Origin of the sequence: Mesorhizobium muleiense, assembly GCF_900099905.1 — a bacterium.
Taxonomy (GTDB): domain Bacteria; phylum Pseudomonadota; class Alphaproteobacteria; order Rhizobiales; family Rhizobiaceae; genus Mesorhizobium; species Mesorhizobium muleiense.
Map to the genome: position 1 here is coordinate 57268 of NZ_FNEE01000016.1, position 56529 is coordinate 113796.

Below are 56529 nucleotides of genomic sequence, written 5' to 3' on the forward strand. Positions count from 1 at the left end.
TCGAAATTCATGGACAAACTCCCAGCGATGAAACGAGGTGGCCACCATCGATGGACGAGATCGCCGAAAGCATCGGGTCCATACCTGAAATCGAGCGAGCGCTCGTTTTCCCTATTCGCCTCTATCGCCTTTTGCAGCCGCCGTCATCCGGCGAAGCGTGGCTCCGCCACGCCCTTGATGCCAAGTCCGGTTATCGCGAACAGGCTGCCGCGCAGGACGCCATCGCCGGGGAGGCGCGGTAACGACCACCACGACTTCGATCTTCATGCCGTCCTCCTCTGTTGGCACCGTGCGGCGATAGGCGAGCCGCCTCAGAACGCGACCTTGTCGCCGCCCTTCAGTGACAGGATCTCGCGCGCCTCGTCGGGCGTCGCCACTTCCATGCCGAGGCCCTCGATGATCTTGCGGGCAAGCACCACCTGCTCGGTGTTCGATTTGGCAAGCTTGCCCTTGCCGGCCCACAGACTGTCTTCGAGCCCGACGCGGATGTTGCCGCCAAGCGCTGCCGACTGCGCCGCGATGCGCAACTGGCTGGCGCCGGCACCGAGCACCGACCAGCGGAACTGGTCGCCGAACAGCCGGTCGGCGGTGCGCTTCATATGGGCGACGTCTTCGGGGTGCGTGCCGATGCCGCCAAGCAGACCGAACACCGACTGCACGAAGAACGGCGGCTTGACCAGCCCGCGATCGGCGAAGTGCGAGAGATTGTAGAGATGGGCGATGTCGTAGCACTCGAACTCGAAGCGCGTGCCGTTGTCGTAGCAGGTCGCAAGGATGTATTCGATGTCCTTGAACGAGTTGCGGAAGACCAGGTCACGCGTCGCTTCCAGATGCGGCTTTTCCCAGTCGAACTTGAAAGTCTCGTATTTGTCGACGAGGTGATAGAGCCCGAAATTGATCGAGCCCATGTTGAGCGAGGCGACCTCTGGCTTGAACTCGGCGGCCGGGCGCACGCGTTCCTCGACCTTCATGTAGGGACTGCCGCCAGTGGTGATATTGATGGCGGCATTGGTGGCCTGCTTGATGCGCGGCAGGAAGCGGGCGAAGGCCGCCGGCGTCTGGTCGGGCTTGCCGGTCTCGGGGTCGCGGGCATGCAGGTGCAGGATCGCCGCACCTGCCTCCGCCGCCGCGATCGCCTCGGACGCGATCTGGTCCGGCGTGATCGGCAGATAGGGCGACATGGTCGGTGTATGGATCGCCCCGGTCACCGCACAGGTGATGATAATTTTGCCCCTGGTCTGCGTAGCACCGGGCTTGCGGCTTGTTTCCGTCATCTTCCAAACTCCTGATCCGATTTTTTCTTGTGCGCGGCCAGCGCCATCAGCCGGCGGTCGCGCCAAACCTGCCGTTCGCCGAGTTCTTCCCGCGGCAGCCGCTTGCGGCGGTCGGCCTCCACCGTCTCGATGACTTCGCCGGCCCAGTCGATGCGGCGCAGCATCTGCGGAAAAATGTTGGCATAGATCGATTGATAACGCTCGACATAGTCGCGTACACCGCCCGGCGCATTAAGATCGATCGTTTCGAACGGACCCATGAACGACCAGCGCAGCGCCAGCCCGTCGCGAATGCCGATATCGACATCCTCGACGCTGGCATAGCCGTCGGCGACAAGTCGAAAAGCCTCCTCCAGCAGCGCGCCCTGCAGGCGGTTCATGATGAAGCCGTCGAGCTCGTGCTCCATCACCAGCGGCGCGTGGCCCGCATCGACGAGGAAGGCGCGGGTCCTTTCGATTGTTTCGGAAGACGTCCATGGCGCCGGCACGACTTCCGCGGCCGGTATGAGGTAGGGCGGATTGATCGGATGCACGACCAGGCAGCGGTGCCGCCCTTGCAGATGGTCGGTGAATTTCGACGGCAGCAACGCCGAGGTGGAACTGGCGATCACCGCTTGCGGAGCGGCAATTGCATCGATCCGAGAGAACACCTCGCGCTTCACATCCAGGTTTTCCGGCGTGTTCTCCTGGATATGGACCGCATCGGCCAGCGCTTCTTCGAGTTCCGCAACGACGGCAATGCGACCAAGCACGACGTCGATTGCCTGTCCCCGCAGCAGATCGTTCTCAGCGATGTCGCCGAGCACGCCGGCGATGTAATCGTGCGCACCTTCGGTCGCGGCCGGCGACTGATCCCACATCCGCACATCGTGGCCGGCGCGGGCAAAACTGATCGCCCAGGCCCGCCCGATGAACCCGCTGCCTACAATCGCTACTTTCACCATGGTCGGGCTCCTCAAAGGGTTTCGACATTGCCGTCGACGCCGAGCGACTGGCCGGAGATGTTGATCGCCGCATCGGACAACAGGAAAGCGACCATCGCGGCGACGTCATAGGGGCTGGTCATGCGGCGCAGCGAGATGTTGTGGAGATAGCGCTCCGTCATCTCCTCGTTCGACACACCGAGCTGTCTGGCCCGGTCGGCGATAACCTTGTCGATGCGTGGTCCCTCGATGATGCCGGGCAGGATGGCGTTGACCCTGATGCCGTGCGGTCCGAGTTCCTTGGCAAGGCTTTGCGTGAAACCGATGACGCCGAACTTGGCCGCCGAATAGGGGGTGCGGAAAGCGTAGCCATGGCGGCCGGCGGCGGACGACATCGAGACGATCGAGCCGCCGCCCGCCGCCTTGATCAGCGGCACGGCACGCCTGGCGCAGAGGAACTGGCCGGTCAGGCAGATGTCGATGCAGCGCCGCCACTCCGCCGGATCGATTTCGTCGACGCCGCCGGTCGGCCCGGCGATGCCGGCATTGTTGATCAGCGCGTCGAGGCCGCCGAGCTTTTCCTTCACCGTCTCGAACAGCCGGTCGACGTCGTCGTCGCGCGAGACATCGGCCTTGACCGCGGCGACCAGGGCGATCCTGTCCGGAGCGGCGGCCAGCGCCTCGTCGGAGACGTCGCAAACGACGATGCGCGCGCCGAGCCGCGACAGCATTTCTGCAATGGCCAGGCCGATGCCGCCGGCGCCTGCCGTCACCAGCACGCGCTGCCCCTTCAGCCCGGTCAGAAAATCATCCGCCGATGTCGGCGCCGCTTTGCTCATCGTGTATCCCTTCTCATTGCAGCCGCCGTTCGCGCAGCGCCATGACAGCGCCCAGAACGGCCAAGCCGTACAATATTGCCCCTGAAATTGTGACGAAAGCGCTGCCCTCTGCGAGGCGACGGACGATTCCGTAATGTGAAATTTCTGCTTCAGCTGTTGCGAAGGGTCTGTTGCGCAATTCGCCAGGCCTGCTCCACATGCCGCCGGGCCGCGGCTTCGGCGGCATCGCCGTTGCGCGACTTGATCGCGTTCATAATGTCGGTCATTTCGGCAATTGCGGCATCGCGGCGATTCTCCGAAGCGATGGTCATGGAACGCAGCTGGTTGATGCGGACGTTCAGACCCTGGACGATCTCCCAGGCGATGCGCTTGTCGGCGGCATCGAAAAGCACCTCGTAGAATTTTGTGGTCGCCCGCATCACCTCGATCGGATTGGCTGATGCCCACGCCTTGAGCAGCACATCGAACGCGCGCTCAAGCGCGGCGATCTGGCCCTCAGTCGCCGTCAGCGCGCAGGCGCGCGCCGCGATGCCCTCCATCAGAGCGCGCAGTTCATAAATCTCGTCGGTGCGGCTGAGATCCGGCCTGGCCACCGCGGGTCCATGGCCAGGTATCATCTGGACGAGGCCCTCGGTCTCCAACTGCCGCAGGACCTCGCGCACCACCGAGCGACTGACGCCGAGCTGGTCGCAAAGCGGCCGCTCGACCAACCGTTCGCCAGGCTGGAAGTGAAACCCCATGATCGCGTCGCGCATGCGCTCCAGCGCCAGCGTTCTCAGCGTCTTGGCGGATCGTTCGATCCTCAGTGTGTCGTCGGCCAATTCATATACTCCCAGCATCCGCAAGAAACAGATTCGACGATCCGTTGACAAGGGATTTGGTCTTCAATAGTATGGTATACCATAAGACGGCTAGGCAAAAGCGGAACTTTTCCGGATGCCTCAGCCGACCCGACACCGAGGATTCGATGAAGCCGGCCATTCGAAAGATCGTCACCCATGTCGAGAACACGCTAATCGAAGGCGGCAAGGCGGCCCCCCGGCCGCTGCGCCTGATCGGCGTGGCGGCGGTGCTCGACAACCCCTGGGCCGGGCGCGGTTTCACCGAGGACCTTTCGCCCGAGATCCGCGCCTATGCGCCGGTTCTGGGGGAGATGCTGACCCATGAAATCCTCGCAGTTGCCGGATCCGGCGAAGCGATCGAAGGCTACGGCAAGGCCGCAATCTGCGGCACATCAGGCGAGATCGAGCATGCCTCGGCGCTCATCCACACGCTGCATTTCGGCAACCACTATCGGCGTGCAGTCGGCGCCAAGACCTATCTTGCCTTCACCAACCTGCGCGGCGGGCCGAACACGCCGATCATGATCCCACTCATGGACAAGAACGATGAAGGCCGACGTTCGCACTACCTGACGGTGCACTTCCAGATCGGCGACGCGCCGGCGCCGGACGAGTTGGTGGTGGCGCTTGGCGCCTCGATCGGCGGACGACCGCATCATCGCATCGGCGACCGCTACCAGGATCTCAAGGAGGTCGGCGACCTGCATGGCTGAGCTGACGGACCGTGGCTGGCATCGCGGAACGGCGCCTGACGGCACCGGTTTCATCCGTGCCGGATCCGGCGCGCCGGTCCTTCTCATCCACGGTGTCGGCATGAACGCGGCGATCTGGGCACCCCAGATCGGGCTGATGAAAAACAGATGGGATGTGATCGCAATCGACATCCTGGGACACGGCCAGTCGCCGTTGCCGCCCGAGGACGCCAGCCTTGCCGATTATGCCGGACAGGCAATTCGGCTTCTCGATCACCTTGGCCTGGATGCCGTCTCGATCGTTGGCCATTCAATGGGGGCGCTGGTCGGGCAGGAAATCGCTCTTAATGCACCCGAACGGGTTCGTAGCCTCGTCTCGCTCAATGCGGTTTTTCGCCGCCCGGCGGAGCTTGCGCAGGCAGTGCGCGAGCGCGCCGCCGAACTGAATGGCGCGGAAAACCCGTCGGGGACGGACGCAACGATCGCGCGCTGGTTCGGCAACCCGGTCCCCGACAGCCTGGCCGAGGCGGCAAGGATGACGCGCGTGGCACTGCAAAGCGTCAACTCCGAGGGCTATGCGCGCACCTATCGACTTTTCGCCCATGCCGATGCGGCGCATGGCGATCGTCTTTCCGGTCTCGCAATGCCGGCCCTGTTCATGACCGGCTCGCAGGACAGGAATTCCTCGCCTGCGATGTCGGCGGCGATGGCACGCCTCGCGCCGCGCGGTCGCTGCGTCGTTCTGGGGGGCGAACGACATATGATGGCCGTAGCCTCGCCTGACGTGGTCACACGGCGCATTGTCGATTTTCTCGAGAACAACGACGGCGCAAGCACATCGGCGCGACCGGCAATGGACACAGCCTTCGACCCGGGCGAATTCAGGCGGGCGCTCGGTTCCTTCCTGACCGGCGTTACAATCGTCACCGCGATCGGGCCGGAAGGAGAGCCTCGAGGCTTCACCGCCAATTCGTTTACATCCGTTTCGCTCGATCCGCCGCTTGTGCTGGTCTGCATCGCCAAGAAAGCGCTGGGTCATCCGGTGTTTTCGACCTCGAAATGCTTTGCCGTCAACGTGCTCTCGGAGGAACAGCGAGCCGCGTCCGGCGTCTTCGCTTCGAAATCGCAGGACAAGTTCTCGGCTGTCGAGTGGCGCTTCGGCCCGACCGGCAGCCCGCTGCTCGCTGGATCGGTGGCGACGTTCGACTGTGACATGGAGCAATTGGTCGACGCCGGCGACCATTCGATCCTCATCGGCCGCGTTCGCGAATTCTCCCACAATTCATCGCAGCCCCTCGGCTATTGCCGTGGCGCCTACGTCTCGCCCGGCCTCAGCCAGGAAGCACTGGCGGCCGCGCCGCCCGACATGGAGGTCGGCGCCATCCTCGAAGACGAAGGCCGCGTGCTGTTCCTCGAAACCGCCGACGGCTTTTTCGAACTGCCGGCGGGCCGAGGGCTCGGGGCACCCGGCGACACGCGAAGCCTTAGGGGACGCCTCGCTGCGAAAGCCATCGAGGCTCATCTCGGATTCCTGTTTGCGGTCTGGGACGACGCCGCGACGCGAACGCATGTCTACTACCGCGGCACGGTAGCCGCGCCCCACTCCAGCGATCGCCAGGTCCGGCTCGTCGACATCGACAGGATTGCCGGACTGAAGATCGCCGATGCTGCCGTGCGCTCGATGCTCGCCCGCTATGTTCGCGAATGTCGGGAGGATGCGTTTGGCGTCTATGTCGGCAACGCGGTCGAAGGTGAAGTCCGTCCGCTCGCCAAGCCGGCAGCCATGAACACTTCCAGTCCGGGTCAACAGATATGAAGTTCTCGCTCTTCGTCCATATGGAACGCTCGGACCCGGCAAAGCCGCATGCCGACCTCATCGATGAGCTTGAGGAACTGGTCGTGATGGCCGAGGCGGCAGGCTTCGAGACGGCGTGGATCGGCGAACACCACGGCATGGAGTTCACCATCTCGCCAAACCCGTTCATCAACATCGCCTATCTCGGCGCCAGGACGAAGCGCATCCGGCTCGGCACAGGAACCGTCATCGCGCCGTTCTGGCATCCGATCAAGCTCGCCGGCGAGGCAGCCATGACCGATGTCGTCACCGGCGGCCGGCTCGACATCGGCATCGCCCGCGGCGCCTACAGCTACGAGTACCAACGCCTGTTCCCTGGGCTCGACGCCTGGGGCGCGGGCCAGCGCATGCGCGAGATCATCCCGGCCATCAAGGGTCTCTGGGAAGGCGATTTCGAGATGTCCGGCGAATTCTGGTCGTTTCCCTCGACCACCTCGTCGCCCAAGCCGGTGCAAAAGCCGCACCCGCCGATCTGGGTGGCGGCGCGCGATCCGAACTCGCACGACTTCGCCGTCTCCAACGGCTGCAACGTCCAGGTGACGCCGCTCGCCTCCGGCGACGACGAGGTAAGCAGCCTGATGGAGCGCTTCAACGCGGCGTGCGCGGCGCATCCCGACATGGCCCGCCCCGAGATCATGCTGCTGATGCACACATTCGTTGCCGAAGACGCCGCCGATGCGGAGCAACTGACGAGGGACCTGTCGCTGTTCTACTGCCAGTTCGGCGCGTGGTTCCAGAACAAGAAGCCGGTTCGCCAAGGCATATTGGAAGCGCTCTCCGACGACGAGATCGCAGCCATGCCGCAATATGCGCCGGACAAAATCCGACAGAACCTGGTCATCGGCGAAGCCGAAGAGGTGATCACCCGGCTTAAGGCATATGAGGCGCTCGGCTATGACCAGTACTCGATCTGGATCGACAGCGGTCTGCCGCACGAGCGCAAGAAGAAGTCGCTGCAGCTGTTCATCGACAAGGTGATGCCGGCCTTCGGGCATGGGAGGCCGCAATGACCCTTGTGGCCTTCAGCAACTTCATAGATGGGGCGTTCGATACGCCGACAGCCATCTTCGAAAGCATCGATCCATCAACCGGAGCGCCCTGGGCGACGATGCCCGCCGCAACCGAGGCCGATGTCGACCGCGCCGTCGAGGCGGCGCACCGGACGCTGCACTCGGCCGCGTGGGCCTCGCTGACGGCGACGGCGCGCGGCAAGCTGCTGGTGCGCCTCGGCGACCTGGTCGTCGCCAATGCCGGCCGCCTGGCCGAACTGGAAACGCGCGACACCGGCAAGATCATCCGCGAGACCCGCGCCCAGATCGCCTATGTCGGCGACTATTATCGCTACTATGGCGGGCTTGCCGACAAGTATGAAGGCTCGCATGTGCCGATCGACAAGGCCGATATGGACGTCACCATCCGACGCGAGCCGATCGGCGTCGTCGCTGCCGTCGTGCCGTGGAATTCGCAGCTCTTCCTTTCGGCCGTCAAGCTCGGCCCGGCGCTGGCCGCCGGCTGCACGGTCGTCCTGAAAGCCTCGGAGGATGGTCCAGCGCCGCTGCTGGCCTTCGCCGAACTCGTTCATGAGGCCGGATTTCCCGCCGGAAGCGTCAACATACTGACCGGGTTCGGACACGATTGCGGCCGGCGCCTGACAAGTCATCCGCTGGTTTCACGCGTCGCCTTCACCGGCGGACCTTCGACCGCTCGCGCTATCGTCCGCAACACGGCGGAAAATCTCGCCTATACGACGCTGGAGCTGGGCGGGAAAAGCCCGGTTGTCGTTTTCGCCGACGCCGACCTGGACAGCGCGGCCAACGCGGTGGTGGCCGGGATTTTCGCAGCGTCTGGACAAAGCTGCGTCGCCGGCTCCCGGCTGCTTGTCGAGCGTTCGATAAAGGCCGAGTTCCTCGACAGGCTGAAGCACAAGGCCGAGGCCATCAGGATAGGCGATCCGCAGGACCCGGCCACAGAAATGGGGCCATTGGCAACGCCACGCCAACGGGAATGGATCGAGACGATCGTAGCGACAAGCCTCGCCAATGGCGGGACGCTGGTCACCGGCGGAAAAAGGCCCGACAATCATCCGCACGGCTTCTACTACGCACCGACCATCATCGATGCCGAGGATTCAGCGCTGCCCTGCGTGCGCGAGGAATTGTTCGGTCCGGTGCTCAGCGTTCTCACCTTCGACACGGAAGCCGAAGCCCTGGCGCTTGCCAACGATACACCGTTCGGCCTCGCTTCGGGCGTGTTCACCACCAATCTCGCCAAGGCGCACCGCATGGCGCGCGACATCCATGCCGGCGTCGTCTGGGTCAACACGTACCGCGCGGTTTCGCCGCTCGTGCCGTTCGGCGGCTACGGTCAGTCGGGGCTCGGCCGTGAGGGCGGGCTCGACGCCATCCGCGATTACACGCGCTCGAAATCCGTCTGGATACGGATATCCGACGAGCCGATCCCGGACCCGTTCGTCATGCGATGAGGCAATCGCGCAATTCATAAAAACAAGAACCAGACAACCAACAGAGGAGAATGACATGAAACTGATTTTGACCGGCATTTTGGCCGCACTCCTGGCAGCCACTGCCGCACGGGCCGATGAAATGGTGTTCACCAGCTGGGGCGGAACCACCCAGGAGGCGCAGACCAAATCCTGGGCTGCTCCGTTCGAAGCCAATTCCGGCATCAAGGTCCTGCAGGACGGCCCGACCGACTACGGCAAGCTGAAGGCCATGGTGGAAGGCGGCAGCGTCGCCTGGGATGTCGTCGATGTCGAAATGGATTTCGCCATCAAAGCGGCCAAGGACGGCCTGCTGGAGCCGATCGATTTCAACGTCGTGCCGAAAGCCGATCTCGATCCTCGCTTCACCACCGAGCATGCGGTCGGCAGCTTCTACTACTCCTTCGTTCTTGCCTGGAACAAAGGGGCGGTGTCGGGCGAGCCAACCGGCTGGGCCGACATGTTCGACCTGACGAAATTTCCCGGCAAACGCACGTTTTACAAATGGTCGGCACCGGGCGTCATCGAGATTGCGCTGTTGGCCGACGGCGTGCCGGCGGACAAGCTCTATCCGCTCGACCTCGACCGGGCGTTCAAGAAACTCGACACGATCAAGTCGGAAATCGTCTGGTGGGACAGCGGCGCACAGTCGCAACAGCTGATCGCCTCCGGTGAAGCAGCCTTCGGGCAACTCTGGAACGGGCGTGTCTTCGCCCTCGAGCAGGATGGCGCCGATGTCGGCGCATCCTGGAAACAGAACATGACTGCCGCCGACGTACTCGTCATCCCCAAGGGTTCGAAGAACAAGGCGAGCGCGATGAAATTCCTGGCCACAGCGACAAGCGCGAAAAGCCAGGCCATGTTTGCCGAAGCAAGTGGCTACGCGCCGATCAACACTGCAGCCAAGGCCGAAATGCCGGCCGATGTCGTCAAGTCGCTGCCGGACGCCTATGTCGACGGGCAGATCAACCTCGACATGAACTACTGGGCTGAAAACCGCGATAAGATCGCCGAGCGCTGGTACGCCTGGCAGGCCAAATAGCCGCCGACCTCACCCATGAACCGGCGGGGCGTCGCTAGGGCGTCCCGCCTGAGCTGCCGGGATCATCGCCATGTCGGGCAATTTTCTTCATCGACAGCCAATCCTCCGAAGGCCCGACGGTATCGGCGGCGCCCTACCGGCGCTAACTCTTATCGCCCTGTTCTTCGTGGTGCCGGTTGTTGCGCTGCTGTTGCGCAGCGTGACCGAACCCGTGCCGGGCCTGCAGAACTACGCAATCCTGTTTGGCGAAGGCACCTATGCGCGGGTCTTCTTCAACACCTTTCTGGTCGCCACCGTCGTCACCGCCGTCACCGCGATCGTGGCGTTTCCGGTCGCCTGGATGCTGGCGATCATGCCGCCTGCCCTCGGCTCGATCGTCTTCGGCATCATCATCCTGTCGATGTGGACCAATCTGCTCACCCGCACCTATGCCTGGATGGTGCTGCTTCAACGCACCGGCGTCATCAACCGGACGCTGATGGATATCGGCCTGATCAGCGAGCCGCTGCCGCTGATCAACAACCTGACCGGCGTCACCATCGGCATGGTCTACATCATGCTGCCCTTCATGATACTGCCACTGGTCGGAACCCTGCGCGCCATCGATCCGATGACGCTGCGCGCCGCCGCTCTGTGCGGTGCGAGCCCCTTCGACGCCTTCCGCCGCATTCTGCTGCCCTTGTCGCTTCCCGGAATCGCTGCAGGCGGCCTGATGGTTTTCGTCATGTCGCTCGGCTATTTCGTGACGCCGACGCTGCTCGGCGGCACCTCCAACATGATGCTCGCCGCAATGATTGCCCAGATGATCCAGTCCTTGCTCAACTGGGGGCTCGGAAGCGCGGCGGCTTTCATCCTGCTTTTGGTCACCATGGCGCTCTACGCGCTGCAACTGCGTCTCGTCGGCGCCAAGCGCATGACAGGAGGCATCTGAGATGCTGCTCGACTACGACCGGCTGGGCTGGCTGCGTGCAGCACTTCTGGGTTTCACCGGCCTGGTCGCGGCGTTTCTGCTGCTGCCGGTTGTTTTCATCGTGCTTCTGTCGTTCGGGTCGTCGCGGTGGCTGGCTTTTCCGCCACCAAGCTGGACGCTGAAATGGTATGAGGAGCTCTTCGCCGATCCGGCCTGGCTCGAAGCGGCGCTGACCAGCGCGCGCATTGCCACCATGGCCGCGATTCTTGCCGTCGTCATCGGGCTGCTGGCTTCTTTCGCGCTGGTCAGGGGACAGTTTCGCGGGCGCAATACGCTTCGCGGCCTGCTGCTGACGCCAATGGTGCTGCCGGTCGTGGTCTTCGCCATCGCCATCTATGCATTCTTCCTGCGGATCGGGCTCGGCGGCACCACGGCAGGCTTCGTCATCGCTCACACGGTCCTGGCACTGCCCTTCGCCATCATTCCGATCACTGCGGCACTCGAAGGTTTTGACAAATCCATCGAGGATGCGGCGATCGTCTGCGGCGCAAGCCCATTCGAAGCAAAACTCCGGGTGACCTTGCCGGCGATCAAGATCGGGATCTTCTCGGCGGCGATCTTCGCCTTTCTCGCCTCATGGGACGAGGTGGTGGTCGCGATCTTCATGGCCAGCCCCACCTTGCAGACCTTGCCGGTCAAGATCTGGGGCAGCCTGCGCCAGGATCTTAGCCCGGTCATCGCTGCGGCCTCCAGCCTTCTCGTTCTTCTGACGCTGAGCCTGATGATCGTAACCGCACTCATTCGGCGGAAATTGTCGAAATGACCGAACCGTTCCTCTCCATTCGCGACCTGCGCAAGGCGTTCGGCAGCTTCGTCGCCGTGCACGATGTCACCATCGACATACCTAAGGGCGAGTTCCTGACCTTTCTCGGCCCTTCCGGTTCTGGCAAATCGACGACGCTTTATGCGATCGCCGGCTTTCAGCAGCCGACATCCGGCGACGTTCTTCTCGAAGGCAGGTCGCTGCTGTCGGTGCCGTCGCACAAGCGCAATATCGGCATGGTGTTCCAGCGCTACACGCTGTTCCAGCATCTCACCGTCGCCGAGAACGTTGCCTTTCCGTTGCGCGTGCGCCGCCGGCCGGACGCAGAGGTGAACCGAAAAGTCGCCGAGATGCTGTCGCTGGTACGGCTCGAGAGTTTCGGCGGCCGATATCCTGGCGCGCTTTCCGGCGGACAGCAGCAGCGCGTGGCGCTTGCCAGGGCGCTGGCCTACGATCCGCCGATCCTCCTGATGGACGAGCCGCTTTCGGCGCTCGACAAGAAGCTGCGCGAGGAGATCCAGGCCGAGATACGGCGCATCCACCGCGAAACCGGCGTAACGATCCTTTACGTCACCCACGATCAGGACGAGGCCCTGCATCTTTCGGATCGCATCGCCCTGTTTCGGGACGGGCGCATCGAGCAGATCGGCACCGGTGAGGACCTCTATCTGAGACCTGCGAGCGAATTTGTAGCCAGTTTTATCGGAAATTCCAATTTCCTGCCGGCCGAGCATCTTGAAACCGTCGACGGCGCCGCCACGATCCGCCTCGCCGATGGCTCGGTCGTCTCCGGCGTGAGGATCGATCAGGAGTTCAGCCAAGGCCAGAAAACCCGGCTGATGGTGCGGCCGGAAGCTTTTCGGCTGAGACCCGGCCCGGCCACTGCCGGGCTTGCGGTCGAATTCATCGACACCGCCTTCTTCGGCGAGCGGCGGCGCGTCATCGCGCGCACGGCCGCCGGCCAGGAGATCGACGTCAGGCCGACATCCGACATGGCGCAACCACAGGAAGGCATCGCCTCGAGCAGACAGATTTTTTTCGATCCCGCCGCCGCATTTCTGTTTCCCGCCTGACAGACGACCGTTTGACCTCAGCGCGGCGGATCAGCCGGCGCCTCGATGGTCACGCCGTATTTGGCGGCGATGGCCACGACCTTTGCCATCTCCGGCGTGCCGGCGGCGGTCGCGGCGTCCATTTCCGCGAACATCTGATCAAGGCCGCAACTCGGCGCGCAGAAGACGAGCACGCGAGCCGCCTTGTCGGCGTCATTGCGGATGGAATGGCGCCGGCCGCGTGCGCCGAAGAAGAAGCCGCCGGGCGCAACGCGATGGGGCGCGGAGTCGCTCTCGAATTCGATGACGAGTTCGCCGCTCAGCACATAGAAGGCTTCATCCTCACGGGCATGGGTGTGCGGTGGCGTTGCCGCCCCCGGCGGAACCACGGACTCCCAGAGCGAGAAGGACCCGGCGGTTTCGGCGCCGGTGGCTTTGTAGATATGGGTGATTCCCAGAACGTTGAGCGTCGAGCCGGCCGCCGGCTCGCGAACGAACGATTCGGCCGCTTTAGCTTTGGCATCCGTCGTCGATCTCCTTCGTGGTTCGGGTCGCTCACCAGGAGATAGGCCTGCCGGCAAAATTGGCGAGGTGCGGGCGGCAGTGGTGCGGGCGGCAGTGAGCGGCAACTTTCGCAGCAACAATGCGGAGATGCTGCGCGTTGCCGCGCTCGACGGCATCGGCATCGCCCTACTGCCGACATGGGCGGTGGCGGAACCACTGCGCACCGGCGCGCTGCGTCGCGTGCTTGAATCGTTTTGAGCCACGGCAATCCATTGATCCGGCCGCGCAACGCTCTCTCCGAATGCGCTCATCTTGCCTTCAACAGGGATTGGGCGGCGGCTTGAAATTTCCTCGGTCTCGCCCACGTACTGAAGTTACGCCGGCATTACGCCGGCGTTACGCTGGCTCTCACTCGCGATAGCTGGAGCACCCGATGCCGAGCCGCCGCTATGCCATCCTTGAAGCGCCGTCCTCGCTGGGTCTGGCGACCGACGGCGTTGAAGCCCTGCCCGGTCGGCTGCTGGAACTGGGCCTCGCCGAACGCATCGATGGGCGCCGCGCCGGGCGGCTGGTGGTCCCGCCGAAGGAGCCTGAGCCCGACCCTGCCACCCTGACGCTGAATGCCAAGGCGATCGCGGCGTGGTCGCCCAAGCTCGCCGACGCCGTGGAGGAGGTGCTGCACGCCCGCGAATTCCCGGTGGTGCTGGGCGGCGACTGCACGATCTTGCTGGGTCCGATGCTGGCGCTGCGCCGGCGCGGCCGCTACGGCCTGTTCTTCATCGACGGCCACGCCGATTTCTTCCAGCCCGAGGCCGAGCCCAACAGCGAAGGCGCGTCGATGGACCTGGCCTTCGTCACCGGCTACGGGCCGGCGCTGCTGACCGACCTGGAGGGCCGCCGTCCGTTGGTGCGCGCCGAGGACGTCGCCGCCTTCGCGTTTCGCGACCATGAGGACCAGGCCGAATTCGGCAGCCAGCCCTTGCCGGCCGAACTCACGGCCTACGATCTGCACGCCATCCGCCGCCTGGGCGTCGAAGCCGCCGCCCGGGCCGCCGTTGGCCACCTGACGCGGGCGGAACTCGACGGCTTCTTCATCCATCTCGACGCCGATTGTCTCGACGATGCGATCATGCCGGCGGTCGATTTCCGCGTACCGGGCGGGCTGTCGTGGGACGAGCTGTCGGCGGCGCTCCGCATCATCCTGGCGAGTGGCAAGGCGGTCGGGATCGAGGTCACCATCTACAATCCGCGCCTCGACGAGGACGGCAGCGCCGGCCGTGGCCTTGCTGACGTCCTGGCCGCAGCTCTCGGCACAGCCGCGCCCGCTTGAGCGGACGGGAGCAATCTTGACCGTTGTGCTTCGACTTCGCCGCCGCACGCAACGACCTGTCCCCTCCCCCAACGAGAATCCCGCGCCTTACCCGCCGCCCGGATGATGGCAAGCAACCAGGCGACCGTCGCCCGTGCTCTGCAGCAGCGGACGTTCGTTGCGGCACGTGGAAGTGGCAGCCGGGCAGCGGGTGTGAAACCGGCAGCCGGAGGGTGGGTTCATCGGGCTCGGCAAGTCACCCTTCAGGACAAGCCGCTCGCGTCGTGCCCGATCGATACTGGGTATCGGCACCGCGGAACGGAGTGCCGCGGTGTAGTGGTGCCTGGGCGCCGCAAAGACCAGATCGGTCGGCCCGCTCTCCACGACCGATCCCAGATACATGACGGCCACGCGCGTCGAAATCTGACGCACCACGGACAGATCATGGGCGATGAATACATAGGTCAAGTTGAACTCCTCGCGCAGATCGGCGAGCAGATTGACGATCTGGGCCTGGATCGAAACGTCGAGCGCCGAGACCGGCTCGTCGGCCACGATCAGCCTTGGCCGGAGCGCCAGCGCGCGAGCAATGCCGATCCGCTGGCGCTGGCCGCCCGAGAATTCGTGAGGATAGCGCGACGCGTGCTCGGGGGACAATTCGACCCGGCGCAGAAGCTCGGCGACGCGGTCCGTCATTTCCGATGCCGAGAGGCGCTCATGGATGCGGAACGGATCGGCCAAAAGATCGCCGACCCGCCGACGCGGATTGAGCGAGGCGCTCGGATCCTGAAAGACCATCTGCATCTGTCGCCGCAACGGACGGAGCTGACGTTGGGACGCGTCGGTAATGTCGCGGCCCTCGAACTCCAGCGAACCGGAGGTGATATCGGTCAGGCGCACCAGGCAGCGGCCAAGGGTGGATTTGCCGCAACCTGACTCCCCGACGATGCCAAGCGTTTCCCCGGGCCAGATGTCGAGCGATACCGTGTCGACCGCCTGGACCGTCCGGCGCTGCGCCGGCAAGATCGAGCGGCCGACGTGATAATGTTTCGACAGGTCGCTGGTCCGGAGCAGCGGGCGCTCCCGCAGCACGCCGCTCATACTGGCGTCTCGATGCTGGCAACCTCGCGGATATGAAACTTGCGGCTGGTTTCCGGCAATGCGCAAGCAGCACGATGGCCGTTCCCGCCGACAAGCGGGGGCTGGACAATGCACGCATCGTGGCGGAACGCACAGCGCGGACCGAACGCGCAGCCTTTCGGCAGGTTGGAGAGGGACGGCGGAGCTCCCGGAATCGCGGCGAGCCGTGCCGGACGCTCACCATCCATCGGCGGGATCGAGCCGAACAGGCCCCAGGTGTAGGGATGCAGCGGCGTTCGGAACACGCTGCCTTTGCGGCCCTCCTCGACGAAGCGGCCGCCATACATGACCATGACGCGGTCCGTGACCTGCGCGACGACGCCAAGATCGTGTGTGACCAGGATCACCGCCGAGCCGAACTGATCGCGCAGCCGTCCGATCAGTTCGAGGATCTGCGCCTGCACGGTCACGTCCAGGGCAGTGGTCGGTTCATCCGCGACAAGCAGCGCCGGGTTGCACGAGAGCGCCATCGCAATCACCGCACGCTGGCGCATGCCACCGGAGAGTTGGTGCGGATAGCCGTCGACGACCCGATCAGGATTGGCAATGCCGACCGCATCCAGCAACTGCACCGCCCTCGCCCGTGCCGCCCGCGCCGACACTTTCTCATGCGCACGCACCTGCTCGCCGATCTGGTTGCCGATCGTGTGCACCGGGGTGAGCGCCGACATCGGATCCTGGAAGATCATCGCGATCTGGCGGCCGCGAATGGCATCGAGCGCACGCCGGTTGAGCCCGACGAGCTCCTGCCCCATGAAGCGGATTGAACCGGAGACGACGGCATTGGGGCTGTCGATCAGCCCCATGATGGCCAGCAAGGTCTGGCTTTTGCCGGAACCGGACTCACCGACGACACCGACGATCTCCCGCTGCTCGACGGCAAACGAGACGCCTGCCACAGCCCGCACCAGCCCCGCGTCGCTGCGGAAGGATACGGTGAGACCCTCGACGACGAGAAGGGGAGCGTTAACGGACATCGCGAGCCCTCGGGTCGATAAAGACGAAGACGACATCGACGACGAAGTTTGCCATCACCACGAAAAACGAGGCGTAGATCACCGTGGCAAGGATCATCGGCAGGTCGAGGGTCTGCAGTGCCTCATAGGTCAATTTCCCGACGCCCTGCAGCCCGAAGACCACTTCGGTCAACAGCGCGCCGCCGCCGACCAAGGCACCGAAATCGAGACCGAACATGGTGACGAATGCCACCAGTGACGTCCTGAGGCCGTGATGCAGCAAAACCCGCCGCTCGCCGATCCCCTTGGCCCGCGCGGTGCGGATAAAATCCTCCTGCATCATCTCGATCAGACTTGCCCTCAGCACCCGTCCGTAAAGGCCGACATAAAGCGTCGCCAGCGTGAACCACGGAATGACGAGCGCCTTGAACCAGCCCCAGGGGTCCTGTGTCAGGGGGATGTAGCCGAGCGGAGGAACCCAAGAAAACAGCCAGGTGTCATGCCAGCGGCTCTGTGTCAGCAGATTGGCGACCTCGCCGAGCCAGAAGACCGGAACGGACACTCCAATCAGGCTCAGGATCATCAGCGCCCGGTCGATGAATGTGCCGCGCGTCGCGCCGGCGATCACCCCGACGATCAGTCCGCCGAGCACCCACAGCACCGCCGCGCCGCCGACCAGCGACAGCGTAACCGGAATGGCGCCTGTCACCGCAGGAATCACGCGCTGCCCGCGATTGACGAAGGAGGTGAGGTCGCGGCTGACGAAAAGCCGATTCATCATCAGCCCGTATTGCACCGGCAATGGCCGATCGAGACCGAAATCGTGGCGGACCTGGACCAATGTCTCCTGGGACGCGTTGCGGCCGGCAATGCGCGCCGAGGGATCGGCACCGGGCGTGGCGAAGAAGATCAGGAAAGCGACGACGCTGATGCCGAACATGACCAGCACCATCTGGCCGAGCCGAAAACTCATGGCGGCAAGCACTAGATGCCCCTCGGCGAGGATTTCGGATCGAGCGCATCGCGCACGCCGTCGCCGAGAATGTTGAGAGCCAGCACAGTGATGACAATGGCAAGCCCGGGCGCCAGCGCCACGATCGGCCTGGAATAGAGCAGGCCCTGACCGTCCTGGATGATCGTGCCCCAGCTGGCGTCCGGCGGTTGCACGCCGATCGACAGAAACGACAGCGAGGATTCGGTCATCATGTTGAGTGCCAGGATCAACGGCACGAAAACGATGATGCGCGTCACCACATTTGGCATGATGTCGCGTAGCAGGATGCGCCAGGGCGACGCGCCAAGCCCGATCGCCGCGGTGACGAATTCGGCCTGCATCAAAGTCAGGACATGGCCACGGATCGGCCGTGCCACATAGGGCATATAGACGATGCCGATGATGAAGATCGGCAGCCACAGGCTGCCGGAGCGGATTTCGAACGGACCGATCTGGATGCTCTGCGCGATCAGCACGATCGACAAGGAAATCGCCAGCAGGAAAACCGGGAATGCCCAGAGCACGTCGAGAATGCGCGACAGGCCGACATCGACAATGCCGCCGAAGAACCCGGAAACAACCCCCAGAAAGGTCGCCAGGACGAGGCACAGCACAGCTGCAGCGCCCGAGATCAGCAGCGAATCCCGCCCGCCATAAAGCAGTCGCGCCGCGACGTCACGGCCCTGATTGTCGGCACCGAGCAGATACGGCCCGATCCGCCAGGTCGGCCCAATCGGCGTCATGCCGAGGCCAAGGCCTTCGGTGGAAGCCTGCAGTACCGGCTGGGTCACCCCATCGATGACGATCTCGCCGTTGAGATTGGTTACGAAAGGATCGGTGTGGGCGATGTATTGCGCATAAAGCGGCGCCGCCAGCGAAGCGATGACGATGACGACGAGCACACCGAACGCCGCTATTGCCGAACGATCGGCTTTAAGCTTGCGCCATGCCGTGCGCCATGGGCCAGCGGCGGCCTGGCGGACCGGGGCGGCAGGCTGGTCCGCAATGACATTGACCATGAACGGGGGACCATAAACGGGATTGCCTGGCAAAAATCTCGACCTGGAAGATGCGCTGATCCGGCGGAAAAGGAAATGCGACGGAGCGCCGGTGGCACTCCGTCGCATTGGCTCGAGGGGATCATTCGACCCAGGACTGGCTGACGATCCAGTAGAATTGCGGGCTGAAGGTGAAGTTCTTCAGCCTGGAAGAGACGACATCGACCCGCTTGGGTGTGAACAAAACAGCGACCGGGGCCTTGTCCGTCACCGCCTTGTCGATGGCCGTCCAGAGTGTTGCGCCCTTGGCTGGGTCGGCGATGGTGGCTGTCTCTGCTTCGGCCATCGACGCGTCGATCGATTTGTCGCAGAACCCGGAAATATTGACCGAGGCGTCCGAGCCCGGCGTGAATGAGGCACAGCTGAACAGCACTTCCAGAAAATTGGATGGCGCCGGGTAATCCTGGAACCATTGCGAGACCGAGATCTGCACCTTGTTGTTGGTGTTCTGGATGTAGGTGAACTGGATGTTCTGCGAGATCGGCTTGACCGATGTCTTGTAGCCGAGCTGGTTGAGCACGTCCTGCAGATAGACCCCGATCGACTTCGAGACGCTGCTGTCCTCGGTGATGATCGTCACCTCCTGACCAGCAGTTCCCGATTCAGCAACCAGTTGTTTGGCCTTGTCCATATCCGGCGCCGACCACTTTTCGCCCGGATTGGCGGTGAATGGGCAATAAGGCGCGAATGACGGGAAGCCCGGCGGCAGGATCTGGCAAGCCGGCTGCGCCAGATTGCTGCCGCCAAAGAGCTTGATGATCGCGGCGCGGTCGATGGCGAAGTTCACCGCCTGGCGAACACGGATGTCGTTGAACGGCGCCAGATTGTTGTTCATCGGCGCATACCACATCGCCATCAGCGGATGCACCGTGACCTGCTTGGCATATTTGGTGCCGAGTTCGGCGAGACGGTCCGCCGGCGGCGGATCGAACATCCAGTCCGCCTGCCCGTTCTCGACCGCCGTCACCGCCGCTTCGTCGGTGAGGCCGAATTCATAGTCGATCTCGTCGGGATACCCTGCCGGCTGGGCTTCCTTGCTCCATTCCTTGAAGTGAGGATTGCGCACCATTTTCATCAGCTTGTTCGGGTCATAGCTCGCGATCATGTAGGGCCCGGTGCCCGGGATCGGATCAGTGCCGGCATCCTTGAGCGGCGCGCCCGCCGGCAGGATCGCCGCGTGCGGAATGGCGATCTTCTGCAGGAACTCGGCATCCGGCTGGACCAGGTTGAAGGTGATCGTTCCGGCTGCGTCGTCAACCGACAGGCCGCCATCGAGGGTGCATGTCGCCGGGGTTTTCAAACACGCATCGGCGCCGACGATGCCGTTGTAGAAGGTCCCGGCCGTCGGCCCGCTGATCTTGAAGATGCGCTGGAACGAAGCCACCACATCCTTGCTGGTGACGTCCGAGCCGTCGGCGAACTTGATGCCTTTGCGCAGCTTGAAGACGTAGGTCTTGCCGCTGTTTTCGACCTTCGGCAGGGTTTCGGCGAGGTCCGCGACCACCTCGAAGCCGGTCTTGTCGCCGGCCTTTTTGTAGGTCACCAGACCATCGTAGAGAATATAGTTCATCTGGAAAAACTGCAGCGTGTAATTGATATGCGGATCGGCGGTGCCGGCAGCGGCGTTGGCCAGCAAGCGGAGCGTGCCGCCAAGCTTGCCTTCCGCGGCCAAGGCACTGCTCGGCGGCGACACGACCGTCATGCCGAGCAGAGCCAGGCCGGGTATCAACGCTGCCAGTGCCTTTTGGACTGCAAGTGCCTTTTGGGGTCGCATGGCTGTGTTTCCTCGTGGAAAGCGTGTCGACTGGCCACGCTATACGCAATCGACGACCGCGGCGTGGCTGGAAATGATCTGGGTCGCGGGTGGTCTCCGCACCTTCGCCCAATCGCAAAAGACTACGACCAGCGAAGCCGAGCAGGATAGCTATTAAGATAGATAGGTCGGAGAGGCCAGCCTCAAGCCTATTTATTGGGCACGCGGGTGACATGGCTATTTGACAAGCAATGGCCAGCGGGTAAGCTTGTCGCATGCAGGGCTTTTCAGGCGATCTAGAGAGCCGGTTCCGAACGGGAATGAGCATCGACGCCGCCATGGCGGTGGCGACCGATGTGCTGGAGCCCGTCGGTTTCACCTCATTCATCTATGACTATACGCCCGTGCCGGTCAGCCATGAGGGCGACCTGATCACCCCGTCGCTGATGGCCCTGCACAACGTGCCGCGCGACATGCAGGATCTCTGGTGCAAAGGCGGCTATTATCAGCTTGACCCGGTGCAGGAAGCCGCGCTCGCCGTATCGAGGCCGTTCCTCTGGTCGCACAAGGGCGTTCAGAGCACCGTCATGCAGCATGTGCTTCGGGCCAGGCATGATCCGGTGATCAGCTATCTGCTCGATACCAGGATGACCTGCGGCGTCACCGTGCCCATCCGTCTTGCCGGTGGGGATCTGGCCACCTTCACCGCGATCCGCGCCGACCCAGAGCCAGGGTTCGAGGCCGAAGCAAGGCAGTTAATCGCCGAAATCGGCGATCTGGGCCATCTCTTGCACGACTCCGTCTACGCCGGTTTCGATGCCGGCATCCGCACCTGCCCATACGTCCACCTGACGTCGCGCGAGCGCCAGTGCCTGCGCCTCGCCGCCGCCGGACTGACGGCCAAGCAGGTCGCGCGCGAGATTGGCCGCGCGGTGCCGACAGCAACGCTGCATCTCAACGCGGCGACACGCAAGCTTGGCGCGCGCAACCGCTTCCACGCCATCGCGCTGGCTGCCCACTACCGGCTGCTCGAGCCGGAGCATTGAGGCTCTCCGCCTGAGGGCTCCTCCCGCCAGGGCAAACCTATAAATAGTGCTAGCTGTAAATGCGCCGGGCCGCTTAGTACCGTCGGCCGCAAACAAGGCTTGGGAGGGTCCGTCACTTTGGTTCCTGCCAGCCAGGACCCGGAGCTTGGAACTGTGACGGCACATGCGACCACCGAAGGATTCAGCGACTACAGGGGCTACCGCACCTGGTATCGCGTGATCGGAGATCTCAACTCGGGCAAGCTGCCATTGGTCGTCGCTCACGGCGGGCCGGGCTGCACCCACGACTATGTCGATTCATTCAGGGAGCTTGCCGATACCGGGCGGGCCGTCATCCACTACGATCAGATCGGCAACGGCAAGTCGACCCATCTGCCCGACAAGGGCGGCGACTTCTGGACCGTCGATTTCTTTTTGGGCGAACTCGATGCGCTGCTCGCTCACATTGGCATTGCCGAGCGTTACGCCCTGCTCGGCCAGTCCTGGGGCGGCATACTTTCGGCCGAACATGCCGTGCGACGCCCTGCAGGGCTCAAGGCATTGATCCTGGCCAATTCACTGGCCTCAATGGCGCTATGGGTGGAAGGCGCGCTGCAATTGCGGGCCGGGCTGCCGGCCGATGTGCAACTCGCGCTTGACCGGCACGAGGCAGCCGGGACCACCGATCACCCGGATTATGTTGCGGCAACCAAAGCCTTCTATGACCGCCACGTCTGCCGTGTCCGTCCAACGCCGCGGGAGGTCGCCCGGACATTCGCGGCAATCGACGCGGATCCGACGGTTTATCACACCATGAACGGACCCAATGAATTCCACGTCATCGGCACGATGCGGAACTGGACCATCGTCGAGCGCCTGCATCTGATCGAGGCGCCGACGCTGGCGTTCCGCGGATTTTACGACGAAGCGACCGAAGCCTGCGTCCAGCCCTTTCTCGATCATATTCCCGACGTCGAAGGCATGGTCTTCCCAAATTCCAGCCATATGCCGCATGTCGAGGAGAAGGACGACTGCCTCGCCGCCGTCGGACGCTTTGTCGCCAAATACGATTGAGGCCCATGCCCCACAGCGGCCTGTCTTTGCGCAAGCTGATTGTGCTGGGCTTAGAGCCCGCCCGATTTGCTCATAATCTCTCCACGATCAGCCGCGATGGCCTCGTTGCATCGAGGAAAACCGTGTTGCGCGCCACTTGCCGGCTACGGCCGAGCCCCGCCGGCGCACCGGTGTTCGGATTGACGTCGAACTTCGGAAAATTGCTCGAAGAGATGTCCAGCCGCAGCCGATGGCCGGCACGGAACAGATTGGCGGTCGCAAACAGCTCGATGTGAAGCCGCATGATCTCGCCAGGTTTCACGAGCTCGGCTCTTTCGAATGAATGCCGGAAACGACAGCGGAAAATCCCGTCTGACAGGTTCAAGGCAAAGCCCGTCGGATAGTCGGCGCTCGGTGGATGGACGTCGATCAGTTTCGCGGTGAAGTCGGTGTCTGGCGCATCGGTCGTCGCCCAGAGATCCACCGCCACCCTTCCGAGCACGGTCAAATCGTCGGCAAGCGGCTCGGTCTCGAAGGAGAGGACATCGAGACGGGCGGAAAGCGGCAGTCCGAAATTGCGGCAGCCGAAGAACCTCTCGTCCTCTCTCTGGTCGAAGCCGCCCCCTGTGAAGATCGGCTGACCGCTGGTCAGCGCGCCGCCAATGGTCGGGACCGGGTCGGAGGGATCGAAATCATAGCTTAGCGCGGCGGCGTCGGGCGCGGGAAAGGCCTCCGAAAGCCTGCCGTTGGGGTGCAGGTAGTAGTTTTGCTCGGTCATGTCCGGCAGCGGCCACCGCTTGGCTTTGATCCAGCGCCCGCCGTGATCGAGACGGCCCGTTGCAGTTTTCGTGCCCTTTCCCCCGCCCATGACAAAAAGGCGGATCGGCTCCTCGTCGAGATTGTCCTCCGGCCCGCTCCTCAGCCAGCGATCGAACCAGCGGCGACGAAACTCCAGCCAGCTCGCCGCCACATTGCCGCCGAGCGGAGCGTTCGGTCCGAAATCGACGTCGCCGGCAAAGGTCAGATTGCGATCGCCGTGCAGACCCGGACCGATGATCAAGGCGAGCGGCCGTTTGCCATTGCGTGCAAGGCCGGCGAAATTCTCGAACGTCGTCGGGACATAGACGTCGAACCAGCTCGAGATCAGGGCGATCGGAATGTGGGGAATGGCGTCGTAGAAGCCCGCTGCATGAATGCCGACCTGCTTCCAGAAGCCGTCGAAAGTCTCGTGCCGCCACTGCTCCAGCAGGTAAGCCTCGTAGTCCGGAGCCCAGCGGAGCGGGGAACGGCCCTCCGACCAGGGCATTTTGCCGAACCAGCGATGCAGGTTTTCCGCTTCGAGGGCCTTTCGGGCCAACTCGTCGCCGGCGGCGACGGCGCTCTCGCGGGCTTCCCGGTAGGCCCAGGTCGCCTGTTTCAGCTCGAACGCGCCGCCTTGGCGGATGCCGCAGGTGAAGGCGTTAGAGAATCCGCCGGAATCGAGGATCATGGTTGCAAGAGCCGGCGGCGCAAGGCACGCCGCCGCCATTTGGGTATGCGCAGCATAGGAAAGGCCCATGGTGCCGATCCGGCCATTGCACCAGGGCTGGGCTGCGATCCATGCAAGCGTGTCGTAGCCGTCCGGACCTTCGGAGCGATATTTGACGAACTCGCCTTCCGAGCCGTAGCGGCCGCGGCAGTCCTGGTAGACGACGATGTAGCCATGGCGCACGAAATGCTCGGCGACCGTCGCGCGATCCATCGGTTCGGTCATGCTGACCTCGAGTTCGGCGCGCGATGCCATCGCCTTGCCATAAGGCGTCCGCTCAACGATGACGGGAGCTGGCCGGTCCAGCGCGCGGCCTCCCCTTGCCGGTCGGTAGACGTCGGTCGCCAGTCTTACCCCATCGCGCATCGTCACCATGATATCGCGGCAGAGGACCATGTCATCGGTCACGGACTGGAACGCCTGGAGGTCGGTCATCTCAAAAAATTCCAAGGCGTTCAGGCGGCGGCGTCATTGAGGTGGCATGCGCTCTTGTGTCCGGCAGCAACCACCTTCAGTCGGGGCGCTTCGGTGCGGCAACGAGGCATCGCGTGCGGGCAGCGCGGGTGGAAATGACATCCGCTCGGCGGCGAGAGCGGGCTCGGCAATTCACCCTTGATCGCGGCAAAGCCGCGTTTGGTGGTTTCGATCCGCGGCACCTCGGCGAGAAGCGCCTGCGTGTAGGGATGGTTGGCCCGTGCAAAGATCTCCTCGGCCGGAGCCTCTTCGACAATGCGGCCGAGATACATGATCGCCACCCGATCGGAGATGTGCTCGACCACTCCGAGATCGTGGCTGATGAACAAGTAAGTGAGGTTCAGCCTCTCGCGCAGGTCCATGAAGAGATTGAGGATTTGCGCCTGGATCGAGACGTCCAAAGCGGCAACGGCCTCATCGCAGACGAGAAATTCCGGCTGCACGGCGAGCGCGCGCGCAATGCCGATCCGCTGGCGCTGGCCGCCGCTGAACTGATGCGGAAAGCGGTGTTTTAGCGCCGGATCGAGACCGGCACGCCGGAACTGTTGATCGACAAAGGTACCGAGATCGCCCTCAACCAGCCCGTGTACGCGCGGCGCCTCGCTGACGATATCGGCCGCTTTGCGGCGCGGATTGAGCGAGGCGTAGGGATTCTGGAATATCATCTGCACGCGCAGCTTGGCCTCACGCCGTTCGAGCGGCGGAAGCGCCTTCAAGTCCTTGCCGCGCCATGATACCGATCCCTTGCTGGGCGCCACGATGCCGGCGACGATCCGCCCCAGTGTGGACTTGCCGCATCCCGACTCGCCAACGAGGCCCAGAACCTCGCCCCTGCGAACGGCGAGGCTGACACCGTCGATCGCCTGCACGCTTGCCGTCGGTTTGGCGAGTTTGAACGAGATCGCCAAACGGGCCGCGAGATCCGGCCGCGTGCCGAAGCTGTGAGAAATCTCGTTCAGCTCGATCAGCGGCGCCATCCCGCTAGAACCCGCTGAGGAGCTTTGAATGTCTGCCGCAACCGGAGTGGAGGGGATCATACGCGGAACTCCGGCAAGGGATGAACGCAGCGGTGCTCGCGCGGGCCAGCAGTGAGCAGAGGCACCGCCTGGGCACACGCCGCGTCGGCGCGCGCGCAGCGCGGGGCGAAAGCGCATCCGGCCGGCAGCCGCGCAACACTGGGCGCCATTCCCGGGATCTGCCGAAGCCGCTCGCCACGCCGGTTCCGGCTGGGAACGGAGTCGATCAGACCGGCGGTATAAGGGTGCAACGGACGGGCGAGAACGTCCGACACCGGGCCGGATTCGACGATGCGGCCCGCATACATCACGGCGATCCGGTCGGCGAGCCGCGAGACGACGGCGAGATCATGCGTGATCCAGATCAGCGACGTGTTGTTCTGCGCCACGAGCTTTTGCATCTCGGCGAGAATCTGTGCCTGGATCGTCACATCGAGCGCGGTGGTCGGCTCGTCGGCGATGATGAAGTCTGGCCGGTGCAGCAGCGCAATAGCGATAACGACGCGCTGGCGCATGCCGCCGGAAAACTGATGCGGATAGGCCTGCAGCCGCTCATCCGGACTCGGGATCCCGACCATGCCGAGCGCGTCGCGCGCCCGCGCCCTGGCGTCCATGCGCGAGACGTTTTCATGCGCCTGCACCGCCTCGATCATCTGCGTGTCGATGCGCAGGACCGGGTTCAGCGTCATCATCGGATCCTGGAAGATCATCGCCATGCGGCGCCCGCGCAGCGCTCGCATCTCCTCGCGGCTGGAGCGGGTGATGTCGCGGCCGTCGAAGACGATCTGGCCGCCGACGATCGTGCCTGGCGGATCGACAAGGCCGATGATGGAAAAGCCAGTGACCGATTTGCCGGACCCGCTTTCACCGACGAGACCCAGAACCTCGCCTCGCGCGACGCTGAACGAGACGCCGTCAACGGCTTTTGCTTGTCCGAAATGGGTCCTGAGATCGCGGACTTCGAGCACGGTCGCGTTCATTCGCGCCCCCGCGGGTTGAGCACGTCGCGGAGCCGATCACCGACGAGGTTGATCGCAACCACGGTAATCAGCAGCGCCACGCCGGGATAGAAACTGATCCACGTCATGCCGGAGAGCATGTACTGATAGCCGTTGGCGACCAACAGGCCGAGACTCGGCTCGGTGATCGGCACACCGAGGCCAAGAAAGGACAAGGTCGCCTCCAGCGAAATGGCGCGCGCCACCTGCACCGTTGCGATCACGATCAGCGGCGGCAGGCAGTTGGGCAGAAGATGGACGAACAGAATGCGCCATCGCGGAATGGCGAGCGACTCTGCCGCCTCCATGTATTCCTTGCGCCGCTCCACCAGCGCCGTGCCGCGCGCGGCACGTGCATAAGTCGCCCATTCGACGATCACCAGAGCGAGTACGACGTTGAGGATTCCCTTGCCGAGAAAGGCGAGGATCATCAGTGCAACGAGAATGGAGGGGAAGGAGAGTTGCAGATCGACGATGCGCATGATCGCCGTCTCGGTCCGACCGCCGACATAGGCGGCGAGCAGGCCTAAAGAGGCGCCGAACAGCGCGGCGAAAAGCGCCGAGCTGACGCCGACGCCGAGCGATATGCGCAGGCCGTAGATGATGCCCGAAAGCATGTCACGACCCTGGTCGTCGGTGCCGAGCCAGAAAATCATGCCCGTCATCGATTGCGAGCCGGGCGGCAGGCGGCTGTCCATGATGTCGAGCTGGTTGAGGTCGTAGGGATTTTGCGGCGCTATAAGTGGCGCGAGCAGCGCCAGCCCGATGATCGCGGTCAGCAGCACGAAGCCGGCAATGGCGGCAGGCGAGCGGAAGAATGCCCGCACGAGCACTCGAAACGGCGCCTCTTCACCCTTCTCGGCCTCGGTAGTCATCGGTGGCGGCAAGGTGTCGACGCTCATGTCACGGTCCCTCGCCCTGGAGCCGCACCCGCGGGTCGAGTGCCGTATAGGTCAGGTCGACGACGAGATTGATGATGACGAAGAAGGCGACGATCGCCATCAGGTATGCGGTGATGATCGGACGGTCGAGCACGTTGATGCTGTCGATGATCAACTTGCCCATGCCAGGCCAGCTGAACACGCTTTCGGTGACGACCGAGAAGGCGACGATAGAGCCGAATTCCAGGCCGATGATGGTCACCACCGGGATCATGATGTTCTTCGAGACGTGGACGCCGATCACGCGCGTTTCCCTGAGGCCCTTGGCCCGCGCGAACTTGACGAAATCGAGCGGCAGGACTTCGGCGACGCCGGCGCGCGTCAGGCGCAGAATGAGGCAGGCGTCAAACAAGGCCAGGTTCACCGCCGGCAGGATCAGGTGGGCAAGGCCGTCTTTGGTCAGGAACGCCCATTGGACACCGAACAGTTCGGCGGTCTGGCCGCGCCCGCCGCTCGGCAACCAGCCGAGCTGCACGCCGAAAAACATGATCAGCACCAGCCCGACCCAGAAGGTCGGCAACGAGAAGCCAAGGATGCTGACGGTCATGATGACGCGGCTCAAGATGCCATCCGGCCGCAGTCCGGCATAAAGCCCGAGCGGCACGCCGACGACGATGGCAATGAGGATGGCAGAGACGGCCAGTTCGAGTGTTGCCGGCAGTCGCTGCAGGATCACCCTGATCGCCGGCTCGTTGTAGACGTAGCTCTCGCCAAGGTCGCCATGCAGCGCTGCCCAGAGGAAGCGGAGGTACTGCTGCCAAAGCGGCAGGTCGAGCCCGAGTGCCTGGACGACGCGCGCGCGCTCGATCTGATCGGCGTCGGGCGAGATCAAAATGTCGACGGGGTCGCCGATGACGTTGATCGCGATGAAGACGATAACCGTCATGGCGAACATGACCATCACGGCCTGGAGCAGCCGGCGCGCGACGGCTGCGGTCATGGCATCGCTCCGCAGCCTGATTGCCGGAAAGGGTCGCCGGTCGTCTGTGCGCGGCACATCACGCCGGCACCGCCATCGCCATGCCGTCGCGCTGCGGATCGGCGCCGCCGCGGCAAATTCCGTCTTCGATCTGGATGCCGTGGAGGGCGGCAAAAGCGTAACTTTGCCAGGAGCGCTTCACTTCGTAGCCCCGGCCCTCGATTTCTTCAGTGACATAGCGCGGAATGCGATTGGAGACGTCGATTGTGTTCGACACCGCCACGATCCTCGGGGCGGCCACCGCTTCCGACATGCTCATATCGAAATCAATGAGATTCATCAGCCCCTGCGCCATGGACGGCGCGATATAGCTGCCGCCGGGCGCTCCCATGACGATCACCGGCCGGTCGTCCTTGAATACGATTGTGGGCGCCGCAGAGCTGGCCCGCCGCTTGCCGGGAGCCAGCGATCCGGCCCGGCCCGGCCTTGGGTCGAAGCGGCTCATCGTTCCGTTGTACATGAATCCCAGGCCATCGGTGATCGCCCCCGAGGGACTGCCCAGCGTGTGGGTCAAGGCGACGGCATTGCCCTCACGGTCGACCACCGAAATATGGGTCGTGTCGCGCGGCGACCGGTCATCGACGCGCTCGATCCTGGCGCGCAGCCCGGCCTTGATCTCGGCGGCGAGCCCGCTGCAATAGTCGCGGGACAGCAGCCGCGCGACCGGCACGTCGACATAGGCAGGATCGCCGAGATGGCGGTCCTTGTCGATGGTCATGCGCTTCATCGCCTCCGCTAGCAGGACGATGTGCTCGGCACCGTCATGCTCCATGGCTCCGACATCAAAATGCTCGAGGATGTGGAGCAATTGCAGCATGGATATGCCGCTGGCGGGCGGCGGGCTGGTCGCGATATCGTAGCCACGATACTCGCCCCAGAGCGGTTGCGCGGTGGATAGCTCATAGCGCGCCAGATCATCCTTCCCGATAAGGCCGCCGTTGGCGGCCATGTCGGCGGCGATTTCTTCGGCGATCTCGCCCTTGTAGAAAATGTCCGGACCGGCGGCCGCGATGCGCTCGAGCGTTTGGGCGAGGTCGGTGTTGACGACGACGTCGCCTGGCAGCTTGACCGCGCCGTCCGGGCGAAAATAGATGGCGCGCCCCGTGTTGCTGAAGCGCAGCTTGTCAAGGGTCCGCACTTCGCCGGTATCTACGCCGTCCTGGGCCCAGTACCAATGGACATGCGGGCGGACCATAAAGCCGCGCCTCGCCTGCTTGGCGGCGGGTGCGACGACGTCGGCCCACTCAAAAGTGCCGTATCTCGCCAGCGCCTCGGCATAGCCCTTGACACTGCCCGGCGTGCAGACGGCGAGATAGCCGATCTCGCTGATGCCGCCTTCCAGCAGAAAGGCGAAGCCGTCGCGCGACTGGCCGACCAGAAGGTCGCTCCACATTTCAGGCGACGCTTTGAGCGGCGCCCTGGCGTAGAATTCTAGCACCTCGTGCACGCCGCGTCGCGGCATATAGACCTGCATCGAGCCAAAGCCCCCGATGCCGGCCATTTGAGGGTCGACGACGCCTTGCATGAAAGCGCAGGCGATCGCCGCATCGACGGCGTTGCCGCCGCGTTTGAGCACCAGAGCGCCCGCCTCGACCGCCTCCGGCTGCGGCGCAACGATCATTGCATTCATCTTGATGCGTTCCGTCGTTCCTTGAGCGCCTGGGCCAGGAAATCCTTGACCGGATCGAGAACCGCGTCGCGTTCGTGGGCTACCCCGGGCAGCAAATCAAAGCGTACGCGCACACCCGCTTCCTCGAACGATCGACACAACGTCCTGAGGCGCTCCGGCCTCGTTTGTCCTGCATCGTTGGCGCCCGACATCCAATGGGTGCTGTCCTGGGCGTGCGTGATTTCCCAGGTCTCCAGGTCGGCATCGCCGACGATCATCTGGACAGGCACTTTTGCCAGCGCGGCGGCGTCGAAGGTAATGCCGAATTTCTCCGGCAGGTCGCGAATCCCCACCCACCAGTCCCGCGTGGGATCGAGCAGGGTCACCGATCCCGGTGCGCCGATCGACGCCGCCCATAGCCTGTCGGGATGAAGGATGGCGAAGCGATGGGTGAAATGCCCGCCGCCGGAAAATCCGAACATAGCGAAGCGGGTCCAGTCCTGACGGTATTTCGCGACGACTTCCTCGACTATCGCGAGCAGCACCTGATCGTAGCGGATGTCGCCCTCGATCATGTATTTGTATCCGCTGCGGGCATCGTCGCCGAGAACGCCCATTGGAAACACCGGGCACAAAATGGCGCAGTCGTTCCAGCGCCCGAACTCGGCGAACGCATCACGGAAACCCAGGAACGAGGTGCGGCCGGTACCATGGACGGCCACCAGCAGGTCGACTTGGGCGCCTTCCCCAACCGCAGGCGGTACATACAGGCAATAGTGGAAGCGTGGGTCCGATTTGGAAGCAAAGATGGCGGTCGCGCCAAGATCGTATGTAGCGCGACCGCGATCCGCAACAGATCCCGTGACGATGCTCGTCAAGTCTACACCTCCTCAGACAATCTTGGCGTTCATGGCCAGCGTATACTGGTCGGCCCGCGTCGTGAACTGAAGGTCCTTTCGGGCAGCCACGACGAGAACCTCATGGTGCAGCGGAATCAGGGCGACGTCGTTGAAGACGATGTCGCTGAGCTCCGAGAGCATCATTTCGCGTTTGGTGTCGTCCAGCGTCCGCTTCGCCACAGCCAGTTTGGCATCGAGATCGGAATTGGAGTAGCGACCCGAATTGGCGATGCCCATACCGGCGTCCGGATTCTGCGTCGCGACCAGAGCTGTCATCGGGTTCGAGGTTTCGCCTGTGTTGACGCCCCAGGAGTCCAGATTGACGCTGAACTCATGGGCATCCGCCTTGTCGGCATAAACCGACCAGGGCATGACCTCGACGCTGACTTCCAGGCCGATGCGAGAGAACATCTGGGCCACGGCCTGCACGATCTTCGAATCGTTGACGATACGATCATTGGGCCCGTGGATCGTCAGGCGGAAGCCATCGGGGTAGCCGGCCTCGGCAAGCAGGGCCGTGGCTTTTGCAGCGTCGAATGGAACGGGTTTGATAGCAGCCGAGGTGCCCGGGGCGCCGGCGGGCAGAAACTGTGAAGCGACAATGGCATTGCCCTGCATCAAGCGCTCGACAATGGCGCTGCGGTCGATCGCCATGGACAGCGCCTGCCGCACACGCAGATCCTTCAGCGGGTTGCGGTCGAGCGGCTTGCCATCCTTGCCGCTGATGAAGGGCGTCACGTCCCTGAACGTGTCCAGCGAGAAGAAGACCACCCGGCTCGATACGCCGCGGATGATGTGAAAGCGCTCGTCTTGTTCGACGCGGGCAACACCCTCGTAGGGCACCTGTTCGACGAGATCGAGATCGCCGGCGAGCAGGTTGGCAAGCCGCGCGCCGGCATCGGTGACGATGCGGAGCTCGACGTCCGGCAAAGCAGGCTTCGGTCCCCAGTAGTTGGGATTGGCGGAAAGCGCGACACGGTTGCCGGAAACATATTCCTTCAGCACATAGGGGCCAGTTCCGATCGCCGCGGTGCCGTTGTTGAACTGATCGCTCGGGGTATCCTTGAACTTGGCGCGGATGATGCGAATGCGACTGAGCGAATTGGGCAGAAGCGGCTCCGGCTGCTTGGTTTCGATGAGAAGCTTGCCGGTTTCGGGCGAGGTGATCGACTTGATGTTGCGCGTGTAGGTCCGGAACGACGCCGTGCTGTCGATGGTGTTGGCCCGGTCGAATGAGACGACGATGTCGTCTACGGTGAGCGGCTCACCGTCGCTGAAGCGCACGTCTGGGCGCAGGTCGAACTCCCAATGGGTGTCGTCGACCGCGCGCCAGGCCGTCGCCAGCCCCGGTCTGGAGATCGACTTTTCGTCGTTGGCGACAAGCGTGTCGTAGATATGGGTGGCAAGCGCGTTGTTCGGCGCATTGCTCTTCAGATGCGGGTCTAGCGTCGTCGGCGGAGCAGCCATGCCGATCCGCAATTGGCCGGTTGCCGCTGCCTGGGCCAGCCCCGTCAAGCTAATGCCGTGCAAGACGGCGGCACCGCCGAGCGCCCATTGCATCAGCGCACGGCGCGATATTGTCCGGTTCATCATTGGTTTTCTCCGTGTCCACTCTGGATAGTTCCATCGGAGGAGTTCTTTTCCGCTGCCGCTTGCCATGATCGAGCCCAGCTTGGGATCCGCTGATGGTGCCGGCCTCCTTCCTGACAGCGAGTGAAACGAAAGCTTCACTATTTGTCAATACAGATAAACCATCGTTTCACTAGACGATACAAATCTTCTCGTTTAACCTCCTGCACGAGACGCTTTGGCGAGGAAGTGAGAAATGACCGATCAAGCAGATACCCGGTACACGGTCGATTCCGTCGATCGCGCGATCAGTTTGTTGCAGACTGTGGCCGGCGAGGCAGATCTTGGCGTTTCCGAAATCGCGCGGCGTTCCGGCGACAGCAAGGCGCGCGCTTTCCGGCTTTTGCAGACGCTGGTGCGGCGCGGCTTGCTGGCGCGATCATCGGATGGAAAAGGCTATCGCCTCGGCCTCGCTGCATTGATGCTGGGCCACGCCGCCAGCGAACAGATGGACCTGATCCGCATAGCAAACCCTGTTCTGGAAGAACTCGGTCAGAAGATCGGCGAAACCACCCAGTTGCGGATCCGCGATGACCAGGAAAGCCTTTGCGTCGCCAAATGGGAGCCGAAGCGGGACCTTCGCGTCAATGCGATTGTCGGCCGGCGGCGTCCGCTACATGCCGGTTCGAGCAAGGCGTTCCTGGCCCATATGGGTGATGAGGAGCGCGAGGCCATTCTTTCCGGCCCGTTGAAGCGCTTCACCAAGAAAACGGTGACCGATCCTCGGCTTCTTAGGGGCGGGCTCGAGCAAATCCGCAAGGCGAAGTTTTTCGTCAGTCGCGGCGAGATCAACGACGATCTGATTTCGATCACCGCACCGGTGTTCGTGGCGCCGGGTAAGATAATCGCGGCGCTGAACATCGCTGCCCCGGAAAACCGGGTGCCGGAAGAGCGTATAAGCGAACTGGGCGACATGGTGGCCCGGGCCGCCCATCGTATTTCCGCCGCCCTTGGCTTCCGCTCGCCGGCTGCCAATGACATAGCGAGTTGAACTGGTGCCAAGCATCACACTGCCTCGGCAGATTGCGACGAGGGCTGTATCTCCGGAACGGTGAAAACCGGCACCTCACCCTTGAAGCCTTGGAGTTCGAAGGCACCCGCCTGGACAACCGGCATCGGTGCTCCTTGGGCAAATCCGGGACCAAGCACCAGGGGGATACTCAGCTTTTTGGTCGTTGACTCGAGCCGTGCCGTGCGGTTCACCGGCGAGCCGATCGCGGTGTAATCGAAGCGCCGTTCGGAGCCGAAATTCCCGACGGAGCAGATGCCAGTCTCGATGGCGACGCCGATTTCGATAGGGGGGTGCCCGCGCGCGGTGAGCGCGGCGTTTTCCCGCTTGACCCGTTCGATCAGGGCGAGCCCGGCTTCGAGCGCGCGCTCGCGATGATCTGGCTGATCAAGCGGCGCGTTCCAGAAAGCTAGCACGGCATCGCCCATGAACTTATCGATGGTCCCGTCGCGCTTGAGTATCTCATCGGTCGCAAGGCCGAGGAAGTGATTGACCACCTTTCCGATTTCCTGGGCATCGAGTTGTTCGCTCATCGCCGTGAAGCCGCGTATATCACTCAGCAGGATTGTGATCTCGCGCTTCTCTCCGGACAGGATCGCTTCGGTATCCGAATTTGCCAGGCGCTGCACCACAGAGGGCGACAGATATTGGGAAAACTGCCGCGCCAGGGTGGACCGGCGCTGCTCGCTGCGCCTGTAGAGGGCATAGCCTTCGAAGCCAGCTACGAGGATTGTCGCAAGCGCCGGCTGCAGTGGGTCATAGAGCGCACCCTGCAGGCTGTATTCGAGAGCGCCAAACACGAAGGGAGTGGCAGCCAGGAGCGCCAGAGCGAGGGCGCCAAGCATGACACGCTGGGCGAGAACTCCCGAAAGTCCGATGAAAACGATGCCACTGAGGACCAACCACAGCCGCTCCAGCGTACGCGCTTGCGTTGGCTCTACAAGATAGCGCCCGGCAAGCATCTGGCCGATTGCATCTGCGTGGATGTCGACGCCTGGTCGCGCCGAACGCGCCGGGGTAGGCAGATACTGCGTCAATCCCACGGCTGACAGATCAACAATGGCGATGGCGTTCCGCAGCAGCGGATCGCCGCGACCCGAAAGGATATCACTGGCAGATATGCGCGGCGTGTTGGTGTCGGTTTCCCAAAGGCGGATGCTGCCCTGCGGCTCAAGTGGCACAATGGTCCCGGCCATCCTGAGCGCGTCAAACCCGGCGACATTCATCCGAGCTACGTAGCCGTTCTCTCCGGCGTAGAGGCGCAGGAGTTCGAGCGCGAACGACGGCCAGAGCTGCACGCCTTGAGCCGTATTTCGGAGCCAGAGCAGCGGCACATGGCGTAGTACGCCGTCGGGATCGGGCAAAGTGCGAATTACGCCGAGGCCTGCAGCGGCGCTCGAGATATCAGGAAGGGAGCCTGTCAGACCGGTGAAGCCAGGAAGCGTCTCGGGTACCTGCCCGACGATCGACCAGCCGGCTTTGGGCTCTGCTTCTGAAACCGTCACCTCGTTGCCCAGGCTGACGGCGAGCGCCGTTCGATTTTTCGCCAGTGCACTGGCGAGGCGCTTGTCTCCAGCGATGCCATCAGGAGAGGTATCAGCCTCGGGCAGCACCAGCGCAAGCCCGATCACCGCGGCACCGGACTCGGCGACACCATCGACCAGATCGGCCAAAAGGCCACGGTTCCAAGGCCATCGCCCATATGCCTTAAGGCTCGCGTCGTCTATCGAGACAATGACAACAGGATTGCTCGTCGCCTGGCGCGGGGCGAGGGACTGGTAGAGGTCGTACGTGCGCTCGCGCAGGCGCGACAGCGGCCCGTCGAAAGCAAAATGGCAAGCGAGCAGCAAGAGTACGACCGCAAGACCAGGTATTTTCCGCCTGGCAGCCCGCCGCCAATCAAGCGAGGGGCTCATGCCGCTCGGCCAGCCTTACCGGCAGTCGGGAAAGCAGTCATCATCCTCATCATCCACCCCACTGCCTACAGGGGGCGTTGGGCTGTCAGGGAACTCCATGGCCACGCCGGGCAATGCGCCGTCGGTGGACTTGCAGGCTTTGAGCGAATTGCCGAGTGCTGACGCACAAATCGCGCTTACGTTCAGCCCCGGACCCGGTTCGCCTGGCAGGCCGGTGCCGGCTATTCGATCGATGCTGTCCAAAATCGGGAACGCGTCGATACCGCCGTAGCCGGTCAGCAGTTTGTCATTGTCCGACGTGCAGGCGTGGCCCGGGTTTGTGATCACGAGCTTGCGACCATTCATCATGCAGGTCATGCGGCCGGCGCGCAGTATGCCGACGGTCTGACCAGCAATCACAAGCACCTCAATGATGCCACCTCTGGCTCCGAGCACCATGTGTGGCGTCGCAACTTGCATGTCGCCGCCTTTCGAAACCTGGCCGCCGTAGAAACGGGCCAGGCCGCTGTTCATCCTGATGTCGATCTTTCCTGATCGGGACCCCGGATTGTAGACGAATTCATCGATCGTCAGGCTGGTGTTCGGACCAATCTTGGCGCTCGACTCGTCCCGGAACACGAGCATTCCGAGACCGGTGATATTGCTGCGCAGCTGGTCGCCGAGTTCGACGCCAGCGCCGACGTTCATCGCCTCGCCGTGATTGCGGATGATGTTGGTCTGGTAGGCCGTCATGGACCCAACCGTTTCAGCGCCAGATGGTGCCGCAAAGGCAAGGCAGGCGATACAAGTGGCTATCTGACGATACAGGGTCCTCATCGCGGCCTCTTTCAGTTGAGTGTCAACGTGTAGCTCACGAGCAATTCGAATGAATCTCGGTCGCCGCTGGCGATCTCGAAGTCGGTTTCGCGATAGGCGAGATCGACACTGACCTTCTGCCATTCAGTGAGCTGAAAATCGCTTTCCGAGGCAATGCGCCAGAAGTCGCTCTGGATGTTCGTGCCGATGCCGACGGACAAGTCGGGAGTGTCGCTGTGGCCGGCCGAGACGGCGACCTGGTGAGACCATGCGAAAAGGTCCGGTACTTCCATCACCACGCCGCCGTAGCGGACCTCTCCCATGTAGCTGCGGCCGATTTCGCCAACTCCGGAGGCGAAGTCAGTCGAGCCGACTAGGCGCAGTCCGAGCGCCTGGCCATTGCGGAAGCGGTAGCTGCCGCCTGCCTCATAGAAGACCCTGCTATCGGCGAAGATGCCTTTCGAGCTGCTTAGATCGATGTAGCCGGCACCTGCAAAAAGCGTCGTCTCGACGGTGGGGCGCACGAGGAAGCGCCCACTTAGGCCGACGCCGGTCTCGTGAACGTCGCTGTCGAAGCGATCTGTGACGGCGAACGCGGAAAGTAGCAGCCGTAGCGAATCGATCCCGCTGTTGGGCAGTCCCTTGTCCAAGGTAATGGCGGCGTTCCCGTGGATAAAAGTCTCCTCGGCACCGGGAACCGACAGGTCTTTGGTGAAAAAGCGCTCTGTCGCTGCCAGCGAGCCCGAGAGGACAAGTGCATCAGCACTTGGCGTCCCGAGATCCCATCGGATAAAGCCTTCCGCCCGCCCATAGGGCGAGACCAAGGTGCGGTCGTCTTCGGCCCCGCCCGGCTCAAAATCGGTGGATGCGCTGAACATGCCGCCAGTCAGAGCGACTTCCCAGGTGACGCCACGTAACGCGCGCTCGATGCGGGCGAGCAGGCGCACGGCTTCCTGCTGCTCATCCGCGGACAGGTCCCCGACCTCGAGGCCGTACTGCGCCTGCCGCCGGGCCAATTCATAGGAGCCGACATGATAATACAACCGGCTGGCCGAGAGCCGGGCACGCGCATCGCGAGGATGTTTGATGAGATACTGCTCGATCGACGAGATCGCCTGATCGTACTGCCCTGCGTTGACGGCAACTGTGACGAATTGAGCTAGCGCTCCGTTGTCGGTCGGATTGGCAATGCGGGCCGAAAACGCATCGTCATAGGCCGGATAGAGACCTTGTGCGCCGGCCGGCAATATGCCGGTACAAAGCAGTGCCGCGGCGAAGCCGAGGATCATTGAAAACGAGGAATGCATGCCGAGAACCCACCCCAACCCGACTAGTGCAGCGGATCTAGCACGCCTGCACGAAAAAAAGCGACAGAACTGTCAGGAAACCTCCGAGTCTTCAGCAGCTGTTGCAGCTGCGCAACAAACTATCGCGTTCATTCGCATTTCGCCTACGCTGGTTGGTCAAACATCTTCTCAGCGTTGCTTGGCTTCCAGCAAGTATTCGCTACAAACGGCAACTAAGCCAAATCATAATCAGCGGTGGATTGCGCAGCCGACAAGATCAATATTGTTTGCGCGATTCTCCACGTATCTGGTCGCCGCACGACGCATCAGGGCCACATGGAGCTCATCCGAAGGTCTTCCGCCGCGTTGCGCAAGCGCTCAGAGAGCTGGCGGGCGATGCTTCTCAGGACGGCCTGCGCGATGTGCGGCTTAGCCTTTGTTATCTTGTTGAACGCCGACGAGGTCACTTCATAGGCAACAACGTCCTCGTCCGCGATCACGTCCGTCGAGCGTGCCTACAGCACGAGCATGGTGGCCAGTCCCAGCATCAGGCCCATGCCTACAATATCGGTCACCGTCGTGAGGAAGATCGCGGAAGCCACGGCCGGATCGGCGCCGACCCGCCGCAGGCCCAACGGGATCAGCACGCCGGAGATCCCGGACATGAGGCACGATCCGGACATGGCGAGCAGGATCACAAGCGCCAGCATGGGCGCCTGGGATGCCGACTCCGGCTGCCGTGAAGCGTAGAACCACATGGCCGCAGCCGCCACCAGACCGACGAGCAAGCCGTTGGCGATCCCGAGCGCTCCCTCCCTCAGCACCAAGTGCAGCTTCGGTCGTTTGTCCACATCCCCTAAGGCGAGGCCACGCAGCGTAATAGCCAGCGCCTGACAGCCGGTGTTTCCGCTCTGTCCGGCCAACACCGGGAGGAACGCCGCCAACGCGACGATCTTCTCGATCGTGCCTGTGAACGAGCCGACCACGAAAGCGGCTATGAAGGCCGTCAGCAGGTTGAGCTGCAGCCACGGATGACGTTTCAAGAAGGCTGAAAACAGCGGAGTGAAAGAACGCTCCTCCTTCTGGACACCCACCATCTGGCCAGACTGGGCAGAAATCTCGATGATTTGCTGCTCGAACAGCCGCCAGCCGCGAACCTGCCCGAGCAGCCGGTTCTCCGCGTCCACCACGGGATAGACAGGGTAGTGACGGCGTACCGCCGCCTTGCAGGCTTCGCTCAAAGGCATATCGACGTGAAGGGCGAACGGACTTGCCAGCATAATCTGATCCACCGTCGCGTCGGCCTCGCTCAGCATCAGATCGCGCAAGACCACTAGGCCAACCAGTCTATCGCCCTCGTCCGTGATGTAGAGGTAAGTCAACTCGGTCGGCACCTGCGCGCGCCTGACGGCCTCGACCGCGGCGGCTACCGTCGTCCCGACAGCAACGCTGGCGGGGATCGGATCCATCAGCTCAACGATGGCCTCGGGGATCGCTAGATCCTTGCCGTCGGTATGAGATTTGATGGGCCTCCTTTGCGAGGGAAAATGCTCCGCCACCTTCCGGGCGTGCCTATCCGGTAACAACTTTAGTGCGTCGCGGATGAACTCGGGAGACTCTCGGGCTAGCAATTCAGCCGCGTCGTCAGGGGCTCGAGCACGCAGCGTGCGCACCAACTTCTCAATGTCGTTCTCTTCCCTCATCTGTTCCCCCAACCTCTAATGTTGCGCCCCTGAGCTTATAGACGGAACCGGTTCGCTCTGCCCAGCGCACGGTGGCCTAAGCGCCTCGATCCGGAATCTTCGCCTTCTCGGGGCGCCGAGTAGACCGACCCTGAGCCATTGCGTGGGTGCATACAGGCGGGCTGTAACGTCAGCGTGTCGCCAAGAGAATTGACGTGTTGCCGAAACTTCACCGTCGATTCCCGAGCTCTGCGAGCACGTCGCAACTCATCAACGAAGTAAGGTCGGCAAATGGGCCGTCGCGGCCCTGCTCATTGGGGTGCGCTCAGCCCGACAGTTCGCGTGCCGGCCGCGATTCAACCTGGGAAGATGGTGAAGCCGCCATCGACGCGAATGACCTGCCCGTTGATGAAACGCGCGCGCGGACCGGCGAGGAAGGCCACCGCTTCGGCGATCTCTTCAGGCTCGGCATAGCGGTTCAGCGATTTCTTGCTCGAATCCATGCGCTCCGGATCGACGACGCGGCTCGCCTGGAACCGTGCCGTCTTGGTGGCGCCGGGGCTCACCGCATTGATGCGCACGCCATCGTCGATCAGTTCCTTGGCGAGGCAACGCGTATAATGCACGACGGCCGCCTTGAGCGTGGAGTAGACCACCTCCGGCGAGCATCCGATATGCGCTGCCGCTGAGGCAATGTTGATCACCGAGCCTGAGCCGCGTTTGACCATGGGCGGAATGAACGCCTGGCAGACCAGCATCGTGCCGATGAGATTGTTCTCGGTCAGCACCTTGATGTCTTCATAGTCGATGTCGAGCGCGTTGTTGGGACTGGGCTTTACCCCCTTGGCGCCGATATCGCCGCCGGCGCAGTTGACCAGAACGTGCACATCGCCGAGCTCCGCTTCGATCTTCCTCTTCATTTCGGCAACGGCTTGCCTGTCACCGATGTTGCCCGTAACCGCGGTTACCCGTGTCCCATGCTTTTCCAAACCCCTGGCGGATTCGCCGAGGTCCGCGAATTCGCCATACTGCGATGGCCGGGTCCAATCGAGATCGTGGATCGCGACGTTTGCGCCAAGTTCGGCCAGGCGTTCGGCCATGACGCGGCCGAGGCCGCGTCCCGAGCCGGTCACGAAGGCGGTCAGGCCGCTGAGTTCTCGGGCAGTCATGCTGATTTCTCCATTGCAATGAAATCGAACTTCTTCATGTTGGCGGCGCTGCGCCGGATCATGTCGAGCTCATACGAAACCAGCGCGCCGTCATCGTCGCGCTCCCATGGCGTCCGGTAGTCGGCGTCGTCAGCAAGGCGGTTTACGCGCGCAGCACTCAGGCAGGCGGCGAACTCGCGCGCAGTCTTCGGCGCATACCCGTTCCACCAGTCGTCGCTGAGACAGCGAACGTGGCGGGCTTCCAGCGCGCCCGGCTCGAGCACGGCGGTCAGCGTGTCGTGATGCTCGGCGAGGATGGCTGCCAGTCCGGCGAAGGGCACGGCGCCGTCGCCGATCGCGCAGCGGACCAGACGATAGCCCTCATCGGTGAACTGCACGCGATAGTCCTTGAGGTGGACATGGCGGACGTGCGGTGCGATGCGCCGCGTGAAGGCAAGCGGCGCCTCGCCGACAGGGAAGGTGTTGCCGGTGTCGTAGGTGATGCCGACGCCCGGCCCACCGAGTTCGCAGAACGCGACCAGTTCGTCGCTGCCGAAGTCCTGATGGTTTTCGATGCCGAGCACCCGGCCCTCAGCCGCCGCACGCGGCCCCCATTCCGTCAAGGCAGCGCGGATCGTCGCGTCGAACTCGCTCCATTTCGGGCCCCACAGGTTGCGGTCGCCGCACAGGACGGGGGTCAGTGCGATACGGATCGTTGTCGCCTCGAGCAGGCGCGCCGCACGAAACGCGCTGTCCAACGGACCGGCCACCAGAAGTCCGCCACTGACCACCGGGACGATGTCGAGCGCGGCCAGACGCCTGCGCAGATCGACGATTTCGGGGTCTGGCAAGTCGGTCAACCACGGTTCGTAGATCTCGAGCGTGCGTGCGCCCAGTTCCTGCGCAAGCGCTATGAAGCCTCCCAGCCCCGTCCCGTCCGGATTATGCCGCGGCGTGCCGCGTCCCTGTAGGCCGAGAGTGTAGGTCAGTCCGTATGGGTTGAGGCCGAGACGAAACATCAGCTTGGCAGTTCCGTTGAACGATTTGGAAGCGATCGCATCAGCGCAGACCGGCATCGACGGCGATGGACTGCTTCGTGATCATGCGGCTGTCATCGGCGGCAAGGAAGAGCACGGTCCGCGCGATCTCCTCGCCCAGCAGGACGCGGCGGATCAGTTGCCGCTGCACCGTCTGGTCGATTGCGTCCTGGGTCTTGAACCACAGCTGGCGCTGCCGCTCGGTGATGACGGCGCCGGGTTCGACTGCATTGACGCGGATGTTGTCGGATCCAAACGACCGCGCCAATGCGCGCGTCAGCGCCACAACGGCACCCTTGGCGGTGGCATAGGCCACCATCTGGTCCGCGCCGAAACGCCAGGCGATGGAAGAGAAGTTTATGATCGAGCCGAAGCCGAGTTCCTTCATATGCGGATGCACCGCCTGCGCAGCGAAGAAGTGATGCCGGAGATTGACGTCGAAGCTGCGGTCCCAACATTCGACCGTCACCGTGTCAACGGGGTGGCGCTGATCATCGGCAGCGTTGTTTACCAGAACGGCGACCGGACCGAGCCTAGCGCGCACGTCTTCTACCGAAGCCTGCAGCGCATCAACGTCGGTCACATCACAATGGAGGTACAGGGGGGCCTGTTTGGCGACGCCACCGAGCTCGCGCACCAGCGCCTCCGCGGGTCCATCCTGCACATCGAGAAAGCATACGCGGGCGCCATTCGCCACGAAAGCGCGAACCATATCGGCGCCGATCCCGGAGGCGCCGCCGGAGATCAGCACGACGCGATCGGTCAAGCTCGGGTAAGTCGCGAATTGCATGGACATCAGATCACAGAAGCGCCCTGGTTGCTGGATCGAACAGACAGGCGCGCGACATGTCGATGCCGAGCGTTATCGTCTCGCCCATGACGGGAGCGTCATCCGGCTCGAATCGGCCGGTGATCTCCAGGTCGCCTAGCCTGAGGACGGCAAGCGTCTCGGCGCCGGTCGGCTCGACCAGTTCGACCGGCGCCTGCATGGACTCGACAGCAGGTTTGCGCGACTTCAGGTCCGCCGTGAAACGGTAGATGTGTTCGGGCCGAACACCGAGCACCACATCCTTTGGCGCACCGACAGGCAGTGGCGCGGCAAGGGCAAGAGTAGCGTCGCCGCCGTCAGCGGCGCGCACTGCGATGCTGGTTGAGCCGGTAAGCCGGGCGGGAATGAAATTCATCGCCGGCGATCCCATGAAACCGGCCACGAACATGTTGGTCGGCCGGTCATAGATCCGCTTCGGCGTGTCGAACTGCTGCACCGAGCCCTGGTTCATCACCGCAATGCGGGACGCGAGCGTCATCGCCTCGACCTGATCGTGAGTGACGTACACCGTCGTCTTGCCGACGCGATGGTGAAGCTTCTTGATTTCGGTGCGCATGTCGACGCGCAGCTTGGCGTCGAGATTGGACAGCGGCTCGTCGAACAAAAACAATTTGGATCGCGTACCAGGGCGCGCCCCATCGCAACGCGCTGCCGCTGCCCACCCGACAATTGCCCAGGCTTGCGGTTGAGCAGCTGCTCGATCTGCAGGAGTGCGGCAACCCGCTTTACGGCTTCCGCCTGCTCCGCTTTGGGCACGCCTCGGCTCTCCATGCCGAAGGTGATGTTCTGGCGCACCGTCATGGTCGGATAGAGGGCGTATGACTGGAACACCATCGCTATGTCACGGTCCTTGGGCTGCACGGAGTTGACCAGCCGGTCGCCGATCCAGATCTCGCCCGAGGTGACGGTCTCCAGGCCGGCGATCATGGCGAGCAAGGTTGATTTGCCGCAGCCGGAGGGGCCGACCAGGGCGACGAACTCCCCGGTTCGAGCCTCGAGATTGATGCCGGCCAGAATCTCGAGCCCGCCATAGCTCTTGTGAAGGTCGCGGATCATCAGCGCGGACATGGGCGATGCCTCATTTGATGGCGCCCTGTGTCAGGCCGCGCACGAAGTATTTTCCACCGAACAGGTAGATCAGCAGCGGCGGCAGCGCGCCGATCAGCACGGCTGCGCTCATCACATCGTAAGCGCGGGCGGTCGTGCCGCCAGCAGTGAGCGCGACCAATGCCGCCGTAATCGGCTGCTGCTGGCCGGAAGTGAAGACGACGCCGAACAGATACTCGTTCCAGATACCGGTGAATTGCCAGATGACGGTGACAATCAAAATCGGCGGCGACAGGGGCAGGATGATCTTGCGAAAAATCCGCCAGAAGCCGGCGCCGTCGATGCGTGCCGCCTTGATAAGATCGTCGGGTATGCTGACGTAGAAGTTGCGGCAGAACAGGGTGGTGAACGAGATGCCCTGGACGACGTGTATTAGTACCAGCCCGTATGTCGAATTGGTCAGGCCGAGCTTGCCGAGCAGGAACGCCCACGGCATCAGCGAGATCTGGCCTGGCATGAAGACGCCGAGCAGCATCAGGTTGAACAGAATTTCCGAGCCCTTGAAACGCCATTTCGACAGCACATAGCCGTTCATGGCGCCGAGGAGCGTGGAGATGAGCGTTGCTGGGATCGTCATCCAGAGCGAATTGAAGAAATTGCGCTTCATGCCTTCGCAGGTGCCGCTGACGCAATAAGTGCCCCAAGCCTGCGCCCACGCGTCGAGGCGGAAGCTGCGCGGCAGCGAGATGAGGCCGTTGCGGGCAATGTCGGACTGCTCCCGCAATGAGTTGAAGACGACGACCAGCAGCGGTGCAAGGTAGATGACGGCGAAAAGCGTCAGCACCGCATAGACAAGGAAGCGACCCCAGAAATATCGCCGCGTAGCCGCGGCCGCTTCGGGATCATGCCGGGCGTCGGCGGCGATTTCAGCCATTGCGGCCCTCCGCCCGCCTGCGCCAAACGATCCACAAGGAATAGGGCACCAGCACAACCGCGAGGGCCGCGAGCATCATCATCGCCGCGGCGGCACCCTCGCCGATCTGCCCACGCTGGAACATCAGGTCGTAGACATAGATCGCCGGGAAGGTAGTCGACACACCTGGCCCACCCCGCGTCAACGCCGCCACCAGGTCGAAGGTCTTGATGGCGAACTGGATCTGGATGACGGCCACCGCCAGAAAAATCGGGGCGATCGTCGGCAGGATGACCTTCCGATAGGTTCGGGAAACCGACGCACCGTCGATCTGCGCTGCTTTGATGAGATCCGGATCGACCGATCGCAGGCCAGCCAGGAAAAGCGCCATTGCGAAGCCGGACGACTGCCAGATACCGGTTATGATCACCGCATAGATTGCGGTGTTGCGGTTGGCCGTCAGGGCGAAGCTGAAGTCGGTCCAGCCGAGCCCCCGCACGAAAGCCTGGATGCCGTCGACGGGATTATAGAGCCAACTCCACACCGTGCCGGTGACGATGAAGGAGACTGCCAGCGGATAGAGGAAGATGGTGCGCCAGACCGCCTCGCCGCGAACGCGCTGGTCGATCAGGATCGCCAGAAGCAGTCCGATGGCCATCGAGCCGACGATATAGAAGCCGCTGAACAGAAAAAGGTTGGTGTAGGCGATGTTCCAGCGCCGGTTCGCCCAGAGCGAAGCGTAATTGTCCAGACCGACGAAGCCATAGGTCGGCATCAGCGACGAACTGGAGAGCGAGAGATAGAGCGTCCAGAGCGTGAAGACGAAGACGTAGATGAAACTCGCCGCAAGCGACGGCGCCAGCACCAGAATGGGCACCATCGTGCCCAGGCGCTGTCGCCACGGGGTTGCGGTAGCCGCAACCGGTACGGTCAGGTCACGCGTTGACATCTTCTGCTCCGGCGAAGTCGGGGCCGGGCGACGCGCGACATCATCGGCAGCGTCTTCACATCTGCGCTTCGGCCGCATCGGCCATCGCGCTGGCTGCGTCCTGAGCGGTCATGTCCGGCGTCGCCACGAATTCGGTGACGGTATCCATGATCGCGCCGCGCACCTTCTGCGGGATCGTCATGTTATGCGCCATCGACCGGACAAGGGTGCCGCCATCGATCGACGCCTGCAGATCCTTCTGGGAGAGCTGCTGGCAGGGATTGAAGCCGTTCGAAAGATCGACGTCGAGACGGGCCGGGATCGAGCCCTTGGTTTGATTGAAAACCGTCTGGAACTCGGGCGACAGGATGGTGCTGGCGAGCAGTTTCTGCCCCTCGACGTATTCCGGATCCTTCTGCTGGAAGAACACGACCGAGTCGGAATTCAGGATGAAGCCCGGCTTGCCCCAGTCAGTCGGCGCCTGGGCGCAGACATAGTCGGTGCCCTGCTTGAAGCCGCCGGCCGTTAGCAGGCCGAGCGTCCAGTCGCCCATGATGTGGAAGGCGGCCTCGCCGCGGCCGACCAGATGCGACATGCTATCCCAGTCGCGCCCGTTCATGCCGGGGTCCATATATTTCGTCGTCATGGTGCGGAACTGTTCGAAGGCCTTGACCATGCCGTCGCTGCGCATCGCGTCGACGTCACCCTCGACGAAGGCTTTCTTGAAGAGATCGAGATCCATTCCGTAGACGACGACCTCAAACACCGTCGAATCGGTCCAGTCGGCGGTCGAGTGCGAGATGCAGATCTTGCCCGATGCCACGATCTTGTCGCAGGCGGCGTTGAAGTCTGCCCAGGTCTTCGGCACCTCGGCGACGCCTGCCTCCTGCATGACCTTCGGCGATGCCCACAGCCAGTTGATGCGATGGATATTCATCGGCGCCGCCACCCAGCTGCCGGTCGGCTTCATCACCGGCAGCAATTCGGGAGCGACGACCTTCTCCCAATTTTCCGCTGTCGCCAGTTCGTCGAGATTGGCGGTCATGCCGGTCTCGTTCCATTCGGCGATCTCGGGCCCCTTGAGCTGCACCGCTGGGGGTGCATTGCCGGCGATCACGTCGGCGCGCAGTTTCGCCAGCGTGTTGGCCGTGTGGCCGGCGATGGAGGTCTGCTGCCAGGCGCCACCCTTGGCGGTAAACATCTCACCGAGCTTGGCAATAGCCTGAGCGTCCGATCCGGACGCCCATTGATGCAACAGGTTGGTCTTGGGCTCAGCGAACGCGGCTCCCGCAACAAGGGTGTACGCCGCAGCGGCCGCAACGGCCGTCCTCAGATATTCCATCGTTTCACTCCCATAAGTGATGAACGGTTCGTATCGACCGCTTGTGGACGCAATTCGAGTTCGTCGCAGAGGGAGATGCAGTATCTCCGTTCTTTCCAAGATGACATATTTGAGCTATCAGTCAACGTCCTTTGTGCTCATCATGAACAAACCTTCGCTTAGAAACTGGCTGATCGACAGGCCCTCCGCATCACCGGAGAGCCTGATCGTGCGCTGCCTGCGTGAGCGCGGCGTGCTTTCTGCCTCGCAAATCGCGCATATCACCGGCTTGGCGCGCTCGACGGTCTCAACGGCGCTCAATGGCTTGAAAAAATCCGGAATGGTGATCGAATCCTCGGCCCATCACGACGGGGCCAGGGGCATTGGCAGGCCTGCCGCGACCTTGACGCTCAATCCTGTCGCGGGCACCTGCGTCGGGATCCATCTGGGCCTCGATGAGATGCGGTGCATCGTTGCCGACGTCTCGCATTCTGTCATTGCCGAACAAACTCTTCCCATGGGCCTGGACTACCAGCCACAACAGGCGGCCGAGCTCGCCAAATCAGCAATTGCCCAATGCTACGAAGAGAACGGTCTGCCGATGGCGGGGCTCCTGGGGGTTGGGGTTTCCGTCTCGGGCCCTGTCAGCCGCGAAGGCGTGGTGCAGCGTGCGAGTATTGTTCCGACCTGGGCTGGGGTCAACATCCGCGATGTGTTCGGGCCGGTTCTCGAACAGCCGATTTTCGCCGACAACGAGAGCAACTGCTCGGCCATCGCCGAGCTGATGTGGGGCGCGGCCGTCGGCCAAGACGATTTCGTCCTGTTCAAGATCGATCTCGGGGTCGGCGGGGCCATAGTCCAGCATGGCCGGCTGGTGACCGGCATCGCCGGCGGCGCCGGCGAATTCGGGCATATCAGCATCGATCCAGGCGGCGATCTTTGCCGGTGCGGCAATCGCGGATGCCTGGAGCTTTATGCGAGTTTTGCCCGGCCGCTCGAGCAGATTTCGCGCATCGTGCGGCGACCGGTGACGATGGACGAGGTGATCATGATGGCTGAGCAGGGCGACGTCGGGGCGCTGCGAATGATCGAGGACACCGCGGACTTCGCCGGCCGTGGTCTTGGTCTGATCGGCTCGGTCATCAATCCGCCACTCATCATCATCGGGGGCCGCATGGCGTTGGCAGGCGACATTCTCCTGGCACCGCTGATCACGTCATATGAACGCCACACTCTCATCAAGTCCCGCGATATCGCGCCCGCACTGCGCACGCGGATAATCGTTGGCAAGCACACGCAGAACGATGCCTTGCTCGGCGCGGTCGGCCTGGTGCTGCGCCACAACAGCCGGCTGCAATGATTTGACTTTTCGCCGAGTGGGCCGTTTCCCCAGGGCGATCGCTCGCGAAGGTCGCTGAACGCATGGACGCAGCTGGGCGCCCATTGCGGCTCAGCGCCCACTGTCGATGATCGAGCCGCCATCCGGGGTGAGCGTATAGCCCGTCAGGAACTGTGCATCCTTGCTCGCGAGGAACAGCACGACAGGCGCGATGTCTTCCTCCGGCGTTCCGAAGCGGGCGAGCGCGTTGGTCAGCGGGGGCACGTCAGCCTCTTGGCCCCATGTCTCTGCCAGCGGCAGGAGATCGACGAATATGAGCTTGGTGCCCCTTGCGACGACGACTTGAGTATAGGTCGTTGGGGTCGGTAGATCGCGCGGATTGATACACTCCAGCGTCATCTTTTTTGCTACCCCTTTGGGTTGCTTCGTCGTTCGCTGTTCGGGTCGATCGGGACGACTCACTTGCCAGAGGCCGCGGAGCCGCATAACAGTTTCCCCTGGCTGTCCTCTTCTACTCTATTCTACTTCGCGCCAGCGCCGCTTTCGCCACGATCTCTCCGGCGTCCCGCCGAAGAACGTTCAAAATATCAGTGATGACGACTTCACTTCCGATATTCTGATCCTCCGCGAAATTGGCCTTGAAGATTGCTCGGGCGAATGTCCCACACCACCCTTCTGCGGCGGCAATGAGCGCGACGCGCGTGGCTAGGAGACTGCCACGGGGATAGTTTGACGGCCACAATAGCGGGAGCCTGTACATTTCGCACAGCCGTTCGACATCACGGCGGCGATAGCGCCTTTCATCGGGGCCAGCCTCTTGGAAAGGCGATGAATTGGACGCTCGCCTTTTGAAAATGGGGCCGAGGAGAAAAGGTTTCCAAACAAGTTTGAGAGGTGCGGAAGATATGAGGTCTTCGATTCGCGATGCTGCAAGGTAGGAGTAAGGGCTCGCGAAATCGAACCAGAATTCGAGCATAGCCGGGTTATCGGTAGATACTTTTTCTCCCATTCTGCTGTCACCTCGTGTCCGGTGGCGTTCCGGCCGCAGACGCAGCCACCGCCACACGGCTCTTGATGCATACGGCCATGGAGGCAATGACCACGAAGGCGGTGACGACGAACGGCCACGTGATCCGCTCGCCCAGTAGAACGGCTGACCAGAGCAATGCGAGCAGTGGCTGCGCGAGATTCAACTGCCCGATCCGAGCGATCCCGCCGGCGGCCAGTCCGCGATACCAGGCTACCGAGCCCAGGAACATGCTGACGACGCCCGCATACCAGAAGCCAGTCCAGGCCTGCCAAGGAATCGTCCCCCACGTCCGGGCATGGACCTCGACGACAAGCGGAATCGCGGCGAGAGGCGCCAGTAAGATCATCGCCCAGCACAGAGTCGCGGTTCCGCCGAACGCACGTGAGACGCGTCCGCCCTCCACATAGGCGAGCCCGACACTCAGCATCGCTAAAACGAGCCAACCGTCGGCGAGCTCGATATGTCTTCCACCTTGATAGATCGCGAAAGCGGCGACTGCCAAAACCCCCGTCCAACATCCAATCCAAAATCGCCAAGGTGGCCGTTCCGCCGTGCGAACCACCGAGATAATGGCCGTTGCGGCTGGGGCCAATCCTACAACCACAGCGCCATGCGCGGACGGCACTCGCTCAAGCGCCAGCGCCAGAAAAAAGGGGTATCCCACAGCCAATCCCAAGCCAGTCCAAAGAATACCGAGAAGTTCGCTCCTGTGAGGCCAGCGACGCTGCCGCATGAGCAGCAGAGCGAAGATTCCCAAGACCGCCGCTATCAAAATTCGGCTACAGGTGAGGATCGTCGGACCGAATACCGGGACTGCGAGCCGCGTCGCCGGCAGTGTACCACTGAACGCAAACCCAGGCAGCCGAGGAGTAGGCCCGTTCGCCAGTCATCAGACGCTCTTACGGTAGCTTGTCGCTCCGGCGTGCTGCCGGCAGCGCTGTCCCATGTCGATGTCTCCATCTTGAGGGCATTTCTCTTGCCGGAAAACATCTGGGAGAAAGGATTCGCCACCGTTGAGAGCCAATTCTATCGTTCACGGCGAATATCGCCCAGAAGGAAACAATCCTCAAATGCATATTCATGATCTTAATGATGCGCCATTTGCATTACCCTCTGCGTCAGTTCTGAGCGCGGACTGAAAATGCTCGATGACCGGTGCGAGCCGACCCAAGGTGCCGCCGTGCAGCATGGCGATAGCTACCTGAAAGTCAAAATCCGTGAGCTTGAGAACGCGCAGTCGACGCCGGTAAGGACTGTTGTTGATATGTCGCCGTGGAACCAGGCCAAGGCCTGCGCCGCGCGATACAAGCGAGAGCTGCAAATCATGGCCGAAGACCTCCGCAACAATCCGCAATGGAATGCTTGTCTGGTCGAATGCTCTTTGAATGGCGTCCCGATAGCCACATCCCTGCGGATTGAGGATCCAGTCCGATCCAGCAAGGTCCCGCAGGCTGAGACACCGTTTGGGCGAGGATATTACGGCTTCACTCGCTGCAACCACAACGATCCGCTCGATGCCGATGGCCGTGGAGTGAATGCTTGAAGGCACGGTAGAGTCATCGGCGACTAGGCCGACAGCGCAATCCAGCGTGCCGTTGCGAACCTGCTCGATCAGCCATGTCGTCCAGTGCGATATCACCCGCGGACGAATGCTTGGAAAGCGTTGTCTGAGCGCATCGATGGGACCGTCGAGCGCTCTCTCCGCCAGCCCATGCGCGATACCGAGGCGAATCTCGCCTGACAGAGGTCCTCCCAATGCGTTCAATTTCAATTCAGCCATCGCCTTGAGGACTTGCCGACAGCTTTCCAACACGCGTCGCCCCTCAGGCGTCAGGGTTGATGGTTTGCTACGGCGATCAAGCAGGACAGCGCCACCCATCGCTGCCTCGAAGCTCTGGATTCGCCTCGTGACGGCCGGTTGGGTCAAATTGAGGCGGAGAGCCGCTCGGTTGACCGAGCCCGTCTCCGCCAAGGCCACAAAAGCCTCGATATCAGGAATATTCATGCGCATTATTTATATTACAAAGAGCATTATGAGTCGAGAGATGCTCTTCAGTTGCCGGCTTAAGCCAAGTGGACTCCCGCCACCTCGCGTCCGCTCGCGGCCGCACCTGCGGCCATCTGATCTTCCAGGATTTGTTCAAGAAGGAGCAGTAATCGATCTACCCCGTGTGATCGACGCCAGAAAAGGTCGCGCGCGCTAACTTCTTCGAGCGCGCGACCGATTATTTGAAGCCACAAAGACGCGAAGGTTGGGTGGGCCTGACGGCGTATGGGCGCCGTTCGAAGAGCGGGGAGACGCCCGACAGAGCGGCAGATCTGCGGGTCGCCCAGAAGCTATCGACTGCTATCGCTCGAGTGTCCTCTCACCTGAGGATGTCGACCGGCGGCACTTGCTATGGCAGTGTCACTTTCGGACTGCCTTGGCAAGATTCATTGGTAGCTTTCGTTGGATCTTGACGGACCAGCCACCCAAGATGCCGCCGGTCATTTCTTCTTGAACTCAAACAGTTCTACGAGGTTGCCCGACGGATCTTCCAGAAGCCTGGCGCGACCAGCGCCCGCCTCGCTAATTTCTCCTCTGAATTTGGCGCCAGCATCGTTCAACCGGCCGACGAGGACGTCTAGATCTTTCGTGACGATTATGAATCGGTTCCATCCGCCGGGCTCTGGTTTACCGCCAGCACTTCCCCCACTGCCTGCCCCCGGAACGTTAAGGTAGAGCGTGAAATCATCGCGAATGAGCGCCGCGAACTTGCCAGGGTTGTGCATGTCAACCTTGAACTCGAGTTTGTCGCGATAGAACACGACCGAACTGTCAATGTCCGTCACAATGTACCGGATGGATGCCATAATCCGTCCTCCTTTCACCATAGAAAATGAACCAATGCGAATGTGGTTGCCTGGCCGGCCCTGACGATCAGGGCCGACAGTCAGCCAGCCGACTAATGAGAACACAGCTTAGCCGTCCACGGCCTGTGGAATCGCGTCGCTCGATTTCTATCGGCTATCGCCGGGCCCCAATTCGCTTTCGCATCCTCTCCTATCCCGCTCTACTCTACAGTACTCTCTTCACTCCCACTCGATTGTTCGCGATATAGCTAACATGTTGAAATTGCTCACGTAAAAAATCTCACTCTCAAAGACTACCGTCAGCTGTACCGTTGCGAAAGGCTGGCTGTTGATTTCATTGCCAAATTTCAGCGTTTTCGAGAAACGCACCTTTCGCCACCTATCGAGAGCGCCGGATGTTTTGATCCTGCATCAAGGTTGAGAAGGGCATCTGCCATATGCAGCCTTCCCAACGGCCTGGGCAAGCCAGGTTGGCAACTGCGGCGCGGCGGACGCGAGTTCGCTGAAGTCATGTGGCGAGAGAGTGCGCTTCAATGTTCCCAGGGCAGTATCCGCGCTCTCCGGTCCCAGCCAGGCCAACGCCCGGATCGCGACGCCAGCCGGTCGGTCCGCAAGGGCGAGTTGCCAGCGTGGGGCGTGTCGAAGCTCAACAACCTGCTTGCCGAAACTCATGGATCGCGAACGCCCCGAGGTAAGATAGACCGACCGGACTGGCACTTGTGTGGAAAGGCCGAGGATATTGGCTGCGGCAGCGCCGCTCGGTACGACGATTTCGCCTTGTTGCCTCGCAAATGCCTGGACTGCCTGCTCGACCGAAGGAGCCCTCGTGCCGTACCGCCCGGTGATAGAGCGAACAGACGCTTCCTCGGAGATGGAGTCAGGGGGAAGCGTCATCAGAAACGTCCGTAGTCGATCACGCTGCTCTGCCTGCGCCAGCTTGCGATCGAGATATTCCACCCGCTGTTCTTCGAGCTTGGCCAGCCGCGCCTGCTCGGCACGCCGCTGGCGGGCAATCTCCACGAGCCGTGCCCGCTCGTGAGTGAAGCGGAACACGCTTGTTCGTTCAGATCGCGGCGAGCGCGATCTTTCGCAAATCGTCGGCGTAGAGTTCCGGCGTTTCCCAGGCCGGAAAATGCCCGCCACGCGGAAAGACGGTGTAACTCTGCACATTGTAGAGCCGCTCGGCCCGCTCGCGCGGCGCGAGCGCCAGATCATGTGGCCACATCGCGACGGCGGTGGGGACATGCACGAAGTCATCCGCCCGCAGCGGCGGCCGCAGCCGGGCGGCCTCGTAATAGTAGCGGACAGACGACCCGATCGTGTTGGTCATCCAGTAGATCGTCAGAGTGTCAGCCAGGTCTTCGAGTGGCCAGACAGAGAAGACGTCGCCATCGCAGTCCGTCCAGGCCCGGAACTTCTCGACAATCCACGAGGCCAGGCCAACAGGACTGTCGGCAAGCCCAAAGGCGAGAGTTTGTGGCCTCGAGCTCTGGATCGCCTGATAGCCCCCTTCCTCCCGGCTCCACAGTTGGAGGCGCTCGTCATAGTCGATCTCGGCCTTCGACAGGGGCGACGCATCTTCTGGAATCGGCTTCGGCGCGACCGTCGAGACATGGAGAGCCAGCAAACGCGCCGGATGCCGAAGCGCTATCCGGGTGGCAAGGCCGGAGCCGATGTCAGTCCCAGCCACGACGAACCGCCCATAGCCCAGCATCGTCATTAGCTTCGGATAAAGGTCACTGGGCTCCGCCTCGTAGGGCCGGGTTGGCCTGTCCGAGTAGCCGAAGCCGGGCATGGTGGGGATCACGACATCGAACGCCGGCGTTCCCCGGGTAAGCAGCGGCGCTATACGCTGAAACTCCACGAAGCTGGACGGCCAACCGTTCATCAGCAGTAGCGGGATCGATCCACTTTGTCCGCTGCGAAAATGCAGAAAGTGTATGCCGTGGCCATCGACCGTCGTCCGAAAATGAGGCAGCTGGTTGAGCCGATCTCGCCGCTGTGCCCAGTCATAGCCGTCACGCCAGAAATCGATGAACTGGTTGAGGACGCCGCGCTCGGTTCCCATGGTCCAGTCGTCAGTTACCGCGTCGGCCCAACGCGTCCGTGCGAGGCGGCCACGAAGGTCAGCGGCCTGGTCCGGATCATAGGGAATCTGGAAGGGAGTGATCATGATTGATTCCTTGGCTGTAGTGCAGCAGAAGACCGGCCGACTGGTCCAATTCGAATTGACCTCCGATGTCCGCTCCAAACGTGAGATGACTTGCTTCCAGTGGTATTGCGGATCTGCCGGTGAGGGCTGATGTCGGTGATTCAGCCGATATCGACGTTCATGGCGAAGTCCCAGGTGCCGGCGCCGTTTTTGGCGAGGCCAATCATCATCAAACCGAGCGCCTCCAGCGTCTGGGCCATGTGCAAGCCGCCCACGTCGAGCGGACGCAGCCCGAGACTTTCGAGGAACGTCGAGACGCGCGCTTTCGCCTCCGCATCGTCGGCTGCGATGAACGCGTCGAGGCGTCCACCCTTCGCAAGCACGTGACCAAAGATCGTGTTGAACGCCTTCACAACATGCGCGCCGGCGGGGAGGCCCTTTGCGGTCTCCTGCGCGCCAGAACTGCCGTGGGGCGTGACGAGGCCGGAGAGGTCGGGGGTAACCGGGTTGACGATGTCGACGATCACCTTGCCATCGAGCGCTTTCCCAAAGCCGGCTACCGCCGCCGCTACACCGCTGTACGGCACGGCGAGGATGACGATGTCGCCCGCGGGGGCGGCTCCGTATATCCCAGTGGTCGCTCCAGCTCCAAGTTGGTCGGCGAGCGCCCGCGCCTTGGCGGGGTCGCGGCTGACAACCTCGACAGTGTGTCCGGCCTTGGCGGTACGGACCGCGATAGCGGCGGCCATCGTTCCTGAGCCGATGATGCTGATAGTGCTCATGTGTAGTCTCCTATTGAGTGGGGGTATTGCTGGTGGTCGCTAGACGGGGGATCCGTTTATTGGTTTGACGAATTACGGGATCGCGATACGACCCGCCGGAAAGTAATGGCCGTTGTCGAGGTCCTCGATCAGGCCCGGCTGACCTGGATACCAGCCGAGAGTCTGGCGGGTGATGGCGTTGGACGCCGGAAGGTCCAGCGTGACCAAATTCGCGAGAAAGCCGAAGAAGCCAGGCAGCATCAGTACGTCCGCAGGGATGGGCACGGCGGGCATGCCCATACGGCTGCCAATGGCCTCGGCGATCTCGCGGAACCGGATGCCGTCGCCCTCAATCCCGTGCCAATATTTGCCAGCCGGCCCCTTCTCCAGCGCCAGGCGGAAAAGGGAGGCCAGGTCGCGGGCATGCACAGCCGGCCAGAGGTTCGCGCCGTCACCGGGGTAACCGATAACGCCCTTCTCCTTCGCGAGACCGATCAGCAGCTGGAGGAAGCCGGCATCGGTCGTGCTGTGCGCGATGGGAGGAATTCGGACGACCGAAGACCGCACGCCCCGCTCCGCGAGGCCGATCACGGCGAGTTCCACGGCGTTACGAACCCGCAGGGTGCCCTTGTATGCTTCGCCGCCGGGAAGAGCCGGATCTTTCTCGGTGGCTGGCCGGCCCAGGCCTTCCCACCCCGGCGAGCCGATGCTCCCCGAGACGACGAGCGGCTTTCCGGTCCCCGCCAGCGCCTCGCCGTAGGCGAGCATGATCTGGAGCTCCGCGGCGGCCACGGCGTCGATCCCGCCGGACGGAAGCAGATCCTGCCTGTGCGCGACGTGGATGACGCCGTCAGACTCCGCCGCCGCCGCCTTGAGCCCGTCGAGGTCGGTGATATCCCCGCGACGTACCTTGGCGCCGAGCGCCGACACCGCCGTCGCGGACGTGTCCGACCGGACCAGGCCAATGACCTCATGTCCGGCCGCGATGAGCTCGGGAATGATGTGCGAACCGATATGACCGGTCCCGCCAGTAACTAAAACGCGCATGCTGCTGCTCCTTGGGTAATGTGATGCGAGACGTGGTGCCGCGGGCTCAGCCGAGGAGGCTGACGCGGATTGAGAAGTTGGTATGTTTGATGGAGCGGGTCATGAGGCCCAGCCACAGCATGCAGGCGTGCTCCAGCGTCCGCGCCATAATCAGCCGCCCGGTATCCATCGGACGTAGCCCGAGGCTGTCGATGAACGCCGAGACGCGCGCCTTCGCCTGAGAGTCGTCCCCGGCGATGAACACGTCCAATGGATGGCCCCCGATTGGACCGGCAGCCAAGACCTGGGCGTTCTGGGTGTTGAACGCCTTGACGATAGTAGCATTGGCAGGAGCAACCTTGGCGATCTCCTGCGCGCCGAAACTGTCTTCAGGAGTCAAGAAACCCGTGAAGTCGGATTTGATGGGGTTGGTGATGTCGACGATGAGCTTGCCTGCCAGTTTTTCGCCGTACTGCTTCACCACGTCGAGAACGGCCGAATAAGGAACCGCCAGGATGACAATGTCCCCGACCGGGGCGGCGCCAAACGTTCCGGTCGTCGCGCCGGCTCCGACCTGCTCGGCCAGCGCCCGCGACTTGGTGGCGTCGCGGCTCATCACCTCGACGGTGTGTCCGGCCTTGGCGGCAAGATCGCCGATCGCTGCGGCATACCGCCTGAGCCGATGATGCTGATAGTGCTCATGTTCGTGTTCCCATGACTTCGCTTTTCGGGTTGCCGGAAAGCGCCTCCGGCTCCATATACACTTGTGGACCACTGATCCGTATATCTGGATCACTGATCCGATTGTCAAGGTGACCTATGCGAGCCGACGCCAAAAAA

General features: G+C 62.7%; 55 protein-coding genes and 3 pseudogenes (2 of these 58 cut by a window edge). 16 read left to right on the forward strand and 42 right to left on the reverse strand.

Translation table 11 applies throughout. The features are described from left to right. Positions 1–11 carry the start of an acyl-CoA dehydrogenase family protein gene (locus tag BLT09_RS23515; protein ID WP_091597318.1) on the reverse strand. Its footprint begins 1201 nt before the window's first position, so 11 of the gene's 1212 nt are visible here — the first part of the coding sequence; the start codon lies at positions 9–11; its stop codon lies off the left edge, out of view. A gap of 39 nt (positions 12–50) precedes the next feature. Between BLT09_RS23515 and BLT09_RS34645 the strand changes: the two genes are divergently transcribed. After that, positions 51–242: a hypothetical protein gene (locus tag BLT09_RS34645; protein WP_091597321.1), complete on the forward strand. Its 192-nt coding sequence runs from the start codon at positions 51–53 to the stop codon at positions 240–242. 69 nt (positions 243–311) lie between these two features. Here the strand turns inward: BLT09_RS34645 and kce are convergent, their stop codons facing one another. The 4 genes from kce to BLT09_RS23540 form a co-directional block, all read right to left on the reverse strand. Next, positions 312–1274 carry a 3,5-dioxohexanoate:acetyl-CoA acetone transferase gene (gene kce, locus BLT09_RS23525; protein ID WP_091597324.1) on the reverse strand — a complete coding sequence of 321 codons (963 nt, stop codon included), beginning with the start codon at positions 1272–1274 and terminating at the stop codon, positions 312–314. After that, entirely contained in the window at positions 1271–2218 is a 948-nt protein-coding gene (locus BLT09_RS23530) for a 3-hydroxyacyl-CoA dehydrogenase (RefSeq protein ID WP_091597326.1), read from the reverse strand. Before BLT09_RS23530 ends, kce begins: the two co-directional genes overlap by 4 nt. An 11-nt stretch (positions 2219–2229) precedes the next feature. Continuing rightward, on the reverse strand, positions 2230–3036 hold the full coding sequence (locus tag BLT09_RS23535) for an SDR family oxidoreductase (protein WP_091597328.1): 807 nt from the start codon (positions 3034–3036) through the stop codon (positions 2230–2232). 149 nt (positions 3037–3185) lie between these two features. After that, a complete protein-coding gene (locus BLT09_RS23540) occupies positions 3186–3857 on the reverse strand; it encodes a GntR family transcriptional regulator (RefSeq protein WP_091597522.1) in 672 nt (223 codons plus the stop codon). Positions 3858–4003: 146 nt separating this feature from the next. Here BLT09_RS23540 and BLT09_RS23545 point away from each other — a divergent pair, with 146 nt between their 5' ends. From BLT09_RS23545 to BLT09_RS23580, 8 genes are all read left to right on the forward strand, one after another. Then, positions 4004–4591: an amino acid synthesis family protein gene (locus BLT09_RS23545; protein WP_023800447.1), complete on the forward strand. Its 588-nt coding sequence runs from the start codon at positions 4004–4006 to the stop codon at positions 4589–4591. Continuing rightward, positions 4584–6386, forward strand: a complete 1803-nt coding sequence (locus BLT09_RS23550) for an alpha/beta fold hydrolase (RefSeq protein ID WP_091597331.1) — start codon at positions 4584–4586, stop codon at positions 6384–6386. The genes BLT09_RS23545 and BLT09_RS23550 overlap by 8 nt, the downstream gene beginning before the upstream one ends. Then, positions 6383–7435, forward strand: a complete 1053-nt coding sequence (locus BLT09_RS23555; protein WP_091597334.1) for an LLM class flavin-dependent oxidoreductase — start codon at positions 6383–6385, stop codon at positions 7433–7435. Before BLT09_RS23550 ends, BLT09_RS23555 begins: the two co-directional genes overlap by 4 nt. Then, positions 7432–8907: an aldehyde dehydrogenase gene (locus BLT09_RS23560; RefSeq protein ID WP_091597337.1), complete on the forward strand. Its 1476-nt coding sequence runs from the start codon at positions 7432–7434 to the stop codon at positions 8905–8907. Before BLT09_RS23555 ends, BLT09_RS23560 begins: the two co-directional genes overlap by 4 nt. A gap of 55 nt (positions 8908–8962) precedes the next feature. Continuing rightward, the gene (locus tag BLT09_RS23565; RefSeq protein WP_091597340.1) at positions 8963–9967 is read left to right on the forward strand and encodes an ABC transporter substrate-binding protein; all 1005 of its coding nucleotides are present in this window, start codon (positions 8963–8965) and stop codon (positions 9965–9967) included. A 70-nt stretch (positions 9968–10037) separates the two neighbouring features. Beyond that, positions 10038–10898, forward strand: coding sequence for an ABC transporter permease (locus BLT09_RS23570; protein WP_091597343.1), 861 nt, complete (start codon positions 10038–10040; stop codon positions 10896–10898). Position 10899: 1 nt separating this feature from the next. Then, positions 10900–11700, forward strand: coding sequence for an ABC transporter permease (locus BLT09_RS23575; RefSeq protein WP_091597346.1), 801 nt, complete (start codon positions 10900–10902; stop codon positions 11698–11700). Beyond that, positions 11697–12773, forward strand: a complete 1077-nt coding sequence (locus BLT09_RS23580; RefSeq protein WP_091597349.1) for an ABC transporter ATP-binding protein — start codon at positions 11697–11699, stop codon at positions 12771–12773. Before BLT09_RS23575 ends, BLT09_RS23580 begins: the two co-directional genes overlap by 4 nt. 17 nt (positions 12774–12790) lie before the next feature. On the opposite strand, the gene BLT09_RS23585 is transcribed toward BLT09_RS23580, so the two are convergent. Further along, positions 12791–13381: a cupin domain-containing protein gene (locus BLT09_RS23585; RefSeq protein ID WP_167366517.1), complete on the reverse strand. Its 591-nt coding sequence runs from the start codon at positions 13379–13381 to the stop codon at positions 12791–12793. Here BLT09_RS23585 and BLT09_RS23590 point away from each other — a divergent pair. Both BLT09_RS23590 and BLT09_RS23595 read left to right on the forward strand, forming a co-directional pair. Then, the gene (locus BLT09_RS23590; protein ID WP_208602531.1) at positions 13371–13514 is read left to right on the forward strand and encodes a LysR substrate-binding domain-containing protein; all 144 of its coding nucleotides are present in this window, start codon (positions 13371–13373) and stop codon (positions 13512–13514) included. The two genes, BLT09_RS23585 and BLT09_RS23590, sit on opposite strands and share 11 nt — an antisense overlap. A 175-nt stretch (positions 13515–13689) precedes the next feature. Continuing rightward, a complete protein-coding gene (locus tag BLT09_RS23595) occupies positions 13690–14586 on the forward strand; it encodes an arginase family protein (RefSeq protein ID WP_091597358.1) in 897 nt (298 codons plus the stop codon). 87 nt (positions 14587–14673) lie between these two features. On the opposite strand, the gene BLT09_RS23600 is transcribed toward BLT09_RS23595, so the two are convergent. From BLT09_RS23600 to BLT09_RS23620, 5 genes are all read right to left on the reverse strand, one after another. Then, entirely contained in the window at positions 14674–15666 is a 993-nt protein-coding gene (locus BLT09_RS23600) for an ABC transporter ATP-binding protein (RefSeq protein ID WP_091597361.1), read from the reverse strand. After that, positions 15663–16682 carry an ABC transporter ATP-binding protein gene (locus BLT09_RS23605; protein WP_091597364.1) on the reverse strand — a complete coding sequence of 340 codons (1020 nt, stop codon included), beginning with the start codon at positions 16680–16682 and terminating at the stop codon, positions 15663–15665. The genes BLT09_RS23600 and BLT09_RS23605 overlap by 4 nt, the downstream gene beginning before the upstream one ends. Then, complete coding sequence (locus BLT09_RS23610; RefSeq protein WP_236370505.1) at positions 16672–17634, reverse strand: ABC transporter permease; 963 nt, start codon at positions 17632–17634, stop codon at positions 16672–16674. Before BLT09_RS23610 ends, BLT09_RS23605 begins: the two co-directional genes overlap by 11 nt. Before the next feature lie 11 nt (positions 17635–17645). Then, positions 17646–18674: an ABC transporter permease gene (locus BLT09_RS23615; RefSeq protein ID WP_091597370.1), complete on the reverse strand. Its 1029-nt coding sequence runs from the start codon at positions 18672–18674 to the stop codon at positions 17646–17648. Positions 18675–18795: 121 nt separating this feature from the next. After that, complete coding sequence (locus BLT09_RS23620) at positions 18796–20487, reverse strand: ABC transporter substrate-binding protein (RefSeq protein ID WP_091597372.1); 1692 nt, start codon at positions 20485–20487, stop codon at positions 18796–18798. Between the two features lie 299 nt (positions 20488–20786). On the opposite strand from BLT09_RS23620, the gene BLT09_RS23625 reads away from it, so the two are divergent. Together BLT09_RS23625 and BLT09_RS23630 are read left to right on the forward strand one after the other, a co-directional pair. Next, the gene (locus BLT09_RS23625) at positions 20787–21512 is read left to right on the forward strand and encodes a LuxR family transcriptional regulator (RefSeq protein WP_236473653.1); all 726 of its coding nucleotides are present in this window, start codon (positions 20787–20789) and stop codon (positions 21510–21512) included. 153 nt (positions 21513–21665) lie between these two features. Beyond that, positions 21666–22565 carry a proline iminopeptidase-family hydrolase gene (locus tag BLT09_RS23630; RefSeq protein WP_091597377.1) on the forward strand — a complete coding sequence of 300 codons (900 nt, stop codon included), beginning with the start codon at positions 21666–21668 and terminating at the stop codon, positions 22563–22565. 70 nt (positions 22566–22635) lie between these two features. Here BLT09_RS23630 and BLT09_RS23635 read toward each other — a convergent pair whose 3' ends face one another. Genes BLT09_RS23635 through BLT09_RS23670 form a run of 8 tightly spaced genes read right to left on the reverse strand, consistent with a single transcriptional unit; the run spans position 22636 to position 32581 of the window. Continuing rightward, entirely contained in the window at positions 22636–24507 is a 1872-nt protein-coding gene (locus tag BLT09_RS23635) for a CocE/NonD family hydrolase (RefSeq protein ID WP_236473654.1), read from the reverse strand. 20 nt (positions 24508–24527) lie between these two features. After that, a complete protein-coding gene (locus BLT09_RS23640) occupies positions 24528–25523 on the reverse strand; it encodes an ABC transporter ATP-binding protein (RefSeq protein ID WP_091597380.1) in 996 nt (331 codons plus the stop codon). Between the two features lie 56 nt (positions 25524–25579). Next, the gene (locus tag BLT09_RS23645; protein WP_091597382.1) at positions 25580–26542 is read right to left on the reverse strand and encodes an ABC transporter ATP-binding protein; all 963 of its coding nucleotides are present in this window, start codon (positions 26540–26542) and stop codon (positions 25580–25582) included. Beyond that, positions 26539–27435: an ABC transporter permease gene (locus tag BLT09_RS23650; protein ID WP_091597528.1), complete on the reverse strand. Its 897-nt coding sequence runs from the start codon at positions 27433–27435 to the stop codon at positions 26539–26541. Before BLT09_RS23650 ends, BLT09_RS23645 begins: the two co-directional genes overlap by 4 nt. Positions 27436–27463: 28 nt before the next feature. Beyond that, positions 27464–28441, reverse strand: a complete 978-nt coding sequence (locus BLT09_RS23655; RefSeq protein ID WP_091597385.1) for an ABC transporter permease — start codon at positions 28439–28441, stop codon at positions 27464–27466. A 58-nt stretch (positions 28442–28499) separates the two neighbouring features. Continuing rightward, positions 28500–30110 carry a gamma-glutamyltransferase gene (gene ggt, locus BLT09_RS23660; protein WP_023800417.1) on the reverse strand — a complete coding sequence of 537 codons (1611 nt, stop codon included), beginning with the start codon at positions 30108–30110 and terminating at the stop codon, positions 28500–28502. Continuing rightward, positions 30107–30967, reverse strand: a complete 861-nt coding sequence (locus BLT09_RS23665; RefSeq protein WP_091597388.1) for an alpha/beta hydrolase family protein — start codon at positions 30965–30967, stop codon at positions 30107–30109. Before BLT09_RS23665 ends, ggt begins: the two co-directional genes overlap by 4 nt. A 12-nt stretch (positions 30968–30979) precedes the next feature. Next, a complete protein-coding gene (locus BLT09_RS23670; RefSeq protein WP_091597391.1) occupies positions 30980–32581 on the reverse strand; it encodes an ABC transporter substrate-binding protein in 1602 nt (533 codons plus the stop codon). A 232-nt stretch (positions 32582–32813) separates the two neighbouring features. Here BLT09_RS23670 and BLT09_RS23675 point away from each other — a divergent pair, with 232 nt between their 5' ends. Further along, a complete protein-coding gene (locus BLT09_RS23675; protein WP_091597394.1) occupies positions 32814–33608 on the forward strand; it encodes an IclR family transcriptional regulator in 795 nt (264 codons plus the stop codon). A 14-nt stretch (positions 33609–33622) separates the two neighbouring features. Here the strand turns inward: BLT09_RS23675 and BLT09_RS23680 are convergent, their stop codons facing one another. The 12 genes and pseudogenes from BLT09_RS23680 to BLT09_RS23730 all read right to left on the reverse strand — a co-directional run bounded on the left by BLT09_RS23680 (position 33623) and on the right by BLT09_RS23730 (position 46549). Next, positions 33623–35542, reverse strand: a complete 1920-nt coding sequence (locus BLT09_RS23680; protein ID WP_091597397.1) for a CHASE2 domain-containing protein — start codon at positions 35540–35542, stop codon at positions 33623–33625. 15 nt (positions 35543–35557) lie between these two features. Next, a complete protein-coding gene (locus BLT09_RS23685) occupies positions 35558–36274 on the reverse strand; it encodes a FecR domain-containing protein (RefSeq protein WP_027152473.1) in 717 nt (238 codons plus the stop codon). Between the two features lie 95 nt (positions 36275–36369). Further along, positions 36370–37626 (reverse strand): tetratricopeptide repeat protein, encoded by a 1257-nt coding sequence (locus BLT09_RS23690; protein WP_091597400.1) that lies wholly within the window; start codon positions 37624–37626, stop codon positions 36370–36372. A gap of 323 nt (positions 37627–37949) precedes the next feature. After that, positions 37950–38123: a cyclic nucleotide-binding domain-containing protein gene (locus BLT09_RS34415; RefSeq protein WP_167366518.1), complete on the reverse strand. Its 174-nt coding sequence runs from the start codon at positions 38121–38123 to the stop codon at positions 37950–37952. A 15-nt stretch (positions 38124–38138) separates the two neighbouring features. After that, positions 38139–39326, reverse strand: a complete 1188-nt coding sequence (locus BLT09_RS23695; RefSeq protein ID WP_091597403.1) for a magnesium transporter — start codon at positions 39324–39326, stop codon at positions 38139–38141. Between the two features lie 335 nt (positions 39327–39661). Then, positions 39662–40474 carry an SDR family NAD(P)-dependent oxidoreductase gene (locus BLT09_RS23700; protein WP_091597406.1) on the reverse strand — a complete coding sequence of 271 codons (813 nt, stop codon included), beginning with the start codon at positions 40472–40474 and terminating at the stop codon, positions 39662–39664. Beyond that, complete coding sequence (locus tag BLT09_RS23705) at positions 40471–41472, reverse strand: sugar phosphate isomerase/epimerase family protein (RefSeq protein WP_091597531.1); 1002 nt, start codon at positions 41470–41472, stop codon at positions 40471–40473. The genes BLT09_RS23700 and BLT09_RS23705 overlap by 4 nt, the downstream gene beginning before the upstream one ends. A gap of 40 nt (positions 41473–41512) precedes the next feature. After that, positions 41513–42280, reverse strand: a complete 768-nt coding sequence (locus BLT09_RS23710; protein WP_167366520.1) for an SDR family NAD(P)-dependent oxidoreductase — start codon at positions 42278–42280, stop codon at positions 41513–41515. Positions 42281–42290: 10 nt separating this feature from the next. Next, positions 42291–43387 (reverse strand): annotated as a pseudogene (locus BLT09_RS23715) (ABC transporter ATP-binding protein). 10 nt (positions 43388–43397) lie between these two features. Then, entirely contained in the window at positions 43398–44300 is a 903-nt protein-coding gene (locus BLT09_RS23720; protein WP_091597411.1) for a carbohydrate ABC transporter permease, read from the reverse strand. After that, positions 44293–45228 carry a carbohydrate ABC transporter permease gene (locus tag BLT09_RS23725; protein ID WP_091597534.1) on the reverse strand — a complete coding sequence of 312 codons (936 nt, stop codon included), beginning with the start codon at positions 45226–45228 and terminating at the stop codon, positions 44293–44295. The genes BLT09_RS23720 and BLT09_RS23725 overlap by 8 nt, the downstream gene beginning before the upstream one ends. 55 nt (positions 45229–45283) lie before the next feature. Next, positions 45284–46549: an ABC transporter substrate-binding protein gene (locus BLT09_RS23730; RefSeq protein WP_091597413.1), complete on the reverse strand. Its 1266-nt coding sequence runs from the start codon at positions 46547–46549 to the stop codon at positions 45284–45286. Positions 46550–46691: 142 nt separating this feature from the next. On the opposite strand from BLT09_RS23730, the gene BLT09_RS23735 reads away from it, so the two are divergent. Beyond that, positions 46692–47888, forward strand: a complete 1197-nt coding sequence (locus BLT09_RS23735) for an ROK family transcriptional regulator (protein WP_167366519.1) — start codon at positions 46692–46694, stop codon at positions 47886–47888. Between the two features lie 90 nt (positions 47889–47978). Here the strand turns inward: BLT09_RS23735 and BLT09_RS23740 are convergent. From BLT09_RS23740 to BLT09_RS23790, 11 genes and pseudogenes are all read right to left on the reverse strand, one after another. Next, positions 47979–48167: pseudogene (locus BLT09_RS23740) on the reverse strand (3-oxoacyl-ACP reductase); the annotation flags it as partial. A gap of 211 nt (positions 48168–48378) precedes the next feature. After that, positions 48379–48876: a DsbA family protein gene (locus BLT09_RS23750; RefSeq protein ID WP_091597419.1), complete on the reverse strand. Its 498-nt coding sequence runs from the start codon at positions 48874–48876 to the stop codon at positions 48379–48381. Between the two features lie 7 nt (positions 48877–48883). Next, complete coding sequence (locus BLT09_RS23755) at positions 48884–49399, reverse strand: DMT family transporter (RefSeq protein ID WP_139172667.1); 516 nt, start codon at positions 49397–49399, stop codon at positions 48884–48886. After that, positions 49400–49783, reverse strand: a pseudogene (locus tag BLT09_RS35860) (EamA family transporter); the annotation flags it as partial. Positions 49784–49975: 192 nt separating this feature from the next. Further along, positions 49976–50908: a LysR family transcriptional regulator gene (locus tag BLT09_RS23760; protein WP_091597426.1), complete on the reverse strand. Its 933-nt coding sequence runs from the start codon at positions 50906–50908 to the stop codon at positions 49976–49978. Positions 50909–51384: 476 nt separating this feature from the next. Continuing rightward, a complete protein-coding gene (locus BLT09_RS23765) occupies positions 51385–51750 on the reverse strand; it encodes a VOC family protein (RefSeq protein WP_091597538.1) in 366 nt (121 codons plus the stop codon). A gap of 411 nt (positions 51751–52161) precedes the next feature. Beyond that, on the reverse strand, positions 52162–52803 hold the full coding sequence (locus BLT09_RS23770; protein WP_236473656.1) for a DUF6088 family protein: 642 nt from the start codon (positions 52801–52803) through the stop codon (positions 52162–52164). Positions 52804–52813: 10 nt separating this feature from the next. After that, positions 52814–53923: an epoxide hydrolase family protein gene (locus BLT09_RS23775; protein WP_091597429.1), complete on the reverse strand. Its 1110-nt coding sequence runs from the start codon at positions 53921–53923 to the stop codon at positions 52814–52816. 140 nt (positions 53924–54063) lie between these two features. Then, positions 54064–54684, reverse strand: coding sequence for an NADPH-dependent F420 reductase (locus BLT09_RS23780; RefSeq protein WP_091597432.1), 621 nt, complete (start codon positions 54682–54684; stop codon positions 54064–54066). A gap of 72 nt (positions 54685–54756) precedes the next feature. Beyond that, entirely contained in the window at positions 54757–55710 is a 954-nt protein-coding gene (locus BLT09_RS23785) for an SDR family oxidoreductase (RefSeq protein ID WP_091597435.1), read from the reverse strand. Between the two features lie 46 nt (positions 55711–55756). Next, positions 55757–56485, reverse strand: a complete 729-nt coding sequence (locus BLT09_RS23790; protein ID WP_208602533.1) for an NADPH-dependent F420 reductase — start codon at positions 56483–56485, stop codon at positions 55757–55759. A gap of 23 nt (positions 56486–56508) precedes the next feature. On the opposite strand from BLT09_RS23790, the gene BLT09_RS23795 reads away from it, so the two are divergent. Beyond that, a protein-coding gene (locus tag BLT09_RS23795; RefSeq protein WP_091597438.1) for a TetR/AcrR family transcriptional regulator crosses the window boundary here: on the forward strand, positions 56509–56529 show its start. 567 nt of this gene lie beyond the right edge of the window; 21 of the gene's 588 nt are visible here — the first part of the coding sequence; the start codon lies at positions 56509–56511; its stop codon lies beyond the right edge, outside the window.

Bases quoted from the DNA above. Each gene is read 5' to 3' on its own strand.
- BLT09_RS34645 (WP_091597321.1), top strand. From the start codon at position 51: ATGGACGAGATCGCCGAAAGCATCGGGTCCATACCTGAAATCGAGCGA.
- kce (WP_091597324.1), bottom strand. From the start codon at position 1,274: ATGACGGAAACAAGCCGCAAGCCCGGTGCTACGCAGACCAGGGGCAAA.
- BLT09_RS23530 (WP_091597326.1), bottom strand. From the start codon at position 2,218: ATGGTGAAAGTAGCGATTGTAGGCAGCGGGTTCATCGGGCGGGCCTGG.
- BLT09_RS23535 (WP_091597328.1), bottom strand. From the start codon at position 3,036: ATGAGCAAAGCGGCGCCGACATCGGCGGATGATTTTCTGACCGGGCTG.
- BLT09_RS23545 (WP_023800447.1), top strand. From the start codon at position 4,004: ATGAAGCCGGCCATTCGAAAGATCGTCACCCATGTCGAGAACACGCTA.
- BLT09_RS23550 (WP_091597331.1), top strand. From the start codon at position 4,584: ATGGCTGAGCTGACGGACCGTGGCTGGCATCGCGGAACGGCGCCTGAC.
- BLT09_RS23555 (WP_091597334.1), top strand. From the start codon at position 6,383: ATGAAGTTCTCGCTCTTCGTCCATATGGAACGCTCGGACCCGGCAAAG.
- BLT09_RS23560 (WP_091597337.1), top strand. From the start codon at position 7,432: ATGACCCTTGTGGCCTTCAGCAACTTCATAGATGGGGCGTTCGATACG.
- BLT09_RS23565 (WP_091597340.1), top strand. From the start codon at position 8,963: ATGAAACTGATTTTGACCGGCATTTTGGCCGCACTCCTGGCAGCCACT.
- BLT09_RS23570 (WP_091597343.1), top strand. From the start codon at position 10,038: ATGTCGGGCAATTTTCTTCATCGACAGCCAATCCTCCGAAGGCCCGAC.
- BLT09_RS23575 (WP_091597346.1), top strand. From the start codon at position 10,900: ATGCTGCTCGACTACGACCGGCTGGGCTGGCTGCGTGCAGCACTTCTG.
- BLT09_RS23580 (WP_091597349.1), top strand. From the start codon at position 11,697: ATGACCGAACCGTTCCTCTCCATTCGCGACCTGCGCAAGGCGTTCGGC.
- BLT09_RS23595 (WP_091597358.1), top strand. From the start codon at position 13,690: ATGCCGAGCCGCCGCTATGCCATCCTTGAAGCGCCGTCCTCGCTGGGT.
- BLT09_RS23600 (WP_091597361.1), bottom strand. From the start codon at position 15,666: ATGAGCGGCGTGCTGCGGGAGCGCCCGCTGCTCCGGACCAGCGACCTG.
- BLT09_RS23605 (WP_091597364.1), bottom strand. From the start codon at position 16,682: ATGTCCGTTAACGCTCCCCTTCTCGTCGTCGAGGGTCTCACCGTATCC.
- BLT09_RS23610 (WP_236370505.1), bottom strand. From the start codon at position 17,634: ATGAGTTTTCGGCTCGGCCAGATGGTGCTGGTCATGTTCGGCATCAGC.
- BLT09_RS23615 (WP_091597370.1), bottom strand. From the start codon at position 18,674: ATGGTCAATGTCATTGCGGACCAGCCTGCCGCCCCGGTCCGCCAGGCC.
- BLT09_RS23620 (WP_091597372.1), bottom strand. From the start codon at position 20,487: ATGCGACCCCAAAAGGCACTTGCAGTCCAAAAGGCACTGGCAGCGTTG.
- BLT09_RS23625 (WP_236473653.1), top strand. From the start codon at position 20,787: ATGAGCATCGACGCCGCCATGGCGGTGGCGACCGATGTGCTGGAGCCC.
- BLT09_RS23635 (WP_236473654.1), bottom strand. From the start codon at position 24,507: ATGACCGACCTCCAGGCGTTCCAGTCCGTGACCGATGACATGGTCCTC.
- BLT09_RS23640 (WP_091597380.1), bottom strand. From the start codon at position 25,523: ATGGCGCCGCTGATCGAGCTGAACGAGATTTCTCACAGCTTCGGCACG.
- BLT09_RS23645 (WP_091597382.1), bottom strand. From the start codon at position 26,542: ATGAACGCGACCGTGCTCGAAGTCCGCGATCTCAGGACCCATTTCGGA.
- BLT09_RS23650 (WP_091597528.1), bottom strand. From the start codon at position 27,435: ATGACTACCGAGGCCGAGAAGGGTGAAGAGGCGCCGTTTCGAGTGCTC.
- BLT09_RS23655 (WP_091597385.1), bottom strand. From the start codon at position 28,441: ATGACCGCAGCCGTCGCGCGCCGGCTGCTCCAGGCCGTGATGGTCATG.
- ggt (WP_023800417.1), bottom strand. From the start codon at position 30,110: ATGAATGCAATGATCGTTGCGCCGCAGCCGGAGGCGGTCGAGGCGGGC.
- BLT09_RS23670 (WP_091597391.1), bottom strand. From the start codon at position 32,581: ATGATGAACCGGACAATATCGCGCCGTGCGCTGATGCAATGGGCGCTC.
- BLT09_RS23675 (WP_091597394.1), top strand. From the start codon at position 32,814: ATGACCGATCAAGCAGATACCCGGTACACGGTCGATTCCGTCGATCGC.
- BLT09_RS23680 (WP_091597397.1), bottom strand. From the start codon at position 35,542: ATGAGCCCCTCGCTTGATTGGCGGCGGGCTGCCAGGCGGAAAATACCT.
- BLT09_RS23685 (WP_027152473.1), bottom strand. From the start codon at position 36,274: ATGACGGCCTACCAGACCAACATCATCCGCAATCACGGCGAGGCGATG.
- BLT09_RS23690 (WP_091597400.1), bottom strand. From the start codon at position 37,626: ATGATCCTCGGCTTCGCCGCGGCACTGCTTTGTACCGGCATATTGCCG.
- BLT09_RS23695 (WP_091597403.1), bottom strand. From the start codon at position 39,326: ATGAGGGAAGAGAACGACATTGAGAAGTTGGTGCGCACGCTGCGTGCT.
- BLT09_RS23700 (WP_091597406.1), bottom strand. From the start codon at position 40,474: ATGACTGCCCGAGAACTCAGCGGCCTGACCGCCTTCGTGACCGGCTCG.
- BLT09_RS23705 (WP_091597531.1), bottom strand. From the start codon at position 41,472: ATGTTTCGTCTCGGCCTCAACCCATACGGACTGACCTACACTCTCGGC.
- BLT09_RS23710 (WP_167366520.1), bottom strand. From the start codon at position 42,280: ATGCAATTCGCGACTTACCCGAGCTTGACCGATCGCGTCGTGCTGATC.
- BLT09_RS23720 (WP_091597411.1), bottom strand. From the start codon at position 44,300: ATGGCTGAAATCGCCGCCGACGCCCGGCATGATCCCGAAGCGGCCGCG.
- BLT09_RS23725 (WP_091597534.1), bottom strand. From the start codon at position 45,228: ATGTCAACGCGTGACCTGACCGTACCGGTTGCGGCTACCGCAACCCCG.
- BLT09_RS23730 (WP_091597413.1), bottom strand. From the start codon at position 46,549: ATGGAATATCTGAGGACGGCCGTTGCGGCCGCTGCGGCGTACACCCTT.
- BLT09_RS23735 (WP_167366519.1), top strand. From the start codon at position 46,692: ATGAACAAACCTTCGCTTAGAAACTGGCTGATCGACAGGCCCTCCGCA.
- BLT09_RS23750 (WP_091597419.1), bottom strand. From the start codon at position 48,876: ATGGGAGAAAAAGTATCTACCGATAACCCGGCTATGCTCGAATTCTGG.
- BLT09_RS23760 (WP_091597426.1), bottom strand. From the start codon at position 50,908: ATGCGCATGAATATTCCTGATATCGAGGCTTTTGTGGCCTTGGCGGAG.
- BLT09_RS23765 (WP_091597538.1), bottom strand. From the start codon at position 51,750: ATGGCATCCATCCGGTACATTGTGACGGACATTGACAGTTCGGTCGTG.
- BLT09_RS23775 (WP_091597429.1), bottom strand. From the start codon at position 53,923: ATGATCACTCCCTTCCAGATTCCCTATGATCCGGACCAGGCCGCTGAC.
- BLT09_RS23780 (WP_091597432.1), bottom strand. From the start codon at position 54,684: ATGAGCACTATCAGCATCATCGGCTCAGGAACGATGGCCGCCGCTATC.
- BLT09_RS23785 (WP_091597435.1), bottom strand. From the start codon at position 55,710: ATGCGCGTTTTAGTTACTGGCGGGACCGGTCATATCGGTTCGCACATC.